This window comes from Streptomyces sp. NPDC049813, assembly GCF_044465085.1.
In the GTDB taxonomy this organism is placed as follows: domain Bacteria; phylum Actinomycetota; class Actinomycetes; order Streptomycetales; family Streptomycetaceae; genus Streptomyces.
Genome location: NZ_JBITLI010000010.1, coordinates 1 through 53316, shown reverse-complemented (window position 1 = coordinate 53316; position 53316 = coordinate 1). Strand labels below are relative to the sequence as shown.

Sequence of the window (53316 nt, the reverse complement as noted above, 5' to 3'; positions counted from 1 at the left end):
TGACCCCGCCCAAGGCGGACAAGGCGACCGTACGCCGGCACAACCTCAGCCTGGTCCTGACCACCGTCCACGACGCGGGCGAGACGACCCGGGCCGCGGTCGCCGCCCGGGTCGGGCTGACCCGGGCCGCGGTCTCCTCGCTCGTGGACCAGCTCCTCACCGAGGGTCTGCTCACCGAGTGGGGCAAGACCTTCAGCGGACAGGCGGGGCGCCCCGGCACGGTGCTGAAAGTGGCGCGCAGCGGGCCCGCCGGGCTCGGCGTGGAGATCAACATCGACGCCGTCACCGTCTGCGTCGTCGACCTGGCGGGCACCGACCGCGTCCGGCTCGTGGAGCGCCGGGACAACCGGGGCGACGCGCCCGCCGCGGTGCTCGCGCAGGCGGCCCGGATCGCGGCCCGCGCCATCGAGTCGGCCGCCGAGCAGGAACTGCGCCCGGTCGCCGCCGAGCTGGCGCTGCCGGGGCTGGTGTCCGGCGGCGCGGTGCGTCAGGCGCCGAACCTCGGCTGGAACCGGGTGGCCGTCGAGGGGCTGTTCGCCCAGGCGCTGACCGCGCTGCGGCCCGCGCACCGCGCGCTGCCGGTCGGCGCGGACAACGAGGCGAACCTGGCGGCCATGGGCGAGCTCTGGTTCGGTGACTGCGCGGGCGGCGACGGCACGGCCCGCGTGCCCAGCTTCATCTATCTGACCGGCGAGATCGGGATCGGCGGCGCGCTGGTCCTGGGCGGCCGGCTGCTGCGGGGCGCCCACGGGTTCGCCGGGGAGATCGGCCATGTCGTGGTGGAGCCGGACGGACCCGCGTGCCGCTGCGGTGCGCGCGGGTGCCTGGAGCAGTACGCGGGCCGGGCGGCGCTGCTGCGCGCGGCGGGGCTCGACGAGGCGACGGGCGCGGCCGGTGTCGCGGAGCTGGCGCGCCGCGCGGGTGCGGGCGACCGGGTGGCGCTGCGGGCGCTGGAGAGCGCGGGCCGCTCGCTCGGCCGGGTCCTGTCGGGCGCGGTGAACCTGATCGATCCGGACGCGGTCGTGCTCGGCGGTGTCTTCCCCGGCTTCCTGCCCTGGCTGGCCCCGGCCGCGGACCGGGAGCTGGCGGCCCGCGTGGTGTCGGGTCTGTGGACGCCGGGCAGCGGACGGCTGCGGGCCGCGTCCTCGTCCGGTGACGCGGCCCGGGGAGCGGCCGCCCGCGGGGTCCGCGAGGTGCTCGCGGACCCCGCGGCGTACGCGGAGCGGGTGGCGGGCCGCTCCCGCTGAGGGACTGTCGTCGGACCCAAGGCCCGTGCGGACGTCGCTCAGGGCCGGTGCGCGGCGATCAGCTCGCGGTACCAGTGGTAGCTGTCCTTCGGGGTGCGCTGCTGGGTGGTGTAGTCGACGCGGACGATCCCGAACCGCTTCGCGTAGCCCAGCGCCCACTCGAAGTTGTCCAGGAGCGACCACACGTAGTACCCGCGGACGTCGACGCCCTGGTCCATGGCCGCGCGCAGCGCCGTGAGGTGGCTGTGCAGATAGCTGACGCGGTCGGTGTCGTGGACGGCGCCGTCCGCGGCGACGGCGTCGTGCTCGGCGGAGCCGTTCTCGGTGATGTGGACGGGCGGCAGCGCGTCGCCGTAGGCGGCCTTCAGGTCGGTCAACAGGTCGGTGAAGGACTCCGGGACGACCGGCCAGCCCATGGCGGTGCGCCGGACGTCCGGGTAGGCCACCTCGGCGTACCGGTTGTCGGTCGCGACGCGCGCCGCCGGGTCGCTCTCGCGGTGGGGCGCGGCGGCGACGACGATGGGCCGGTAGTAGTTGATGCCGAGGAAGTCGAGCGGCTGCGCGATCAGTTCGAGGTCGCCCTCGCGCCGGAAGTCCTGGCCGGTGATCAGCGGCCCCCAGGTCTCCTCGTCCGAGGCCGGGTAGCGGCCCGCGAGGAGCGGTTCGGTCCACACGAGGTTGTGCTGGGTGTCGGCGCGCAGCACGGCGGCGCGGTCGGCCGCCGAGTCGGTGGCGGGGACGTTGCGGTCGAGGTTGAGGGTGATGCCCGCCTCGCGCACCCCTGCCGCCCGCAACGCCTTCATCGCCAGGCCGTGGCCGACGAGCAGGTGGTGGGCGGCGGCGAGCGCGCCGGTGCCCTCCTGTGCGCCGGGGGCGTGCCGGCCCACGGAGTAGCCGAGGAAGGCGCTGCACCACGGCTCGTTGAGGGTGATCCAGCGCGGTACGCGGTCGGCGAGGTGCTCGGCGACGAGGGCCGCGTACTCGCCGAACCGTTCGGCCGTCTCGCGGACGCGCCAGCCGCCCCCCACGGCGGAGCCGCTCCCGGACGGAGTCTCCAGGGCCTGCGGCAGGTCCCAGTGGTAGAGGGTGGCGGCGGGTTCGATGCCCGCCGCCAGCAGTTCGTCCACCAGACGTGAGTAGAAGTCGAGGCCCTTGGGGTTCGCGGGCCCCTTCCCCGTCGGCTGGATGCGCGGCCAGGCGATCGAGAAGCGGTAGGAGTCGACACCGAGGTCGCGCAGGAGCGCCACGTCCTCCGGGTAGCGGTGGTAGTGGTCGCACGCCACGTCACCGGTGTCGCCGCCGTCGGTGCGGCCCGGGGTGTGGCTGTAGGTGTCCCAGATGGAGGGGCCGCGGCCGTCCTCGGTGACGGCGCCCTCGATCTGGTAGGAGGCGGTGGCCGCGCCGAAGACGAAGCCGGGAGGGAAGCTGGGCAGGTCGCTCATGAGTGGCCTTACTTGACGGAGCCGCCGGTGATGCCGGCCGCGATGTACTTCTGGGCGAGGACGAGCAGGACGGCCGCGGGGATCGCCGACAGGACGGACGCGGCCATGACCGAGCCCCAGTCGCCGACGTGGGCGCCGATGTACTGGTAGATGCCGAGGGTGACCGGCTTGACGTCGTCGGTGGTGTTCAGCGTGAGGGCGAACATGAAGTCGCTCCACGCGTACAGGAAGGAGAACAGGCCCGCCGTGATGAGCGAGTTGCGGCTCATCGGCAGCACCACCCGCACGAAGGTGCGCAGCCTGCCCGCGCCGTCGACCTCGGCGGCCTCGATGACCTCCCGGGGGATGGCGACCATGAAGGAGCGCATCAGGACGATGGCGAAGGGGATGCCGAGCGAGGCGTCGGCGAGCATCAGCCCGAAGTAGGAGTTGACCAGGCCGAGGTCGACGTAGGCGCTGTAGAGGGCGTTGGCGATGACGATGCCCGGGACCATCTGGGTGATGAGCGTGCCGAAGACGATGGTGCGGGTGGCGCGCAGCCGGAACTGGGCGAGCCCGTACGCGGCGGGCGCGGCGATCGCGAGGCAGATGGCGACGGCGCCGAGGGCGACGGCGAGGGAGGTCAGCAGGTGGCCGCCCTGCTCCCGGACGGCCGAGGTGAAGCCGGACAGGTCGAGCGAGTGCGGGACGGGCGAGACCTCCAGGAGCCCCGACTCGGGTTGCAGGGCCGTGTTGACCATCCAGTAGAGCGGGAAGAGCATCACGCACAGGATGGCCACGCCGGCGACGGTCGCGCCCCAGCGGCGCTTCGGCGCGGTGGCCTCGGAGACGGCTGCCATGCCGGTCACTTCCCCTCGGAGCGGTTGGCCCGCAGGTAGAACACCGCGAACACGGCGGAGATCAGGATCAGGATGTTGCCGACGACGGCGCCCGCGCCGAAGTCGAGCTGGACGAAGGAGTTCTGGTAGGTCAGGGTGCCCAGCGTCTGGGTGGAGTCGGCGGGCCCGCCGTCGGTCAGGGCCAGGATCAGGTCGAGGATCTTCACCGTCGACATGAAGCCGAGGACGAGGACGACCGTGACGACCGGCTTCAGCAGCGGCAGGGTGATCGAGCGGAAGGTGCGCCAGGCCGACGCCCCGTCCAGGGAGGCGGCCTCGTACAGCTCCTTGGGGATCTCCTGGAGTCCGCCGTAGAGGATGACCATGTTGAACGGGATGCCGATCCAGACGTTCACCAGGATCACGGAGAACAGCGCCATGCCGGGGCTGGTCAGCCACGGGGTGTGGCCGGCGAGGCCGACGGTGTCGAGGAAGGAGTTGAGGACGCCGGTGTCCTGGTCGAGGACGCGGCGCCACACGATGCCGGAGACGACCATCGGCACCAGCCACGGCAGCAGGATCAGAGAGCGCAGGACGCCGCCCAGCGGAAACCTCTTCGTGAAGAAGACGGCGAGCGCGAGGCCGATGCCGAACTGGCCGATCAGCGAGCCGACGGTGAACACGATGGTGTGCCACAGCGCCTTGCCGAAGAGGTCGTCGTGGAAGACCTTGCTCCAGTTGTCGGTGCCGTTGAAGGGCGACTTGCCGTCGAAGAACGTGGACGGCGAGAAGTCCTGGAAGCTCATCACGACGTTGCGCACGAGCGGATAGCCGAAGAAGAGCAGCATGAAGGCGACGGCGGGGACGATGAAGCCCCACTGGGAGAGCGTGCGGCGACGGCGCGTGCCGCGCGGCTTCGCGGCCGCGGTAGGGGCCGGGCGGGCGACGGGGGCCGTGGTGGTGGTCGTCATGATCGCGTACGTCCCCTCAGTTCCCGCTCGTGGCGCGGCTCTGCGCCTTCTTCAGCGCGGCCTCGCTCGACTGCCCGGTCAGCGCCGACTGGAAGGCGCTCTGCAGGGCCAGCGACACCGACGACCAGCGCGCCCCGACCTTCGCGGTCCGGGAGCGGGCGGTGGCCACCTGGTCGGCGAGCGCGTCGAGTTCGGGCACTTCCTTGCGCCACAGCGCGGCGGCCTTCTCGTTGGCCGGCACCATCCAGCTGTTGCGCGCGTAGGAGATCTGCTCCTTCTCGCTGGACATACAGGCGATGATCTTCGCGGCCGTCCGCTGGCGCGCGGTGTCGCCGGTCTTCGGCACGGTCAGCACGGCGCCGCCGAGCGGGCCGACCGACTTCGCGCCGGTCCGCGGGACCGGGATTCGCGCGATGCCCCAGTGCAGGCTCTTCTTGGTGTCGAGGGTCTCGACCTGCCAGGGGCCATTGATCATCATCGCGGCGTTGCCCGCCATGAACTGGTCGTTGACGTCGGCCTGCGTCCAGTTGACCGTCGACCTGGACAGCGAGCCGTCCTTGAGGAGGCCCTTCCAGTAGTCGAGCGCCTGGGCCACGTCCGGCGTGGCGAGGTCGGTCTCGTCGCCGCCGTTGGACCACATGAAGGGGGTGAACTGGAAGACGCCGTCCTCCGCGCCGCCCGCGCTCAGGGCGATGCCGTACTGCTTGCCCCGGGTCAGCTTCTTCGCCGTCTCCCGCATCTCGTCCCAGGTGGTGGGCACGTCCAGGCCCGCCTTGTCGAGGATGTCCTTGTTGTAGAAGAGCGCGAGGGTGTTCACCGTGCGCGCGGCACCGTAGTACGTCCCCTTGTACGAGCCGAAGTCGACGATGCCCTGCGGGACGTCCTTCGTCGACAGGCCGAGGGAGCGCAGGTCGACCAGGCCTCCCGGCTCGGCGAAGGTCGGCATCTCGGAGGCGTCGAACTGGATGACGTCCGGCAGTGACTTCGACGACGCCATCCGCAGCGACTTCGTCATGACCTGCGCGGCGGGCACGCTCTGCTGCCGGATGTCGATGCCGAGCCGCGTGCTGCACCGGCCGAGCGTGGCGGCGTCCCAGCCGTGGTACGAGTCGTCGGTCGAGGAGTTGAGCACGGTGTAGACGTCGTCGTCGCGCTGGGCGCCGCAGCCGGTGAGCGCCGCGGCGGCGACGAGGACGCCGGCGACGGCGAGCGGGGCTGCGGTGCGGCGGGCTCGTCGGCCGGGGCGGCGGCGCCCGGGGCGCGTCGCGTCCGGTGGAGGTACTGCTGTCACGGTTGGTTGCCCTTGCCTGGGAGGGATGGCCGGCCCGGCGGGACTCCGGCGTCCACCGGTCGTTTGTTTTCTCCCTTGACTAATACGCCACTCGGCGTCGAAGCGCTAGACCCCAGGGCCTCGATCACACTCGGCTCACAGCCCGTTACCAGGCACGACAAGCGTCGAAGCGCTTCGACAATCTGCCCTCCGAAGCCTTGCCCTTTTGTTTTCCGTGCGATCAAATGACGTCGGCAGAACCTTCGTGGGCCGGGTCTCACACCCCGTGACCGAGCGGCTGTCCGCCCCACCGACCGAATCACCGCTGCTCCCAGGGAAGAACATGAAGTTCACCGACGGTTTCTGGCTGATGCGCGACGGGGTCGAGGCCTCGTACGCCACCGAGGTCCGCGACGTGCGCGCGGGCGCCGACAGCTTCACCGCGTACGCCTCCGTCAAGCGCGTCGAACGTCGCGGCGACACCCTCAACGCGCCGCTGCTGACCACCGATTGCTTCTCCCCCGCCGAAGGCGTGATCGGCGTCCGCACCACGCACCTCGCGGGCACCCGGCGCCCCGGCCCGGAGTTCGCGCTGGACGGCGCGGAGGCACGTGCCGCCCGGGTCCGCCGGGACGGCGCCGTGGTCGAGCTGACGAGCGGCTCGCTGTCGGTGCGCCTGGACACGGCCGCGCCCTTCGCCCTCTCCTTCCGGGACGCGCAGGGGCGCGAGGTGACCTCGGCGGGCCGCAAGGGCACCGCGTTCTTCACCGGCGGCGACGGCGCCCACCACATGGCCGGCCGGCTGACGCTGGGCATCGGCGAGCAGGTCTACGGCCTCGGCGAGCGCTTCACCCCGTTCGTGAAGAACGGCCAGGTCGTCGACATGTGGCAGGCCGACGGCGGCACCAGCAGCGAACAGGCCTACAAGAACGTCCCGTTCAGCCTGCACCTCTCCCCCACGGGCGCGTACGGCGTGTTCGTGAACCACCCCGGCCGGGTCAGCTACGAGATCGGCTCCGAGGCCGTCGGCCAGATGCAGTTCAGCGTCGAGGACCAGACGGTCGAGTACTACGTGATCGCCGGCCCCACCCCGAAGGACGTGCTGCGCCGCTACACCGGGCTCACCGGCCGCCCGGCCCTCCCCCCGGCCTGGTCGTTCGGCCTCTGGCTGACCACGTCGTTCACCACGCGCTACGACGAGGAGACGGTGACCTCGTTCGTCGACGGCATGGCCGAGCGTGACATCCCGCTGAGCGTCTTCCACTTCGACTGCTTCTGGATGCGCGAGTACCAGTGGTCGGACTTCACCTGGGACCCGGACGTCTTCCCCGACCCGGTCGGCATGCTGGCCCGGCTCAAGGAGCGCGGCCTGCGGATCTCCGTCTGGATCAATCCGTACATCGCCCAGAAGTCGGCCCTCTTCCAGGAGGCCGCCGCCGCCGGCTATCTGGTGAAGAGGGCGAACGGCGACATCTGGCAGTGGGACCTGTGGCAGGCGGGCATGGGGCTCGTCGACTTCACGAACCCCGACGCCTGCGCCTGGTTCCAGACGAAGCTGAAGGTCCTGCTCGACCAGGGCGTGGACTGCTTCAAGACCGACTTCGGCGAGCGCATCCCCACCGACGTGGTGTGGCACGACGGCTCCGACCCGGCGCGCATGCACAACTACTACACGCACCTCTACAACCAGGTCGTCTTCGAACTCCTGGAGAAGGAGCGCGCCGTCGGCGAGGCCGTCCTGTTCGCCCGCTCGGCGACGGCGGGCGGCCAGCAGTTCCCGGTGCACTGGGGCGGCGACTGCTGGTCGTCGTTCGGCGCCATGGCCGAGTCCCTGCGCGGCGGGCTCTCGCTCTCGCTGTCCGGGTTCGGCTTCTGGTCGCACGACATCGGCGGCTTCGAGGGCACCCCGGACCCGGCCGTCTTCAAGCGCTGGCTCGCCTTCGGCCTGCTCTCCTCGCACAGCCGGCTGCACGGGTCCAGCTCGTACCGGGTGCCGTGGGAGTTCGGCGACGAGGCGGTCGACGTGGCCCGGACCTTCACCAAGCTCAAGCACCGGCTCATGCCGTACCTGTACGGCGCCGCCGCCGAGGCCCACGGGGCGGGGGTGCCCCTGATGCGGCCCATGATCCTGGAGTTCCCGGACGACCCGACCGCCCGGTCCCTGGACCGCCAGTACATGCTCGGCCCCGACCTGCTGGTCGCGCCGGTCTTCTCCGCCGAGGGCGACGTCGAGTTCTATCTGCCGGCGGGCACCTGGACCCATCTGCTCACCGGCGAACGGGTCCAGGGACCGGCCTGGCGCCGCGAGACGCACGGCTACGACAGCCTGCCGCTGTACGTGCGCCCGGGCGCGGCGCTCCCGTTCGGGGCCGACGAGCAGCGCCCGGACGGCGACTGGACCACCGACCTGACCCTGCTCCTCGCTCCCGGTGCGCGGGACGTGACGGTCACCGTGCCGGACCTGCACGGCCGCCGGGCCGCCACCTACCGGGTGACGCGGGACGCGGCCGGGGCCGCCGTGGCACAGCCGTCGCCCGACGGCGTCCCGGCGCCCCGGATCAGGGAGCTGTGACCCGGGGTGCGCGCGCCGCCGGGCTCCCGGCCCGGACCTGCGGCTACTTCTTCTTGCGGCGCAGCAGGACGTAGGCGGCGACCACGGCCGCGCCGGCGGCGACGAGCGCCTTGCGGTTGTCGCGCACCGACTCGGGCGCCTTGTCCTGCCAGACCTGCTGCGCCTGGGCCGCCTTGGCCTTCACCTGCTCGGCGGTGAGCGCCGCCTTGTCCTTGGCCTCGTCGGGCAGCCGCTCCTGGAGCGAGTGCACCGCCTCGGAGGCCTTGGCCTTGGCCTGCGCCGTCAGCTCCGAGGCCTTCGCCGTCGTCTGCTCCTTGAGGGCGGCCGCCTTCTCCTGCGTGCGGGCCTTCACGTCCGTCTTGTCGGCCAGCGCCTGCACCGTGTCACCGAGTTCGTGCCGGGTCTGCTCGACCTGCTCGCGCAGTTCCTCGGTGCTGGTGGCGGTGGGCTCGTCGTGGGGCGGCTGCGTCATCGCTTGGCACTCTCCTTGATCTCGGCCACGTCGGCCTTGACACTGTCGATGGTCTGCTCGGGGGTGGGCGGGGCGGCCTGGGTGACCTGTTTCTTGCCGGTCAGCGCGAGCACGGCGGCGATCACACCGAGCACCACGGTCACGATCAGCGCGGCGGCCCAGACGGGCAGCGGCACCGCCAGCCCGGCGATCGCGGTGGCGACCAGCGCCTGCAGCGTCAGGAAGCCGACGAGACCCGCCCCGCCGAAGAGACCGCCGCCCTTCCCGTACCGCTTGCCCTTCTCCTTCATCTCCGCCTGGGCCAGCCGCATCTCGCCGCGGACCAGCTCGGTCAGCTGCTGCGAAGCACGCTGGACCAGCTCGCCCACGGGCTCCTCGGTCCCGCCGGGCTGGGCCGCCGCGCGCCCGGACCCCTGCCTGACTGTCTCATCCATCCTGGGCCTCCTTTCCGTGGCGACCGCGTACCCCCGAATCCGCGAAAGCGACACCCGCGGAACGTGCAGACCCTGTGATCATCGGCGATACGGGGGCCGCCGCCCCTCGGCGCAAGCGTGTGCGATGCTCCTACTCACCAGTAGCCTGGCGTCCCGGTGGCGCCGCCGGAGCTGCGCGTACCAGCAGCGCGTACCAGTGGAGAAGGATTCCCGTGGCCCGAGTGTTCACCGTGAGCAGCAGCATCGTGATCGGCGTGTCCGCGTCCGCCGCGTACGCGGCGGTCAGCCGTCCCGAGGACATGGGCCGGTGGAGCCCGGAGAACCGCGGCACGACGCGGGACTCGCCCACCGGTCCGGTCGCCGTCGGCACCACGTTCGTCGGCCGCAACAAGCGCGGCGCGTTCCGGTGGGTGACCCGGTGCACGGTCACGGCGGCCGAACCGGGCCGGCGCTTCGCGTTCCGCGTCCACGCCATCGGCCGCCGCCGGCCGTCCCTGCGCGCCCCGATCGCGACCTGGGAGTACCGCTTCGAGGAGACGGGCGCCGGTACCCGCGTGACGGAGACGTGGACCGACGACCGGCGCTCCTGGCCGGCGTTCGTGGCCGCCGCCTTCGACCGCGTCGTCACCGCGGGCACGACGTTCGCCGCCTTCCAGCAGCGCAACATCGAGCGGACCCTGCGCAACCTCAAGCGCGAACTGGAGGCGGACAGCGGCGCGCGTCGCTGAGGAGGCGCACGCCGCCCCGGCCTGGCCTCGGGCAACCCTGCCGTCCCCACCACCGCGCGGCGCGCCCCTCCCACTGGCCGGAAGCGGCGCGGCCCCGCGGGCTTGACCTACCGGGATGTGGGTAACCAGTCTTGTCGCACCGCAGCGTCGAAGCCAGCACCGAGGACACGCATGGACGTCGCCGACAACGGCTTGGGGGGCAGAGCCGCCCGCAGTGACGAGGGACGCCCCGGCGCCGCGCGGCGCGGAACCGTGCTGGACGAGCTGGCGGTGGCCGCTCTCGTCATCGACGACGACGGCCTCGTCGTCGCGGCCAACGACGCGGTCCAGGCCCTGCTGGGCACCGAGCACGACGAGCTCGTCGGCCACGACGCCCACGACCTGCTCCACCGCGACGAGCACGGGCAGACCGTGCCGCGCACCCGCTGCCGGCTGCGCAAGTCGCTGCTCACCGGGCGCACCGAGCACGGGAACGCGGAGTGGTTCGCCCGCAAGGACGGCTCCGTCCTGGAGTCGTCCTGGCTCGTCACGCCCTACCAGTACGCCGCGGAGGCGTCCGGGGCGCTCGTCCTGCTGTACGGGCCGCAGCGCGAGACCCGGCCCGCGTACGACGCCGGGGTCCCGCCCCCGCTGACGGAGCTGGACCGGCTTGCCCTGCTGGCGGAGACGACCACCCAGCTGACCTCCACCCTGGACGTCGGGGAGGCGCTGCGCCGGCTGGCGTCCCTGACCGTGCCCCGCCTCGCGGACTGGGCCGTGATCGACCTCGTCACCGAACGGGGCGAGGTGCGGCGCGCGCTGGTCATGGAGCACCGGGACGGCACCCTCGTCGAGCGCGACGACCTGCAGGGCCCCATGCCGCCGGTCCCCGAGGAGTCGCCGATGCCGCTGTCCCGGGCGCTGCGCGGCGCCGCCTCCTCGCTGGCCACCATCCGCACCTACCAGGGCCCGCCCGACTCGGGCATTGCCGTCGAGCAGCTGCGGCTCTTCACGACGACGGGCATGCACAGCGCCGCGATCGCCCCCGTCCGGGGCCTGCGCGACGTCCTCGGCGCGCTGACGCTCGGCCGCTCGCACCACCCCGACCCCTTCACCGCCGCCGACCTGCCGCTGCTGGAGGACGTCACGCGCCGGGCGGGCCTGGCCCTGGACAACGCCCGCCTGTACGAACGCCAGCGCAAGGTCGCCGAGACCATGCAGCGCCACCTGCTCCCCCAGCTCCCCACCGTCCCCGGCATGGCGATGCGGGCCCGCTACGTGCCCGCCCCGGACGCCTCCGCCGTGGGCGGCGACTGGTACGACGCGTTCGCGCTGGCCGACGGCGCCCACGCGCTGGCCATCGGCGACGTCGTGGGCCACGACCTGGACGCCGCGGCCGGGATGGCGCAGGTCCGCAACATGCTGCGGGCCTTCGCCTGGTCGCAGGGGCAGGTCGCGCCGAGCGCCGTCGTCACCCAGCTCGACGAGGCCATCCGGCACATCGTCGAGGCGTCCATGGCCACGATGATCCTGGGCCGGCTCGTGCGCGGCGACGACACCACGTGGCGCCTGCACTGGACGAACGCGGGCCACCCGCCGCCGCTGCTGATCCACCGGGACGGCCGGGCCCGCTACCTCACCGACGCGCACGGCCTGCTGCTCGGCACGGGCGTCACCCGGGCCCGCCCCGACGCGGTCACCGTGCTGCCGCCGCACTCCACGCTGCTCCTGTACACCGACGGACTCGTCGAGAGCCCCCACCGCTCCATCGACGACGGCCTGGAGCGGCTGCGCCGGCACGCGGCCTCCCTCGCCCGCCGCCCCCTGGACTCCTTCTGCGACGCGCTGCTCGAAGAGGTCCGCCCGGACGACAACGACGACGACGTCGCCCTGCTCGTGCTGCGCACCCCCGCCACCCAGGACTGAGCGGACGCCCCACCCGGGCCCGGCGGTACCTTTCGTGCGCGCTGTCGCGCACCGCCCACGAAACCGCCCACGAAAGACGCCGCCTCATGCCACACGCAGCAACACCGCCCATAGCGACCCGACCTGACGGCTCGTCCGTGCGCGTCGGTGTCCTCGCCCCGCTGTCCCGGCCCGGCTGGGACGAGGCGGGCCGCCACCTGCTCGCCGGTCTGCACCTGGGCGTCCGCGAGGTGGACGCCGCGGGCGGCATCGACGGCAGGCCCCTGGAACTGCTGGTCCGGGACACCGCGGCCGACCCCCACAGGGCCGAGGCGGCCGTCGACGAACTGGCCGCCCTCGGCGTGGCCGCCCTGGCCGGGGAGTACCACAGCGTCGTCGCGCGCGCCGCCGCCGCCCGGGCCGACGCCCTCGCGCTGCCGTTCCTCTGCTCGTCCGCGGTGCTCGACGACCTCACCGACGGTCCGACGCCGTGGGTCGCCCGTCTGTGCCCGCCGCAGTCGCGCGGCTGGCGCGTCTACGCCGACCTCCTCCTCGACGCGGGCCACCGCCGCATCGCCGTGGCGGCGCAGGGCAGCGTCTACTGGGCGGCCGGAACCCGCATCCTGCGCGATCAGGTGGGCGCGCGCGGCGGGACCGTCGACGAACTCGACCTGAGCGCCCTCGCCCCCTCGGCGGTGTGCGACCGGCTCGCCGCGCGGGGTGCGACAGCGCTCCTGCTCCTGGCTGGACACCCGGAACCGGCGGTGTCGCTCGTCAGGGCGGTCCGCGGCGACGCGCGGCTCGCCGAGGTGCTGATCGGTGCTCCGGCGGGGCAGCCGGAGTTCAGTGACTGGCCGTGGCACCTGGGCGGCGACGGCGCGGCGATCCCGTTCCTGCGCTACCTGCCCGAGCGCCTGAACCCCCTCGGCACCCGCGTCGGGGCCGAGCTGCGCGCCCGGCTCGGGCAGGCGCCGTCCTTCGTCGCCTTCGAGGGGTACGACACGGCGCTGGTCCTCGCCGCGGCGCTGCGGGCCGGCGGCGCCGACCGGGCGCGGACCGCCGCCGCCTGGCCGGACGTCGCCGTGGAGGGCACCCGGGGCCGGATCCGGTTCACCCGCACGCCGGGGATCGGCGTCTGGCAGTGGGCGGGGGCGCCGATCCAGGTCGCGGACCGCGACCCGGAGGCGCCCGGCCGCTTCCGGGTCCTCAGGGCCGTGCCCGCGAACTGAGAGGGGCGCCGCTCCTCACGGTTCGAGCGGCAGGGCGGCGAGGCGCTGCCACCCGGTGGCGGTGAGGGCGACCGCGTGCAGGGCCGTGACCTCGGTACGGATCGGCAGCCGCGGCCCGATGCTGCGGGCGATGTCGGCGGCGGTGCCGGGCTCGGCGTCCAGGGCCACGGTGACGTGCACGGGCGGGTCCTGGCCGAACCGGCCGCCGTACGGGACCCGCTCCGGGTACGCCGTGCGCACGGCCGTGGCCAGGTCCCGGAGGCCGGGCACCGGGATGCCGACGAAGCCGCCGGTCTGTTCGACCGTGTCCAGCCGGAGCGGGACGCGGCCGGCGGGGAGCGCGGCCCGCAGCCGGTCGAGTTCCGCGCCGTCGACCCGGTCGGCGGGGAGCCACGGGTAGAGCAGCGCGGCGTGCGCCGGAACCCCCGGGCGCACCACACGCTCGTCCCGCCCCGCGGCCAGCTCCAGCAGTGGTTGGGCGGCAGGCAGCAGCGCCATGACCGCGGTCGTTCCCAGGTGAGCCATGGGTCCTCCTTTCCGTCGGCAGCATGCCATGCGGGCCGGGCCGGGCGGGCCCCTCCGGTTGCCGGTGCGGGGCGGGTGCGCGAGTTTGTTAGGGATCGAGGGGGTTTGGACCGGTACCGCCCGCTCACTCCCCGCTGTGCGCTTCTCAGGAGGAACCATGACCAACCCCGAGCAGGACGCGAACGAGCACGAGGGCCCCGCGGACGGCGGAGCGGCGGGTACGCCCGGCGTCCACGACGGCGGCGCGGACGGCGGAGCCGAAGGCCCCGCGGACGGCGGAGCGGCGGGTACGCCCGGCGTCCACGACGGCGGCGCGGACGGCGGAGCCGAAGGCCCCGCGGACGGCGGAGCAGCCGGTACCCCCGGCGTCCACGACGGCGGCGCCGACGGCGGAGCCGAAGGCCCCGCGGACGGCGGAGCAGCCGGTACCCCCGGCGTCCACGACGGCGGCGCGGACGGCGGAGCCGAAGGCCCGGCCGACGGCGGAGCAGCCGGTACCCCCGGCGTCCACGACGGCGGCGCCGACGGCGGAGCCGACACGTCCGGCAGCGGCATTTGAGCACTCCCCCCCTCACCCTTCAGGACACCGACGCTCTCGCGGGCGCCGGTGTCCTCGAAGCACGCCTGACCGGCCTCGGCCGGGAGGAATTCGCCCGTGACATCTGGGCGCGCGTGCCACTGCTCGCGCGCGGGGCGAGCGACTTCTCCGACCTGTTCTCCGCGTCCGCCGTGGACGAACTCGTCTCGCGCCGCGGCCTGCGCACGCCGTTCCTGCGCGTCGCCAAGGACGGGGCGACACTTCCCGACGCGTCGTTCACCGCACCCGCCGGCGTCGGCGCGACGGTCGGTGACCAGCTGGATGACACGGCCCTGTGGCGCAGCTTCGCCGACGGCGCCACGCTCGTGCTCCAGGCGTTGCAGCGCACGTGGGACCCGGTCGCGCAGTTCACGTCCCGGCTCGCGACGGAGCTGGGGCATCCGGTGCAGGCCAACGCGTACGTCACGCCACCGCAGAACCGCGGGTTCGACGCCCATTACGACGTCCACGACGTGTTCGTCCTCCAGGTCGCCGGGGCCAAGCGCTGGGTCATCCATGAGCCCGTGCTCCGCGATCCGCTGCGCGACCAGCCGTGGACCGAGCACCGCGCCGCCGTGGCCGAGGCCGCCGCGGGCCGCCCGTACATCGACACCGTGCTGGAACCGGGTGACGTCCTCTACCTGCCGCGGGGCTGGCTGCACGCCGCGCAGGCGCAGGGTGCCGTCTCGATCCACCTGACGCTCGGCGTCCATGCCTGGACCCGGCACGCGCTGGCCGAACAGCTCACCCGGGCTGCGCTCGCCCTGCTCCGCGACGACCCGCGGATGCGCGGCTCGCTCCCGCTCGGGGCGGACGGACCGGGCGACGACCTCCGGATCGTCCGCGAACATCTCGCCGCGGCGCTCGCGGAGGCCGATCCCGCCCCGCTCTTCCACCGAACCCGGCGGGGCCAGGCCCGGCCGGCGCCGCTGGGCCCGCTGGCGCAGCTCGCGGCCGTCGACCACCTCACCCCCGACACGCCGGTCCGGCTGCGCGGCGCGCTGGAGGCCCGCCTGGAGGGCCGCCGCCTGACCACCCGTGTCGGCTGGCTGGACTTCACGGAGCGTGAACTGCCGTCGGTGGCGCGGCTCCTCGACGGTGCGGTGCACAGCGCGGGCCGGCTGGGCCCCGACCTCGTCGACCGGCTGCTGCGCGCGGGCGTGCTGGTGCCCGCGGCCCGGTGACGAGGCCGCGGTGAGCGGGGCCGGGCGGTTCTTCTGCGCCGACGCCGCCGGAGCCCGCGGCGATCCGCTGGCGGGCACCGCGCCGTACGGCTCGGTGTGGGTCCTGGTCGAGTATCCGGGCGGCTGGCCGCCGAACGGTTTCGACGGCCTCGACCTCGACCCGCGGGTCAAGGAAGTCGTGTTCGGCGCGGCCCAGGCGGTACGGGCGCGCATCCTGCTGATCCGGCGGCACGGCCGCCGCGCCGCCGAGGGCCCGCGGCGCTGGGCGGTCCTGCGGCACGGGATCAACGGCGCCTACCGCCAGCGGTGGGGCACCTGGGACCGGGCGGAGGAGCTGACCGGGATCGTCGATGCCCTCGACGCGCCCGGCGATCTCGGACACCCGCCCGTCGTCCTCGTCTGCACCCACGGGCTGCACGACGTGTGCTGCGCCGTCCGCGGGCGGCCCGTCGCCCGCGCGCTGAGCGGGCGCTGGCCGCAGCTGGTCTGGGAGTGCACCCACGTGGGCGGTGACCGGTTCGCCGCCAACGTCGTCCTCGCGCCCGACGGCGTCTACTACGGCCGGCTCGACGCGCGCTCGTGCGTCACTGTCGTCGAACAGCACCTGGCCGACCGGATCCACGCCGACCATCTGCGCGGCTACACGGACCTCTTCCCGCCGCAGCAGGCGGCGCTGGCGGAGGTGCTGCGCCGCTTCGGCCCGGCCGGCCGGCACACGTACGCGGTGGAGGCGACCACCCGTGACCACGACCGCTGGCGCATCCGCCTGGCCGGGCAGGCACCCCGGCCGGTCTCCTTCGACGTCGAGGTGCGCTCCCACCATGCGACGCCGACGCTGCTGACCTGCCGCGGACGGTCGGCGAGCGCGGCCGTCTCCTACGAGATCACGTCCCTGCGCACCGGCTGAGGGCCGGGCCGCACCCGCCCGGCCACGCCGCATGCGCTGCGCCTCACGCGTCGCCGGCCGGACGCGCGGCGTGTCCGGGACGGCCCCGGGTGCGGCGCGCCTCCTTCATCTCCGCCTCGAACAGGTGGTCACGCCCCTCGACCAGCTCGTCGCGCACCTGCCGCTCCAGGGCCTTGTAGGGCTCGTAGAACGTGGCGTCGTACTCCTCCACGATCTGGAACGTCCACCGCCCCTCCAGCACGTTGCGGCCCACCAGTTCACGGTCGATCCGCTCCGCCCACTCCGCGTGCCCCGCCGCCCGCAACAGGTCGACCGCCCGGCCCAGTTCGAGGTCGGCGGTGCCGGTCAGCTGGTGCAGCGCGTAGAGGTGGCCGCGGGCCCGCTCGACCGTCTCGAGCGCCTTCGAGACCGACCCCAGCGCCTCCACGGTCGCATCGCTGACCCCTTCGGGCCGGGTATGGGCGCGGGCCGGACCGTCCTGATTCTCACTCATGGCTCTCGCCTCCCCGCCGCCCCGCCCGGGCTATCGCACGCGAGGCCAGATGACACTGAACGTGTGAGGGCCTGGGGTCGGCCGGGTGACTGCCGGGTCGGCCTCGGGCCGCACACGAGTGCGGGCCCCGCCTCGGCGTGAGCGCGCGGCGGACCGGCAGCGGCTCGGCATGCTCGTACCGGAAAGACGTTTGTCACTCCATCCGCCTATCGGATCGTCGGCCGCGTGGTCTCTCCCTGTGGACAGCCGGCGTGCAGTGTCGCGGCCTCGGTCTACGGTGGTCTTCTCACTACTTGATCAGGCCGGTTCCCGGCTGGAAGGTGTCCGTCAGTGACGACTGTCGCTTATCAGGGCGAGTTCGGCTCCAACTCGGCAGCCGCCACCCAGACGCTGTTCCCCGGCAGCGCCGAGCTGCCCTGCTCCAACTTCGAACAGGCGCTGGACGCGGTGACGCTCGGCGCCGCGGACCTGGCGGTCATCCCCGTCGACAACTCGGCGGCCGGGCGCGTCGCCGACGTCCACCACCTGCTGCCGGAGTCGGGCCTGTTCGTCGTCGGCGAGTACTTCCTCGCCATCCACTTCGACCTGGTCGGCGTCCCCGGCACCGACCTCGGCCAGGTGAACTGCGTCCGCAGCCACGTGCACGCGCTCGGGCAGTGCCGCAAGATCCTGCGCGAGGGCGGCTGGCGCACGCTCGTCAGCGACGACACCGCCGGGGCCGCCCGCGAGGTGGCCGAGCTCGGCGACCCGCGGCACGCGGCGCTCGCCCCGCCCGCCGCGGCCGCGCACTACGGCCTCGACGTGCTGCGGGCCGGGGTCGAGGACGACCCGGACAACACGACCCGGTTCGTGGTCCTCTCCCGGGACGCCGTCTTCGCCCCGCTCGGCGCCGGTCCCACGATGACGAGCCTCTTCTTCGCCGTGCGGAACATCCCGAGCGCCCTGTACAAGGCGCTCGGCGGCTTCGCGAGCAACGCGGTGAACCTCACCAAGATCGAGAGCTACCAGATGGGCGCGGGCCTCAACCCGAGCTGCTTCTACGTCGAGATCGAGGGCCACCCCGACGAGCCGGGTGTCGCCCTGGCCCTCCAGGAGCTGGGCTTCTTCTCCTCCGAGGTGCGCATCCTGGGCGTCTACCCGGCCCACGCGCACCGCGCGCAGGAGCGCGTCGGCTGACGTCCCTGCCCTGCCGTCACGCCCGGACGCGGGCGACGGAGACGTGTCCGTGGCGCGCCGTGCCCGCCACGACCTCCACCGTCAGACCGCCGCCGGTCGTCGTGTACACCTCGCCGTCGTCGGTGCGCGCCCGGCGGCCGGGGCCCGCCTGCACGATGTGCCGGGCCAGCTCGGCGGCGACGGGCGCGATCACGGTCCGGGACAGCACCCGCCGCCCGTCCGGCAGCAGCACCGCGACCCGCTGGGGCTGCACCGCCGGGCCGACATAGCCGACGACCGCCGCTTCCACGGTCTCGCTGTGCCGGGCCGTCCGCCAGATGCGGGCCGCGCCGTACGGGGACGCGGCGCGTTTGGCGACGACACCCTGCACGCCCTGGGCCTGCAGCTGCTCGAACCAGACGCGGGCCACTTCCACGTCCTCCGTCGCCGGTACGGGCTGGATGGGCGGCCTGGCGCCGGCGAGGACGTCGAGCAGGGCCGCGCGGCGCTCGACGTACGGCCGGGCCCGCAGGTCGACGCCGTCGACCGCGAGGCAGTCCCACACGGCGTAGTAGGCGGGGTACTCGGCCGCGAGCGCGGACGCGCGGCGCGGCGTCGCGTTCCGGCGTGCCTCGGCGGCGGCGAAGTCGAGGCGGCCGTCCACCCAGACGACGGCCTCGCCGTCCAGGACGGTGCCGGGGCGCAGCACGGACTGGGCGGCGACGGCGAGGTCCATCCAGGTGGCGGTGACCATGCGGCCCGAGCGGGCCTGGCATTTCACCGTCTCCTCGGTCCGGTACATGACGAGCCGGTGGCCGTCGAACTTGGGCTCGAACCACCAGCCGGGGCCGGTGGGCAGCGTGGGCACGGACTCGGCGAGCGCGACAGCGACGGGAAACTCCACACCCCAAGGCTTGCCGAGTACGGCCGAAACCGCAGTCCTGGCTAGGCCGTTCGTCATGATCACAGGCCAGGAACGGGGTTCCGGGCGGGCCTCACCGCCTGCCGGACCGCTTTTTCCGTACCGGTCAGGCCGCTTCGTAGTGGTGGGCGCGGCCGCCTCGCCAGGTGACCCAGGCCGGGTCGTCGAGGAGCGTCTCGGCGTCGGTGAGCCCGGCACGGCGCAGGAACTCGACGACGTCCCTGTCGGCATGTGCGAGGCCGAGGATCTGACCGCGTGCCGTCACCCGCCGGCCGCCCGTGCGGGACGGCGGGTGCACGACTATCGGGGCGCTCGTCATGTCTCCAGGGTGCGGGCTCACCGCCGCTTCTGCGACTTCATGAACCAGGCCACGGCGACAGCGACGACGATCAGGATGATCAGTATCTTCATGGCGGTCATGTGCCCCGGCCGGGGGCAGGTCAGTCCTCCCTCGTTGTCGGCGGTGCGCACGTCGGATAGGCTCGGCCCCGCACTTGAAAGTTCAAGTTAATCGTCAGAAGGATCCCCAGCCGAATGACTCGCGTACTGACCAGCCCGCTCGTCTCCTCCTCCGCCGCCGCCCGCGAGAGCACCTCGCCGCACGCCTACGACGCCGGGCTGCTGATCCTGCGGATCGCGCTCGGTCTCACCGTCGCCGCGCACGGCACCCAGAAGCTCTTCGGCTGGTTCGGCGGCGGCGGCCTCGACGGCACCGGCCAGTTCTTCGCGCAGAGCGGCTACCCCTCCGGCCGGACGATGGCCGTGATCGCCGGGCTCAGCGAGACCCTGGGCGGGACGGCCCTGGTGCTGGGCGTCCTGACCCCGCTGGCCGGAGCCGCCGTCCTCGGCACGATGATCAACGCCCTGGCCGTGAAGTGGGGCGGCGGCTTCTTCGCCCCCGACGGCGTCGAGTACGAACTGCTCCTGCTCGCGGGCGCCGCCGCACTGGCGCTCACCGGGCCGGGCCGGATCGCCGTCGACCGCTGCCTGCCGGTGCTGCGCGCGCACCGGCTGCGTCACGGCGCCGCCGCCGTCGCGCTGGCCGTCGTGCTCGCCGGCCTCGTCCTGCTCATCCGTTCCTAGGGAGTGTCCTAGCCGCCGGGCGGCGGCGGGACCTCCCCTGCGGGCGCCCGCAGGGGCCTCAGTAGCATGGGCGCATGGTGGCCTTTGCTCCGTCGGTCGTGTGTCTGCTCGCTTTCCTCGTCGGGGCGCTGCGCGATCGTCGCAGGTTCAGCAACGCCGTCCTGCTCGGTCTGGCCGTCGTCTTCGCGGCGGCGGCCCTCTTCCTGCACCTGGCGTCCGACCGGCCGCAGTTGGGCCGCGACCTGGCGGTCGCCCTGCTCGTGCTGGCGGCCCTCGGCGTGATCACGCTGGCCTGGTTCCTGCTCGCCAACGGCGTCACCATGGCGCGCAAGGAGGGCCGCAGCCCGGCCAACCTGCTCTCGCTGGGGGCGGGCATCGCCCTGGTGGCGCTGCTCGCCCTGCTGACCACCGCACTGGCCCTGCACACGCGCACCCTGGTCGTGGCCGCGGGCACCGCCGTGGTGCTCGCCGGATACTTCGCCTTCCTCTTCGTCTGCTTCCTCTGCTACGCCACGCTCTACGCGCGCCTGCGCATCCGGCGCCGGGCGGACTACGTGGTCGTGCTCGGCTCGGGCCTGACCGGCGGCGACACCGTGCCGCCGCTGCTCGCCGGCCGCCTCGACCGGGCGCGCGAGGAGCACGCCCGGCTCTCGCGCGCGGGTCGGCGGCCCGTCCTGCTCACGTCCGGCGGGCAGGGCCCGGACGAGAAGCTGCCCGAGTCGCACGCGATGGCCGACTACCTCATCGAGCGGGGCGTCCCGGCCGACCTGGTCGAGCGCGAGGACCGCTCCACCACCACCGAGGAGAACCTGCGGTTCAGCGATGCCCTGATGCGGGCGGCGCGCCCGGACTACCGGTGCGTGGTGGTCACGAACAACTACCACGTCTTCCGTGCCGCGGTGACGGCCCGTCGGGCGGGCGTCCGGGGCCACGTCATCGGCGCCCCCACGGCCGCGTACTTCTGGCCGAGCGCCGTGCTGCGCGAGTTCGTGGCCCTGCTGTTGACCTACCGCAGGACCAACGCGGCCCTGTTCCTGCTGGTCCTGCTGGGCGGGCTCTTCATCTGGTGGCTGGGCGGACCGCACGGGGGCCACGCCGACCTGCTGGACGGCTGACCGGCCCGCGTCACCGGCGGGCGCGCCTGCCGAGCCATCCGGCGGCGATGGCGCCGCCCGCGAGGGCGGAGAGCGCCGCCGCGGGGTGCCGGGCCACGGCCGCCTGGTAGGACCGGCCGTGGGAGACGTCGTCGAAGATGCCGTGCGCGCCGTGCCGGCCGTCCCCGGTCAGGTCGACCGGTTCGAAGAGGTTGCTCTTGCCGCTCGGCTCCTGGTCGGTGAGTTGCGAGTCGACGCCGGCGCGGGCCAGGTAGCGGTCGAGCAGGGCCGGGACCAGCCGGTTGGCGAGGATGGTCGCCACGGTGGTCGCGCCGATGTAGTACTGCTTGCGGCGCGGATGGTCCGCCGCGTGCACGATGCCGCGGGCGGCGACCTCGGGCTGGTAGATGGGCGGCACCGGCTGCGGGTGCCGGTCGAGGCGCGTCGTCACCCAGGAGAACTGGGGGGTGTTGACGGCCGGCATCTGGGCGATGGTGACGTGCACGTTGCTGCCCCGGTGCAGAAGTTCGGTGCGCAGGGCCGAAGTGAAGCCGTTGATGGCGTGCTTGGCGCCGCAGTACACCGACTGCAGCGGCACCGAGCGCTCTCCCAGCGCCGAACCGACCTGCACGATGGTGCCGCGGTCCCGGGGCACCATCCGCTTCAGGGCGGTGCGGGTGCCGTTGACGAACCCCAGGTACGTCACCTGGGTGGCCCGCTCGTACTCCTCGGCGGTGATCTCCTCGAACGGCGCGAAGACCGTGCTGAACGCGCAGTTGATCCAGACGTCGATCGGCCCGAAGGCCTCCTCGGCGGCGTCGGCGGCGGCTTCGAGCTGCCGCGCGTCGGCGGTGTCGGCGACCTGGACGAGCGAGCGGCCGCCCAGCGCCTCGACGTCCTTCGCCGCGTCCTCCAGGCCCGCGCGGCCACGGGCGATCAGGACGACGTCGGCGCCGCGCTCGCCGTACATACGGGCGGTGGCACGGCCGATCCCGGCGCTGGCTCCGGTGATGACGACGGTCTGGGACATGGGGTCGATCAGCTCCTTGCTCGGCGGTGTACCTCGTCCGGTGGGGGGTCATCGGCGAGGCGGGCGGCGCTCTCCAGCAGCAGCGCGTGGACGAACGCCTGCGGGAGGTTGCCGCGCAGCTGGCGCTGGGCCACGTCGAACTCCTCCGCGTACAGTCCCGACGCGCCGCAGGCGCCCCGGTTGCGTTCGAACCAGCGGTGCGCGTCGACCGCGTCGCCCTGCTGGTGCTCGGCGAGCGCCATGACGAACCCGCACAGCAGGAAGGCGCCCTCGGCGTCCTCCAGCGGCCGCTCGTCGTGGCGGAAGCGGTAGAGGAAGTGGTGCTGTGCCAGCTCCCGGCGGCAGGCGGCGAGGGTGGCGCGGGTCCGCGGGTCGTCCGCGGGCAGCGCGCCGCGGACGGCGGGCAGCAGCAGGGCCGCGTCCATGGCGGGGTCGTCCGGGGCGCGCTGCCACGCGCCGTCGGCGCGGACGCACCAGCCGGTGGTCGCGGTGAGGATCGTGTCGGCGAGCGCGGTGCAGGTGGAGGTCAGCGGGTGGTGGGGCGCGGCGCGGGCGAGGGCGCGCAGACCGGCGACGCAAGCGAGCCTGCTCTGCGTCCACACCCGGGTGTCCAGCTCCCAGATGCCGGCGTCGGGCTCCCGCCACCGGTCGGCGACGGCCCGCACGGCGATGTCGGCGGCCTTCCACCCGTCGGCGTCCAGGCGGCCTTGCCGTTCGGCGGCGGCGAGGAGCAGCAGCGCCTCGCCGAAGCAGTCGAGCTGGAACTGTTCACGCACGTGGTTGCCGGTGCGGCTGTGGCCGCCCGGATAGCCGGGCAGGTCGAGTTCCCGCTGACCGGGGACGGGGTCGCCGTGCACCGTGTACGCGGGGACGAGGTGCGGGCCGTCCGCGAGCAGCCGTGCGCCGGTGAAGCGCACGGCGGCGTCCAGCAGGTCGGGGGCGCCGGCGGCGGCCGCCGCCTGTCCGGCGTAGCTCTGGTCGCGGATCCACACGTAGCGGTAGTCGTAGTTGCGGCCGGCCTCTGCGCGTTCGGGCAGGCTCGTGGTGGCGGCGGCGACCATGCCGCCGTCGCGTGCCGTGAGGCCGCGCAGCAGGGCGTAGGAGCGGCGGGCGTCCGGGGTGGCGATGGTGCCGTCCAGCGGTGGCACCGCCCGCCGCCAGGCCTCCTCGGTCGCGGCCCAGGCCGGTGCGGCGCGTGGGGCCGCGGCCGGCAGGGGGCGGTCGGAGCACTCCAGGACGAGGTCGCACCGCTCGCCGGGGCGCAGTTCCAGGTCGGTGACGAGCCCCTCCGCGCCGACCGTCGCCGCCGGGGGGCCCTGCCAGCGCAGGTGGTGCCGGCCGGTGCGCAGGTGCCAGCCGCCCTGCTCGTCCTGGCGGGCCGGGGCGAGCGGCGCCCGGCCGTAGTCGGCGCGCGGGTCGAGGACGACGCGCAGGCGGGCGGCGCCCTCGACGGCGTACACCTGCCGGAGCAGGACGAGACGGTGCTCCTCGCCGGGGAAGGCGAGCGCGTCGCGGCACTCGACGACGCCCTCGGTGGTGACCCAGCGGCTGCGCCAGATCAGGGTGCCCTCTTCGTAGTAGCCGCCGGGGACCCAGCGGCCCTGCGGGGTCACGGCGTAGACGCCCGCGCCTCCGATCAGGGAGGCGAAGACGGCGTCGTCGTGCCAGGCGGGAGCGCACAGCCAGTTCAGCGCGCCGTCGGGCCCGACGAGCGCGCCGCGCTCCCCGTCGGCGAGCAGCGCGTAGTCGTGCAGGGCGTGCGGACCGAAGGACGTACTGCACGACATGGGGACCGCCTTCCTGCCCGCTCGACCTGCACGTCCGGGCCCCACGAACGCCGCCGCGCCCGGGTCCCGCGGCGCGGGTACCCAGCCTCGCACTGTGCATGGGCCCTGTCGCGGCAGGCCCCGGCCGGTCGGGGCGGGCACGGCCGGCCGGGTGGCCGGTGCCGCGCTCCGACGAACGGCGGGCGCCGGGGCCTCTTGCGGGAGGGGCTTGCCCGCGTTACTTCGACACGACGTGGCCGACGGGGTCCGACGCCGCCGCCAGTGCCTCGCACGCGACGCGCCAGCTGTCGTCGCCGGGCCGCAGCCGCGCGCGGAGGTACGCCGCGGTGAGCCCGGCGAGGGCGGCGACACGGGCCGGGGCCTCGTCCGTGGTCTCCGCCGCGTCGTACCCGGCGATCCCACCGAGCCCGTGTTCCGCGTCGAAGAGCGTGAGCAGGGACTTCGGTCCGGGGGCGAGCGTGTAGGGGTCGGCGTGCCAGTCCGGCCCCATGTCCGTGAAGTGCCGGGAGTCGTCCTTGTCCCCCGCGACGACCAGCGCCGGGGTGGTCATCGTGGCGAAGTCCAGGGACCGGAAGATCGCGAGCTGCTCGGCCATCGGGCCGTTGAGCACGTCGCCCCGGCCCGGCGCGGCGAGCAGCACGCCCGCCTTGACGCGGGGGTCGAGCAGGCGGACGACCTCGCCGCTGTCGGGGTCGGTGATCCCGGCGCCGAGCAGCAGGCTCGCGGTGAAGCCGCCGAGCGAGTGCCCGGCGAGACCGACCGCGGCGCGGTCGACGCGGCCCGCGAGCGTCGGCACCGCGCTCTCGATCTCGTCGAACCGGTCGAGCAGGTGCGTCATGTCCTCGGCCCGCGAGCGCCAGAAGTAGGGGGCGCCGGGAGCGTCCGCGACGAGGTGGCTGAGCGTCCTGGAGGTGAGGTGGGTCGGCTGGACGACGACGAATCCGCGGGCCGCCCACCGGTCGGCGAGCGGGGCGTAGCCGTGCAGGGAGGAGAGGTGGTGCGAGGGGCCGTGGCCGTGGGAGAGGAGCAGGACGGGCAGCTCGCCGCCCGTGGCGGGGGCCGAGACCCGGACCTGGAGGTCGACCGGGCGTCCCGGTACGGACAGGACCACCGGACCGTAGGACAGGACGGGGGCGGCGGATGTGTTCGAGGTGGCGTTCATGGGGTGCGGTTCTCCTTCTGCGGAGCCTGCCCGGTCACCGGCCGGATCGGGCCGTCGAGGCAGGGGGATGAGAAGCGCCCGCCTCGGCTAACCTGAAGCGGAACACTGCTCCAGTACTATCCGGAACAGTGCTCCGCTTTGTCAACCCGTGCAGGAAGGACCCGTCATGACCACCGGCAGCCCCGCCGAGGGCACGTCCCGCAGCCCGCGGGCCGACGCCCAGCGCAACCGGCGAACAGTGCTCGCGGCCGCCGCCGAGACGTTCGCCACCGCCGGTGTCGACGCGCCGATCCGCCAGATCGCGGCAAGGGCCGGGGTCGGCATGGGGACGATCTACCGCCACTTCCCGACCCGCGCGGAGCTCGTCACCGCCGTGTACCGGCACCAGATCGAGGCGTGCGCCGAGGCCGGTCCCGCCCTGCTCGCCGAGGCGGACTCCGCGTTCGAGGCGCTGCGCCGCTGGACCGACCTCTTCGTCGACTTCCTGGTCACCAAGCACGGGCTCGCCGACGCGCTCCAGTCCGACACCGACCGGTTCGCCGCGCTGCACACCTACTTCCTGGACCGGCTCCTCCCGGTCTGTACCGACCTGCTCGACGCCGCCGTCGCCGCGGGCGCCGTCCGGCCCGGCGTCCAGCCCTACGAGCTGATGCGCGGCATCGGCAACCTCTGCATCGGACGCGACGACGACCCCCGGTACGACCCGCGCCGCCTGGTCGAACTGCTCCTGCGCGGACTGCGGCACCCCGAGCCGTCTGACACCGGCCGGGCCGCTTCGACACCGGCCTGGTCGTCCTGAAGAAGGCCGTCAGCAGCCCCGTCAGCCCACCACCCCGGCTGTCGCCCGTGCGGCCAGTCGGGTGGTCGCGGACGCCCCGGCATGCGCCCCGCCAGGGAGCGGCTCACCGTGGTTCGTGTCGGATCGACACCAACCCCGAAGGAGCCGTCATGGCCGACCGCAGCAGCTACCAGGACCCGACCTACGACCCGTTCGACCCGCAGGACGAGCGGGCCCGCCAAAACCCGGAGCGCGACCGCGAGGACCGGGAGCGCGAGCGGCGCCGCGACGACGACACGCAGCCCCTGCTGCCCGAGGACGACCACGCGGGCTTCGACGACCCGCGGGACGCCGCCGGTTACCGGTAGCCGCACCCCGGCGCGACGACGCCCCCGCCCGGCGCAGCCCGGGCCGGGGGCGTTCCGTCGTCCCCGAGGCCGGGACGGCCGCCGATTGCCCGCCGCATTCGGGGGCACAGGTGTGCGCACAACGGGCATGGGCGTGTGGGCCACCGAGGGGGAACGATGGGTACGGCGACCAAGGTCCCCGAGACGCGCGACATGCGCGGCGACGAACTCTCCGGGGACGAGGCGTTCGAGGCGCTGCGCCGCTACGGGGGCCGCCGGCTGCTGCGGGACGCCTTCGTCCGCTTCCGCTACGCGGACGGCTTCAGCCACGCGCGGGCGCTCGCGCTGCAGACGGTGCTGTCGCTGATCCCGCTGGCCATCGTCTTCGTGGGTCTGTCGACGACCCTGCACACCGAGAGCGTGGGCCGGTTCGCGGAGGTGACCATCCACCGGATAGCCCAGGGGCCGAGCGCCGAGGTGGTCGACGACGCGCTCGCCAGGAGCCGGCGCACCGCGGGCGACGGCACGCAGGTCGCCCTCTGGTTCGCGCTGGCCTTCTCGCTGTCCAACATCACCACGGCCATGTGCCAGGTCGAGCGCGGCGCGAACCGCATCTACGGCAACGAACGCGACCGCCCGTTCCTCAAGAAGTACGCGCGCGGGCTCGTGATGGCGGTGAGCGCCGGGTTCCCGCTGGGCCTCGGCTTCGTCATGATGGTGGCCGGCAGCGACCTGGGAGCGGCCGCCGTCTCCGTCTACGACCTGGGTGACGGCGCCGGGGCCGCCTGGACCGCCCTGCGCTGGCCGCTCGGCCTCGTCCTCGCGCTGCTCTCGGCGAGCGCCATCTTCCGGCGCTCGCCCCGCCGCCGCCAACCCGGGTACACCTGGCTGGCGTTCGGCGCGGCCGTCTATCTGGTGCTGTGGTCGCTGCTGACCTGGGCGCTGAGCCTGTACCTCTCGCTGAGCGGGTCCTTCGACACCGTCTACGGTCCGCTCAGCGCGTTCATGTCCCTGCTGCTGTGGGCCTATCTCACCTCCGTCGCGCTCTTCCTCGGCCTGTCCTTCGCGGCCCAGCTCGAAGCCGCCCGCGCCCTGCACCCGGGCCCGGCCGACCCCGATCCCGGGGTATGACGGGTCCGGGACCGGGGGCGCGGCTCACTTCCCGTCGAGCGCCCTGCGGAAGGGAAGCGGGCTGTGCAGCGCCCGCTCGATGCTCTCCAGGCTGCGGCCCTTCGTCTCCGGCACCTTGAGCACGACGAAGACGATGCAGGCCACGTTCATCAGCGCGTAGCAGAGGAAGGTGCCGGAGCGGCCGATGGTGTTGATCGCCGTCAGGGCGGTCATCGCGATGACGAGGTCGAAGCCCCACACGGACAGCGTGGCGAGGCTGGTGGCCGGGCCGCGCACGCTCAACGGCAGGACCTCCGGACCGATCAGCCAGACGACGGCCTGCATGCCCACGCCGTTGAACAGGATGTACGCGAACAGCGAGACGATCACGGTCCAGCGTTGCGCGGCGGAGTCCGTGGACGTGGTGAAGGCCAGTGCGAGCACGGCCATGGCGAGCGCCGAGCCGGGCAGGAACCACAGCATCGTGCGGCGCCGTCCCGCCTTGTCGACCGCGACGGCGCCCACGACACCGGCGACGACGAGCATGGCGCCGATGCCGATACCGGTGAGCAGGGCCACCGAGTCGCCGAAGCCCGCGTCGTCCAGGATCGTCGGCGCGTAGTAGACGATGGCGTTGACCCCGGTGAGCTGGGAGAAGGCCGCGATGCCGACGGCGATCAGGAGGGCGGGGCGCAGCCAGCGCTGCCGCAGCCGGCCCCAGCCGCCGCCGGCGCGCGGCCCGTCGGCGGTCACCGCGGCGATCTCGGCCACCTCCGCGGCGATGTCCGCCCCCGCGGGCCGCAGCCGCCGCAGCGTGCGCTCCGCCTCCTGGCTCCGATGCTGTGCGAGCAGCCAGCGCGGGCTCTCGGGGAGGAACAGCATGCCGGCGGCGAGGGCCCCGGCGGGGACGACCGCGAGGGCGAACATGACCCGCCAGCCGCCGCTGCCGGACAGGGCCCAGCCGCACAGGTAGGCGATGAGCTGCCCGATGGCGACCATCAGCTGGAAGAGCACCATGAGCCGGCCGCGGATCGCGGCGGGTGCCAGCTCCGCGATGTAGACGGGCACCATGTTCGAGGCGCCGCCGACCGCGAGGCCCAGCACGAAGCGGGCGGCGACCAGCGTCGTCACGTCGGGGGCGAGTGAGGCCGCCACCGCGCCGGCGGCGAAGACCACCGCGACCGCCGTGACCACCTTGCGCCGTCCGTGCCGCACGGCGGCGCGGCCCGAGACGAGCGCTCCGGCCATCGCGCCGAGCAGGATGACGCTGACGACGATCTCCTGCTCACGGGAGGAGAGGTCGAGGTCGTCGCGCAGGTGCAGCAGGGCGCCGGAGATGATGCCGGTGTCGTAGCCGAAGAGCAGGCCGCCGAGGGCGGAGACGGCGGCGACCGCGTAGACGAGCAGCGGCGGGCGCCCCGTATCCGGAGGGTGGGCCGCCGGCCGGACGGCCTGCCGCGTCGCCTCAGGCATCGCCCATGACCAGACCCTCGATGGTGTGCTTCTGGGTGATCGGCGTCAGCGCGTCGACGACCGGGCAGTCCAGGTGGCGGCGGACCCGCTCGGGCAGCGCCTCCCAGTAGGCGCGGGTGACAGCGGTGTCGTGGCGGTCGGCGTTCCTCGCCTCCGGGCCGTCGAGGCCGAGGACGAGGACGGGCCGTGCCCTGGCCGACTCGTTCCGGGTGCCGCGGTGGATGGTCAGGGCGGTGCGGGCCGAGATGTCGCCGCGCTGCGGGTACTTGCGCACCGCGCGCTCCTCGTAGCGGGCGAAGCGCTCGCGGGGCGGGAACATCCCGTGCGCGAAGTCGGGTTCGTCGTCCCACTGGGTGCCGGGCGCGATCTCGAAGGGGCCCATGTCCTCGGCGGTGTCGACCGCGGTGACGTTGAAGGCGAGCGAGGTGAGGCGCCCCTCGGCGCGGGTCTCGTCGGGGAGGGGGAAGTCGCGGTGCCAGGGCTGGTTCACGGCGCCCTCCAGCGGTACGTCGAAGCCGAGTTCGACGATCCGGTAGTCGGGGCCGAGGACCGCGATCGCCACGGACCGGACCCACGGGTGGTCGACGAGGTCGACAAAGCCGCGCAGCTGCTCGGGGTGGATCTCCACGTAGAACCGGTGCGGGCCCCGGCCCACCGCACCGTCGGGGCGCGAGCGCGCCTCCTCGAACGCCACCTCGATGTCCTCGCGCAGCCGGTCGGCCCACTCCGGGGTGAAGGCCCCCTTCCGCGCGGTGATCCCGTCCGTGTAGAGGCGAGCCACCTCCTGCGTCACGTCGACGTCCAGGTCGGCGGGGGACACACCGGGAAATACGGACACAGTCATCCTTGCCTCCTTGCAAGCAGAGCTTCCGCCCTTACATTGCATCGTTGAATGCAACGTTGCAATACCCTTCGGTGCAGCCATTTCGTGAAGGACGTCGCATGGCAGGATGGGGCGGTGAGCAGTCGTCTGAAAGATGTGGCCGCGCGAGCCGGCGTCTCCGTGCGCACCGTGTCGAACGTCGTCAGCGGGTCCGCCTCGGTGGCGGCCGAGACCCGCAGGCGCGTCCAGGAAGCCATCGACGAACTGGGCTACGAGCCCAACCTCGCCGCCCGCAGCCTGCGCGCGGGACGCACCGGGATCATCGGCCTGGCCATCCCGGAACTGCACTCCCCCTACTTCGGCGAACTCGCCGGACTCCTGGTGGCGGAGGCCCAGCGCCGCTCCTGGACCGTGGTCATCGACCAGACCCGGGGCGACGCCGACGCCGAGCGCCGCCTGCTGACCCGCAGCGGCGGCCGCGTCGTCGACGGCCTCATCATCAGCCCCTGGGCGCTCGACCCCGCCGAACTGGCGGCCCTCGCACCGGCCGTCCCGCTCGTCCTGCTCGGCGAGCGCACTCCGCAGGGGGCCGCGGACCGGGTCGCCGTCGACAACGTCGCCGCGGCCGACGAGGCCACGACCCACCTGGTGCGCCTGGGCCGCCGGCGCATCGCCGCCATCGGCCTCCAGCCGCACCTGCGCAACGGCACCGCGAGGCTGCGCGCCGAGGGCTACCGCCGCGCCCTCGACCGGGCGGGACTCCCCCACCCCGCCGCCGCCCAGCGCACCGTCGCCGCGCTGCACCGGCCGGACGGCGCCCGCGCCATGGCCGCGCTCCTGGACGCCCCGGACCCGCCCGACGCCGTCTTCGCCTTCAGCGACGAACTCGCCCTCGGCGCCCTCCACGTGGCGCACGAGCGGGGCCTGCGCGTGCCCGGGGACCTGGCGATCGTCGGGTTCGACGACATCGAGGACGGCCGCTACAGCCACCCGCCGCTGACCACCATCGCGCCCGACAAGCCCCAGATCGCCGCCCGCACCCTGCAATGCCTGGCGGACCGCATATACAGCCCGGGCAACGCGGTCCCGGCGCAGGAGCTGATCGTCCCGCACCGGTTGGTGATCCGCGGCACCGCCTGACCGCCCGCCGCCGTCACCGCGGCCCGGACCGGCCCGGACCCGCAGGAGCCCTCGCCGCCGTCACCGCGAGCGGAGTGGCCGGGCAGGAGCGCCCGCCGCCGTCACCGCGAGCGGCGTGGCGCGGCAGGAGTCCCCGCCGCCGTCACCGCGGGTCGGTCCGGCCCGCCCCTGCTCGCCATCGCGCCGGGTCGATCCGCCCCTCGTACAACGGGAGTTCGAGCGGCGGCTGCCCCTCGGCGAAGGGGTCCCACACCCGGGTGAGGCCCGCGGTGCCGTACGCGCGGACCCGGCGGGCCTCCCCCAGGTCGAGCACCTCCGTCAGGACCAGCTCCGGCTCGGGCCCCGCCTCGGCGCGCACCCGCCCCTCCGGGTCGACGAGCACGCTCCGGCCGATCCCGTCCGGCGGCGCCGCGTTCACGCTGGCCATGAAGACCTGGTTGACGATCGCGTTGGCGCGCGCGAGCACCGACTCCTGGGCCCGGTCGACGGTCGGCGTGCGGACGAGGTTCAGGACCAGATCGGCGCCCTGCCACGCCAGATGCCGGGTGACTTCGGGGAACCACGCGTCGTAGCAGACGGAGAGGCCGATCCGCCCGTGGTCCTCCAGGTCGAAGACGACGAAGCCCGTGCCCGACCCGGTGGTCTCGTGGGGCCGCCACGGGAAGACCTTGCGGTAGGCGGCGACCCGGGTGCCCTGCGGCGAGTACACGACGGCCGTGTTGTAGACCTGCCCGTCCTCCCCCAGCTCGTAGACGGTCCCGGGGACGAGCCAGACGCCGAGGTCGCGGGCGAGCGCGGCCAGCGCCGTCCCGCGCGGCCCGTCCAGCGGCTGGGCCGCGGCGCGCATCACCTGCTCCGGGTCCTCGTCCGCGCGGTGCCCGCACAGGTGCAGCTCCGGGTACGCGAACAGCCGGACACCGGGATACGCGCGGGTCAGGGCCGCCACGTCGGAGGCGAAGGCATCCAGGCCGGGGTCGGCGTGGTGGCGGGCGGCGGCCTGCACGAGACCGACGGGCAGGGGGCGGGACATCGGCTGCGGAACCTCTTTCGGACGGGCGGCGCGGGAGGGGCGCGGCCGAGCCAATCACCCCGTCCCGTACCGGACAAGGCCCCTCTTGCCTGCGCGAACCACAGGGCCGGCCTGTACCTTCGGGCGTGCCCACATGACCTCAGGCCCCGACGGAGAAGGCGCGCACACCAATGACTCTGAACCAGTTGCGGGCCTTCGTCGAGGCGGAGCGGGGCGGGTCGTTCACCGCCGCGGCGGCGGCGATGGACATGGCGCAGGCCTCCGCCTCCGAGCTCGTACGGCGCCTGGAGACCGAGCTCGACGCCGAGTTGTTCGTCCGCGGAAGCCGCACCCTGACCCTCACGTCGGCGGGGCAGGAGCTGCTGCCCTACGCCCAGCAGGCGGTGCAGGCCGCGGACCACGGCACGCGCGCCGTCCGCTCGCTGGGCTCGCTCGGCGGCGGCACCGCCACCTTCGGGGTGCTGCGCAACGCCGACTACTACCTGCTCTCCAATCTCGTCCAGATGTTCCACGCCCGGTATCCGTCCGTCCGCGTCCGGCTGGTGGGACAGAACTCGGCCGAGACGGCCGCGGCGGTCGCGGCGGGCCACATCGAGGCCGGCCTGGTGGTGCTGCCCATCGACGACGAGGGCCTCGCGGTCAGCCCGCTCCTGCGCGACGAGGTCTTCTACGTCAGCGCCGACGCGGAGCGCACCCGTGCCCCCGTGACCATCGAGGCCTTCTCTCGGGCGCCGCTCGTGCTGTACGACGCGCGGTACGGCTGGCAGGACCCGACGCGGCGGCAGATCGCGGAGCGCGCCCAGCTGGCCGGCGTCCCCATCGACCCGCTGATCGAACTCGAACACGTCGAGGCGGCGCTGAAGCTGGTCGCCGCCGGCGTGGGCGACACCATCGCGAGCCGCGCGGTCGTCGAGGCCCCCACCTTCCCGGCCGGACTGCGCACCGCCCCGTTCGCGGAGCCGCTGTACGACACCATCGCGCTGGTCAGGCGCCGGGGCTATCCGCTCTCCCGCGCCACCCGGGAGCTGGCCCGGATCGCCGAGGACACCCTGCGCGAGATCGGCGTCGGCCTCTCCCTCTGACCGCACCGAGGGCCGGCCGGCGCGCGACGGCACAGGGAAATCCTGTGGTTCGGACAGGAACCGCCCCTCTAGTCCTGTGCCGAGGCGGCGTCTAGCGTCCTCGCCATGCAGATCACGCACGACGAAGCCCAGGCCCTCCCCCCGCTCCAGTGGCTCAAGAAGCCCGCCGTGGACGGACCTCCCGCCCAGCGCGACCCCAAGGTGGTCGAGCGGGTCTCCCAGATGCTCAAGGAGATCGAGCACAAGGGCATGGACGCGGTCCGCGCCTACGCCAAGGAACTCGACGGCTGGTCCGGCGACCTGGAGATCGGAGCCGCCGAACTGAAGAAGTCCGGGGACGCGCTGCCCCCGGACGTCCGCACCGCCCTGGAGATGGGGTACGAGCGCACGCACCGGTTCGCCGCCGCGCAGCGCGAGCACCTGACGGACTTCGAGATCGAACTCGCCCCCGGTGTCCGGGGCGGCCAGCGGTACGTGCCGGTCTCCCGCGTCGGCGCCTACCTCCCGGCCGGCCGCTTCCCGCTGCTCGCCAGCGCGTTCATGACCGTCAACGTCGCCAAGACGGCCGGTGTGCCGACCGTCCTCGCCTGCACGCCGCCCTCCGGCGAGCACGGCGCCCACCCGGCCGTGCTGTACGGCGCCCACCTCTCCCGCGCCGACCGGGTCTTCGCCCTCGGCGGCGTCCAGGCGCTCGGCGCGATGGCGTTCGGCCTGCTCGGCGAGGCCCCGGTCGACATGCTGGTCGGCGCCGGGAACGCCTTCGTCACCGAGGCCAAGCGCCAGCTGTTCGGCCAGGTCGGCATCGACCTGCTGGCCGGCCCCTCCGAGGTCGCCGTGATCGCCGACGACAGCGCGGACCCGGTGTGGGTCGCGGCGGACCTGCTCGGCCAGGCCGAGCACGGCCCCAACTCCCCCGCCGCGCTGATCACCACGTCCGAGAAGCTGGGCCGCGCCGTGGTCGCGGAGATGGAGCGCCAGCTCGCCACGCTGGCCACCCGGGACATCGCCGGACCGGCCTGGCGGGACTTCGGTTCGGTCATCGTCGTGGCCGACCGGGACGACGCGGTCGCCGTGGCCGACGTGCTCGGCCCCGAGCACCTGGAGATCCACACCACGGACGACGACTACTACCTGGCCAACCTCACCTGCTACGGCTCCCTGTTCATCGGGCCGTGGTCGACGGTCGCCTACTCCGACAAGGGCATCGCCGGCACCAACCACGTCCTGCCGACCGGCAAGACCGCGCGCTACAACGCGGGCCTGTCCGTCTCGCGCTTCCTCAAGCCGCTGACCTACCAGCGCGCCGCCAAGGACGGCACGGCGGCGCTGGCCCCGGCGGTCGAGCGGATCTCGGCCTTCGAGGGACTGGCGGCGCACGGAGCGACGGCGACGCTGCGCATCGACAAGATCGGCCGCACCTCCGAGCTGTTCGACTCCGTCCCCACGGACCTGCGCGAACAGCTCTGACCCCCGGCCCCGCCGGCGCGCCGCGGTGCGGTGCGGCGCGCCGGCGGGGCACCCCACCGGGGCCTTCGGCGCGCCCAGCGGCGCACCGGCCCCGTCCCGTATCGCGAAACCACCCTCGTCCCTCCCCCCTCCAGGTTGCCCACGTCCCCACATCCATCCGAGGATCCCCGCATGCAGCACCACCCGCCCGAGCCCGCGCCGGCCTCCCCCGTCGGCACCGCTCTCACCCAGGGCCTCAAGGGCCGTCAGATCACCATGATCTCCATCGGCGGGGTGATCGGCGCCGGTCTCTTCGTCGGTTCGTCCACCGCGGTGGCCACCGCCGGGCCCGCCGTCCTGATCTCGTTCCTGCTGGCCGCCGCGCTCGTGGTGCTCGTCATGCAGATGCTCGGCGAGATGGCGGTGGCCCAGCCCGACACCGGGTCCTTCTCGACGTACGCGGACCGCGCCCTCGGCCGCTGGGCGGGGTTCTCCATCGGCTGGCTCTACTGGTGGTTCTACATCCTCGTCATCCCCATCGAGGCCATCGCGGCCGGTGAGGTCATCGCCTCGCTGACCTCGCTGCCGAGCTGGATCCCGGCGCTGGCGATGATCGTCCTGCTGGCGGGCAGCAACCTGCTCGCGGTGCGCAACTACGGGGAGTTCGAGTACTGGTTCGCGCTGCTGAAGGTCGTCGCCATCGTGGCCTTCCTGGTCCTGGGCGTCCTCGCCGTCCTCGGCGTGCTGCCCGGCTCCGACACCCGCGGCGTCGCGCACCTGTGGAGCGACGGCGGCTTCGCCCCCAAGGGCGCCACCGCGATCCTCGCCGGTCTGCTCACCGCGATGTTCAGCTTCCAGGGCAGCGAGATCGTCACCATCGCCGCCGCCGAGTCCGAGGAGCCGAGGAAGAACATCAAGAAGGCCGTGCGCGCGGTCGTCTGGCGGCTCGGCCTCTTCTACATCGGCTCGATCCTCGTCGTCGTCTGCCTCGTCCCCTGGAACTCCGCCGGCCTGGCCGAGTCCGGTTCCTACCAGGCCGTCCTGGAGCGGATGAACATCCCGGGCGCGGGCCGGATCATGGACGTCGTCCTGGTCGTCGCCGTCAGCAGCTGCCTCAACTCGGCCGTCTACACCGCGTCCCGCATGGTCTTCTCCCTCGCCGGGCGCGGCGACGCCCCCGCCGCCTTCGCCCGCACCTCACGCAGCGGCGTGCCGCGCAACGCGGTGGTGGCCTCCACGGTCATCGGGGCCGCCGCGGTGATCGCCAACTACCTGCTGCCCGCCGTCTTCTCGTACCTCATCGCCTCCAGCGGCGCGATCGCCCTGATGATGTACCTGGTCATCGCGCTCACCCAGTACGCGACCCGGCGCAAGGGAGGCCGGCCGGACGAGGTGCGCATGTGGGGCTTCCCCTATCTGACCCTCGCCACCATCGCCTTCATCGGCGGGGTGCTCGTCCTGATGGCGGTGCTGCCGGGGCACCGGCTCGAACTGTGGCTCTCCCTCGGCCTCGCCGCGGTCCTGGTCGGCGTGGGCCTCGTCCGCCAGCGGCGGCTGCGCGGGACCACGGGCGGCCCGGCCGCCCCCGGACCGCACGACGGCGCGGCCGCGGCGCCGGCCCCGCCCGCGACGGCCTCCCGGCCGTGACCGCCTGAGGGTCAGGAGACGCGCGCGTGCGTGGCCCGGGGCACGAACTCGGTGGGCAGGACGAGCCGCTCCCCCGCCGGGTCGACGTCCCCGCCGATGCGCCGCACGAGCAGCCGCGCCGCCTGCCGCGACAACTCCCGCAGGTCGTGCCGGACGGTGGTCAGCCGGAACACCTCCCAGGCGGCCATCGGCAGGTCGTCGAAGCCGATGACGGTGAGGTCATCGGGCACCCTGATCCCGGCGGCCAGCGCCGCATTCAGGACGCCGATGGCGACCACGTCGTTGCCGCAGAAGACCGCCGTCGGCGCCTCGGCCGCCGCCAGCAGCACGGGCAGGGCCCGGTACCCGGTCTCGTACTCGAAGGCGCCGCGCACCACGCGGTCCTCGGCGAGTCCGACCCCCGCCTCGGCCAGCGCCAGGCGGAACCCCAGCTCGCGCTCGCGCCCGGTCGTGGTGTTGGCCGCGCCGAAGACGCCCGCGATCCGCCGGTGGCCGAGGGCGACGAGTTCGCGGGCGACCAGCCGACCGCCGCCCTCGTTGTCGACGACCGAGGCGTAGTCGCCGGGCCCGCCCGTGTCGCGGTTGAGGAAGACGAACGGCATGCCGCGCCGCTCCAGCTGGGCCGGCAGCCGCGAGTCCGTCGTGGCCGTCGCGAGCACGACCCCGTCCAGAGACTGGTCGAGCAGCCGCTCCTCCGCGACCGCCTCGTCGGAGCGCTCGGTGATCAGCATCATCCGGTAGCCGAGGCCGCGCAGCTCGTCGTGGAGCGGAGCGATCACATGCGGGTAGAAGGGGTTGGTGAGGTCGGTGACGATGACGCCGACCCGGCGCGTGGCGCGCGTGGACAGGGTGCGGCCCGCCTCGCTCGGCACGTAGTTCAGCGCCTGCGCGGCCCGCCGGACCTTCTCCCGCGTCGCCTGCGACACCCGGGGGTCGTCGCGCAGCGCCCGCGACACCGTGGGCTGCGAGACACCCGCCAGCCTGGCCACGTCGTGACTGGTGATCCCCATCAGCTCTCTCCTCGTCGCCACCGCTGCACCGCCCCGGCGCGCCTACCGATCAGTATACGTATGTGCGCCCAAGCGTGCCCCGCCTCGCGCACCCGCCGTCCGTCACCACGTGCGCTGACAACGCCCGAAATTCTTCCGCACTTCACCTCTTGACACCGGATCCCTTCAGCGCCTGTCATAGGAATGCATACGTATTCACCAGCAAGGAGCCGCCATGTCTGATACCCCTGATGTTCCCAATGTCACTGATGCCCCCGATGTCCCCGAAGCCGTCGTCACCCCCGGCGAACTGACCCGGCGCACCGTGCGCCGCACCGACTTCGTCTCCTGCAACCAGGCCTTCATCGACTGCCGCACACCGGGCTCGGACCGCAAGGAGAACTACGCGATGATCGGGCCGGGGGTCTCCCAGGCAGCCGGTCAGCACGTCAACCTGCGCCTGCCGCACGGCTACAACATCGGCGCGGCCGCCATGCCGCACGGGATCACCAACAACCTGCACCTGCACTACACCGCCGAGGTCTTCGTCTGCACCGAGGGCGAGTACCTGCTGCGCTGGGGCGCCGACGGGACCGAGGGCGAGCTGCTGCTCAAGGCCGGTGACATCGCCTCGATCCCCACCTGGATCTTCCGGGGCTTCACCAACACGGGACCCGACGACGGGTGGCTGTTCACCGTGCTCGGCATGGACCACACCGGCGGCATCATCTGGGGCCCCTCGGTGCTGCGCGAGGCGGAGGGCCACGGCCTGTACCTCAGCGCGGAGAACGAGCTGATCGACACCGTCGCGGGCGACCCCCTGCCGCCCGTGTCCGAACGCGTCAGTCCCATGACCCAGGAGCAGATCGACCGGCTGCGCCACTACAGCCCCGAGGAGATGCGGCGCCGCATCGCCGCCGCGGACGACCTCGTCTGGTCGGAGCACCCCTTCCTCGACAGCACGCTGCCCGGCGGCGGCGTCCGCCTCAGCTGCGTCATCGGGTACGGCATGACCGAGGACCCGCACCAGGAGCCCCGGATCTTCAACCCGCACGGGCACAACGCGGCCTGGCTGCGCGCCGACCCGGGCCAGGGCGTCTCCTACCACCGCCAGCACGAGACGCAGACGCTGATCGTGAAGGACGGCGAGTGGGAGGTCACCCTCAACCGCACCGACCCGGTGTCGGTGCGCCTCGGCCCCCGCGACATGCTCTCCGTCCCGCAGGACGCCTGGCGCACCCTGCGCAACGTCGGGGACACCCGGGGCGACCTCCTGGCGGTCAGCTCCGGTGACGGCCGCGTCCGTCTGGAGTGGGACGAGGAGGTCGCCAAGAGCGCCGCCGACGCGGGTCTGGGCATCGACCACAACGGCTACATCGCCCCGTACGCCCTCCTGCCGCGCTCGGCGCGGCGCTGGTGACGGGCGTGCGCCAGGGCGGCCCGCGCCGCGCGCTGCCGGTGGTCGTGGTGCCCGGGATGCTCTGCGGCGCGGACCTGTGGTCCGGCGTCGCGTTCCCCGCCGGCCGCGAGGTCCGGCACGTCACCCTGGAGCGACCCGACATCGGGGCGCTCGCGGACGACGTTCTGTCCGCGGTGCCGGGCCCGTTCGTCCTCGTCGGGCTCAGCCTGGGCGCCATCGTCGGCTTCGAGGCGCTGCGCCGGGCGCCCGAGCGGATCGCCGGTCTGTGCGTGATGTCGGCGAACGCGGGCGCGCCGCGCCCGGAGCAGTACGCGGCCTGGAGCGCGATGGACGCGCTGATCGGTGCGGGACGGTTCGACGAGGTCGTCGAGCGCACTCTGCCGGACATGTTCCCCGACCGCCGGCCCTCGCCCGGAGCGGCCGCCCGCTACCGCCGGATGGCCGCCGCCGTCGGCCCGGACGCCGCCCGCGCCCAGCTCGCCGCCCAGGCGACCCGCCAGGACGCGACCGGTGCGCTGCGGAGCGCCCGCTGCCCCGCGGTGGTGCTCGGCGGAGCCCGGGACGCCCTGTGCCCGCCGGCGTTCCACCGGACGATCGCGGCCGCCCTCCCCGGCGCCCGCCTGCACGAACTGCCCGGCGTCGGCCACCTGCTGCCCTGGCAGCGCCCCGACGCCGTCACCGCCGCCCTGCGCGCCGTCCTCACCGCCGCCGACCGCGGCGCACCGGCGCCCGCCCTCACCCCGCCCTGACCCGGCCACCCGCGCCGGACCCCACCCCGCCCGCACACCATCCGCACCCCCTCCCCTCAGCGAAGAGAGCCGTCATGCCCCGATTCCTCAAGTCCCCCGTGCCCGCCGCCCAGGTGAGCGCCGCCCGCGCGGACGTCGCCGACCGCGTCCACGCCATCCTCGACGACATCCGTGAGCGCGGCGACGACGCGGTCCGGCAGTACTCGGAGAAGTTCGACGGCTGGAGCCCGGAGTCCTTCCGTCTGTCGCCCGACGCGATCGCGCGGATCGTCTCGGAGGTGCCGGGCACCGTCCTGGACGACATCCGCTTCGTGCAGAAGCAGGTGCGCACCTTCGCGCAGGCCCAGCGCGACTCGATGCACGACGTCGAGATCGAGACCCTGCCCGGCGTCCGCCTCGGCCACCGCCACGTGCCCGTCGCCTCCGCCGGCGCGTACGTGCCCGGCGGGCGCTACCCGCTGACCGCGTCGGCGCACATGACGATCGTGACGGCCAAGGTGGCGGGCGTGCCCCGGGTCGCCGCCTGCACCCCGCCGATCCGCGGCGAGATCCCCGCGGCCACGGTCGCCGCCATGCATCTGGCAGGCGCGGACGAGATCTACCTGCTCGGCGGCGTCCAGGCCGTCGCGGCACTGGCCCTGGGCACCGAGACCATCGGCCGGGTCCCGATGATCGCCGGCCCCGGCAACGCGTACGTCGCGGAGGCCAAGCGCCAGCTCTTCGGCGAGGTCGGCATCGACCTGTTCGCCGGTCCGACCGAGATCCTCGTCGTTGCCGACGAGCACGCCGACCCGTTCGTCGTCGCCGTCGACCTGCTCTCCCAGGCCGAACACGGCCCCGACTCCCCCGCCGTCCTGGTGACCACCTCCGAGGAGCTGGGCCGCGAGGTCGCGGAGCACATCGAGCGCCTGCTGCCCGGCATGCCCACCAAGGACTTCGCGGGCCCGGCCTGGCGCGACCACGGCGAGATCGTCCTGGCCGCCACCCTCGACGAGGCCTTCGAGATCGCGGACTCCTACGCAAGCGAGCACGTGGAGGTCCTCACCGAGAACCCGCGGCAGGCGCTGGAGAAGATGCACGACTACGGCGCGCTCTTCCTCGGCGAGGGCACCTGCGTCTCCTACGGCGACAAGGTCATCGGCACCAACCACGTGCTCCCCACCCGGGGCGCCGCCCGCTACACGGGGGGCCTGTGGGTCGGCAAGTACCTCAAGACGGTCACCTACCAGGAGGTCACCGACACCGCGTCCTCGGCGCTGCTCGGCGAGGTGTGCGGCCGGGCCGCGCGCGTCGAGCTGTTCGAGGGGCACGCCCGGTCCGGTGACGTCCGGGCGGCCAAGTACGGTCAGGGCACCCTGCCGTGGAACGTGGAGGCGCAGGCGTGAGCGGCGGTTCCGCGGCGCCGCTGTCCGGCCGCACCGCGCTCGTCAGCGGCGGCGGCAGCGGCCTCGGCGCCGCCATCGCGCGGTCCCTGCTCGCCGAGGGCGCCCGGGTGGTCCTCACCGGCCGCAGGGAAAGCGTCCTCGAAGAGACGGCCGGCCGGCTCGGCCCCCGGGCCGCGTACCGGGTCTGCGACGTCGCGCGCCCCGACGACGTCGAGGAGCTGGCCCGGAGCCTCGCGGACGAGGAGATCTCGGTCCTCGTCAACAACGCGGGGATCGCCGGGCCCGTCGCCCCGCTGACCGAGATCGCGCCCGACGCCTGGGACGAGGTCTTCGACGTGAACGTGCGCGGCGTGTTCCTGATGTGCCGGGCCTTCCTCCCCGCGATGACCGCCCGCGGCACCGGGGACGTCATCAACATCGCCTCGGTGTCGGGCAAGCGGCCCCTGCTGCGGCGTACGCCCTACTGCGCCTCGAAGATGGCGGTCATCGGCCTGACGACGACCCTGGCGGGCGAGGTCGGCCCGCTGGGCGTGACGGTCAACTCGCTGTCCCCCGGACCCGTCTCGGGCCCGCGCATGGAGCGCAACTTCCGGCTGGAGGCCGAGCGCACGGGCAGCAGCTACGCCGAGGCCGAGGAGGCGTTCGTCTCCCGCTCCGCCCTGGGGCGCATGGTCACCGAGGACGAGGTGGGCGAGGCCGTGACCGCGATGCTGCGCATGCGCGGCCTGTGCGGCGCCGACATCGACCTGTCGGCCGGGATGGTGGCACGGTGACCGGGCCCGGCGGGCAGCGCCCGCGCCGGAGCCTCAAGGAGCGGCTGGCCGCGGGCGAGCGGCTGCGCGGCGCCCTGTTCCGGCTCCCGTCCGAGACGCTCGTGGAGATGGCGGGTGTCGCGGGCCTCGACTACGTGGTCATCGACTGCGAGCACGGGCCGGCCGACACCGCCCTGCTGCAGAGCCATCTCACGGCCGCGGCGGCCCAGGGGATCGACGTCCTCGTGCGGGTGGGCACGGCCGAGCCCGCGCTGGCCCTGCGCTGCCTCGACCTCGGCGCCGCCGGTCTCATCCACCCGCACGTCGACAGCGCCGAGCAGGCCCGGCGCGTGGTGGCCGCGAGCCACTACCCACCGCTCGGCGAGCGGGGTTTCGCCACGTACAGCAGAGCGGGCCGGTTCGGCACGGTCACCGCGGCCGATCACCTGGCCGCCGCCGCGCAGACGCTGGTCGTGGCGATGGTGGAGACGGAACGGGCCTGCGCGGCGGCCGGCGCGATCGCCGGGACGCCCGGTGTGGACGCCGTCCTGGTCGGTCCGGCCGATCTCGCGGCGGACTGCGGCTTCCCCGGCCCGGAGACCGTCCGCGCCCTCATGAGCGGCGCGCACGAGGCGGCTCGCGCCGAGGGCCGTGCGGTCATGTCCATCGTGCCCGACGAGGAGAGTGCCCGGGCCGCCGAGCAGGCGGGCGCCCAGCTGATCCTCTTCAACATGGCGCAGGTCCTGATGGACACCCTGCGCACCCTCGCGCGGCCCGCTACCCCGGGGCCCACTTGCCCCCCGGCAACCTCTTGACGCCCCTCACCGGGCTCCTTAGTGTTCACCACGAGTTCATACGTATGCACATCGCACTTCACGACTCTTCTTCGCACCCTCCCGCCCCTCCCCGTAGGCACACCCCTCCCCCTGCGCGATCGGAGAAGCCATGTCCGCCGCAGCGCCTCCCAGTACCCTCACCAACCCGCCCCGCGTATCCCCGGAGAAACGGAACGCGATACGCCGGGCCATCGGTGCGGGCAGCATCGGTAACTTCGTAGAACAGTTCGACTACGGCCTCTACGGCTACATGGCCCCGATCATGGCCCCCGCGTTCTTCCCCGAGAGCGACCGGACCGTCGCCGTGCTCGGCACCTACGCGATCATCGCGGTGGCCTGCCTGTTCCGGCCGCTGGGCGGAACGCTGGTCGGCCGGTGGGGGGACCGGGTCGGCCGCAAGAAGACGCTGCTGTGGACCATCGTCTTCATGGGCGTGGCGACCGCCCTGATCGGCGCCCTGCCCACCTACCACCAGGTCGGCGTCCTCGCTCCGGTCCTGCTGCTCGTCCTGCGCGTCGTGCAGGGCACGGTGTCCGGCGGCGAGTACGTCGGCGCGGTGGCCTTCATCGTCGAGTGGGCCGAGCCCGACCGGCGGGCGTACTACACCTCGTACGCCTCGAACAGCTGCTTCCTCGGCACCCTGGCCGGCGCCGGTACGGCCGCGCTGACCAGCTGGGTCTTCGCCGGCCCCGCCCTGGACTCCTGGGGCTGGCGCCTGCCCTTCCTGCTGGCGGTCCCGCTCAGCCTGGTCGGGATCTGGCTGCGCCGGCACATCGCGGAGACCCCCGAGTTCGTCCGCGCCACCGCCGACGGCACGGAGGTCGTCAAGGCGCCCATCCGCGACGCGCTGCGCTTCCAGCGGCGGCCCATCCTGGTCTACTGCGGCATCTCGATCATGTGCGCGATCCTCTCCTACACCTGGGTCACGTTCTATCCGCAGTACCTGACGGACACTCTCGGGTTGCCCCGCTGGATGGGGCTCGCCTCGAACGCCATCTCGATCGCGGTCCTCATCCCGCTGCTCCCGCTGGCCGGCATGCTGTCGGACCGGATCGGGCGCAGGCCGATGCTGATGATGGGCGCCGCCGCCTGCATCGTCCTGGTCCCGCTCGCCTTCTGGGTCGGCGAGCGCGGCACCTTCGGCGCCGCGGTGGCCAGCCAGCTGATCTACCTCGTCCCGGAGTTCTTCCTCACCGGCATCATCACCGTCTGCGCCGCGGAACTCTTCGCGACCCGCACCCGGTTCAGCGCGAGCGCCATCGCGTACAACAGCTCCTTCTCCATCTTCATGGGGATCACCCCGTTCGTGGCGACGCTGCTGGTCAGCACCTTCGACACGATCTACGCGGTCTGGGTCTACCTGGCGGCCGCCGCCGTCCTTGCCCTCGTCGTGGTGACCTCCTTCATGACGGAGACGTACCGGAGCCAGCTGGGCGCCGACAAGTTCGCCCGCTGAGAACCACCCTCGTACATACGGATTCACACCCCCTGAGAACGGAGCCACCATGCCGCTGGACCCCGCCGCCTACCTGCCCTACAAGGACCCGGACGACTTCATCCGCGAGGTGACCGACCGCATCTGGGTCGGCCGGGACATCGCCTACATCGTCGACAACTACGAGCCCGACTCGATCGTCCACACCAGCCTGGGCACCGTCGTCGGCCGCGACGGCGTGATCGAGGGCACCACGATGCGCATCGGCAGCACGCCGGGGCACATCGGGCAGGCCGAGGACGTGGTGTGGGAGGCCCGCGGGGACGACGCGTTCCTCAGCTCGCACCTGGTCTTCTCCGCCGACGAGCACCTCGTCGGCGGCCGCAACGTCCGTGTCCGCAAGCGGACCGTGGCCAACTGCCTCTACCGCCGGGGCCGCATGGTCGAGGAGTGGGTGGTGCGCGACGAACTCGCGGACTGCCTCCAGCTCGGCATCGACCCCGCCGAGGCGGCCCGCGCCCTGCGCTTCCAGGGGTACACCGGGTCGATGACCGAGGAGCCGCCGAAGGACGTACTGCTGCGCGGCGTCAGCGGCCCGCGCCCGGACGACTTCCGCCCCGAGTGCGAGATGGTCCTGGAGTTCATCGACGAGGTGTGGACCCGGCGCCGCCTGCACAAGGTCCACGACTTCATGGTCCGCGACCTGTTCCTGCACACGGTCGGCGACCGCACCGTCATCCGGCCGGAGCGCTACCAGGCGGACCTGCTCTCCCTGGTCGGCGCCTTCCCCGACGCCCGGTTCGCCGTCCGCGACGTGCAGACGCACTACGCGGAGCGGTACGCGGGCCTGCGCGTGGCCGTCACCTGGACCATGCACGGCACCTACCGGGGCACGCCCGACTTCGGCCCCCTCACCGGGCAGCCGGTCACCATGCTCGGCGTGTCCCAGTTCCTGATCCAGGACGGCCGCATCGTCAAGGAGGTCCGCGTCTACGACGAGATCTCCCTGAGGGCGCAGATCAACGCGGGCCGCGGCGACGGCCCGGACGTCGAGGTCAACATCTACTGAGCGGCCCGCAGGTTTACGCGGCGGCTGAGCGGCCAGGCGGATGTCAGCACATGATGTCGATGGCACGTTGATGGCAAGGGAGCGTGAGCGGACATGACCGCCAACGAGAAGGCCAAGGCGAAGGTGGAGCAGGCGTCCGGCGCCGCCAAGGAGACCGCCGGCCGCGCTGTGGGCAACGAACGCCTCACCGCCGAGGGCCGCGCCCAGCAGATGAAGGGCGACGCGCGCCAGGCCAAGGAGAAGACCAAGGACATCGGCAAGCACTAGCCGATCGGGGCACCAGCTGCCTGGTGCCCCCACCGCCACCGAGGGCGGCCCCGGACCGGGGCCGCCCTCGTGCGTGCGGTGCGCGCGTCAGCCCGGCTGCCCGACGGAGCCCGCCTGGGCCCGCCGGTACTGCTCGTTGAGCCGCTGGGCCTCTTCGAGCTGGTCCTCCAGGATCACGATGCGGCAGGCCGCCTCGATCGGGGTTCCCTGGTCGACCAGTTCGCGGGCCCGGGCCGCGACGCGCAGCTGATAGCGGGAGTAGCGGCGGTGGCCGCCCGCCGAACGCAGCGGCGTGATCAGCCGGGCCTCGCCGATCGCGCGCAGGAAACCGGGGGTCGCGCCGAGCATCTCGGCCGCCCGCCCCATGGTGTACGCGGGGTAGTCGTCATCGTCCAGCCGGCCGCTCAGCGGGGTCTGTGCAGTCATTCCACCTCAATGGGTCACGCGCCTGGAGGGCTCTGGTGCCGGACGGCGACAGGGCCCTGAGGGAAATTCAACACCATGCGACGGCCCGGTCACACCTCGGCCGACGCGTTCGCGTCCGCCCCGCGCGACGGGCGGGGCCCGGAACCCGCATAGAATGTGCGGCCATGTCGAAGCCTGACGAACTGCTCACCGTGCTCGCCGCCACCGTCGAGTCGGAACAGAGCACTCAGATGTCCCTCACCGTGGTCACGGGTGGCACTGTCATCACCGGTCGGCTGGCGCCCGAGGCGATCTGGCGGCAGCGCGTGTCCGAGGTCCTCAAGGACTCGGACCAGCTCGGGCCGTTCTCGGTCGCCTTCACCGCGCTGGAGGCCCGGGAGGCACCCGTGCCGCCCGCCGCCGACCGGACCCCCACCCACCTGCACTTCCATGTCGCGCGGATCCTCCAGGGCACCATGGGCATCCCCGAGACGGGGGGCATGTACCGGGTCGCGCTCTCGGACGTCAACGCGTGGACGGTCGGTGACTTCAGCTACTCCGACCACTGATCCGTCCCAGCAGCACGTGAGGGCCCGGCCGGTGTTCCGGCCGGGCCCTCACGGGTGCCGCGGTACGGGGGCGGCGCACGCCGCCCCCGGGGTCGGTCAGTTCGCCGCGGGCGATCCCAGCAGCGCGGAGGCCCGCTGATAGGGGGTGCCGGCCGGCGGACGCGCCTCGACGGCGAGCGGCACGGCCCGGCAGACGAACCCGAGCTGCGTCATCGCGCGCAGCACCTCGCCCGCGCTGAAGTCGCGACGGTCCTGTCCCGTGACGGCCTGGCCGACCTGTTTGACCGGGTAGTGGCGTCGCCCGATGATCACGGACTCACCGGTGACCGGCTCGGGCCGGACACCCTTCATCGTCTCCAGGACGCCCGCCTTGGTCAGGTCGAACGGGAAACGAGCGATGACACAGCGCATGGGACCTCACAGGGAGAGTGGGAGCGGAACCGGCCGGGCCTGCCGTGCCGGTGTCACGCGGCGGACGGCCGGGCGGGGCGGCGGCGGGCGGCGGAGGCGGGGCGGCGACGGCCCCGTGGGGCCCCGCCGCGCCCGGCCCGTTCGGCCGTCGGCTGGGCGATGACCACCGGGACGCCCGAGGGGGGCTGGGCGCCGGTGATGCGGTGCAGTTCCTGCTCGCCGGAGCGGACCTGCGTGACCTGCGGCCGGATCCCGGCGTCCGCCATGAGCCGGGTCATGCCGCGCCGCTGGCCGGGGGTGACGAGCGTGACGACACTGCCGGACTCCCCGGCCCGCGCGGTCCGCCCGCCGCGGTGCAGGTAGTCCTTGTGGTCGGTCGGCGGGTCGACGTTCACGACGAGGTCGAGGTGGTCCACGTGGATGCCGCGGGCGGCCACGTTCGTCGCGACGAGCACGGTGACGTGCCCGGCCTTGAACTGGCTGAGCGTGCGGGTGCGCTGGGGCTGCGACTTCCCGCCGTGCAGCGCGGCGGCCCGTACGCCGCTGCGCAGCAGGGAGGTGGTCAGCCGGTCGACCGCGTGCTTGGTGTCCAGGAACATGATCACGCGGCCGTCGCGGGCGGCGATCTCGGTGGTCGCCGCGTCCTTGTCACCGGCCTGGATGTGGAGGACGTGGTGCTCCATCGTCGAGACCGCGCCGGCCGAGGGGTCGACGGAGTGGACGACGGGGTCGCTGAGGTAGCGGCGCACCAGCAGGTCGACGTTGCGGTCGAGGGTGGCGGAGAAGAGCATCCGCTGGCCCTGCGGGCGGACCTGGTCGAGGAGCGCGGTGACCTGGGGCATGAAGCCCATGTCGGCCATCTGGTCGGCCTCGTCCAGCACGGTGATGCCCACCTGGTCGAGCAGGCAGTCGCCGCGGTCGATGAGGTCCTTGAGGCGTCCCGGTGTGGCGACGACGACCTCGGCGCCGCCGCGCAGCGCGGAGACCTGGCGGCCGATCGACATGCCGCCCACGACCGTGGCGAGCCGGACCCGGACGGCCCGCGCGTACGGGGTGAGCGCGTCCGTCACCTGCTGGGCGAGTTCCCGGGTGGGGACGAGGATCAGCCCGAGCGGCTTACGGGGCTCGGCGCGCTGCCCGGCGGTGCGGGCGAGCAGCGCGAGGCCGAAGGCGAGGGTCTTGCCGGAGCCGGTCCGCCCCCGGCCGAGGACGTCGCGGCCGGCGAGGGAGTTCGGGAGCGTCGCGCCCTGGATCGGGAAGGGGACGCTGACACCCTGCCGGCCCAGTTCGGCCAGGAGCGGCGCGGCCAGGTCGAGTGCGGCGAATTCCTCGACGGCGGGCAGGGCCGGGGTGATGGTTTTCGGGAGGGCGAATTCGCCCTGCGGCCCGGTGGGGCGGCGACGGGGGCCACCGCCGGATCGCTCGGCGCGGCGCGGGGCGGGCGTTCCGAAACGGCCGCCGTTGCGGTGGTTTCCGGAATTGCCGTCACGGCTGCGGCCGAAACGCTCGTTCGTGCGGGTGCGGTTCATGGGGAACCTTCCTCGATGCGGCGCACATCTTGGAATTTCTCCGGGGGCGCACGGCACGGAGAACCACAGGACATGGACCGGACGGAACGCGAAATGCGTCGTGCGGGAAAACTGCGCACAGCTGGGGCCCGCACCCCGAAGGATGCGGGCCCCAGCTGTGGATGTGCGCGAGCGTCAGGCCTGAACGATGTTCTCGGCCGTCGGGCCCTTCTGGCCCTGCGCGATGTCGAACGAGACCTTCTGGCCCTCGAGCAGCTCACGGAAGCCCTGGGCGGAGATGTTGGAGTAGTGGGCGAAGACGTCGGCGCCGCCGCCGTCCTGCTCGATGAAGCCGAAACCCTTTTCGGCGTTGAACCACTTCACGGTGCCAGTAGCCATTTTTTCTCCTTTGGGGCAGTTCATCGGGGCCCGCACTGCGCGGACACCGTGTCGCCGCGATGATTACCCCGCCGGAAATGACCGGTGAAACAAGAATGCTCCTGGCGGCCGAGCCGGCCAGGGGCACCTGAAGTTCGGGAACCACAACTGCAACTGAGATCGACAGTAGCACGCCACATGTCCGGGCACCGGGTAGAAATTCGGGCCCCGTCCGATGCGGCAGAAATACTTACCGCGGGCACCGGCAAACCCTCATCCGGCGGTGACAGATATTGCCCGGCGGCGCGTTCCGTATCGGTTCGGCCGTCCGGCCCGTGATGCCCGCACGGGCATCACGGGCCGGACGGCCCGCGGCCGCGCTGTTATCCGCCGACTCCCGAGTGGCATAAACCTCCCGAGAAGATCATTCGTCTTTCCTAGTGTTACGGGAGTGCTGTGTGATGCGTATCCGCAGACAACTGCTGTTCGCGGCAGTCGCGCCATTGGCCATCGGCGTGGCCGCGTCGACCGCCTGCGCCGATCCCCGGCCCCCGGCGGGCGCCGCGGCGAGCACGCGGACGGCAAGCGTCGTCACCGAACTGAGCGCACAGGAGATCTCCCTCGGCGACCGTGCCACGCTGCAGGTGCGGGGGCGGCTCGTGGAGGGCGACACGCTGCTCTTCCCGCTGTCGCAGATGGCGGTGGCCGTCGAGGTCCGCGGCGAGCAGAGCACGACGCCGCAGCGGTGCAACACCACCACCAGCCGCGAGGGCCGCTTCAGCTGCACGTTCAGCGTGACCGCGCACGACGCGACGACGGCGACCGTCACGTTCCCGGGCAACGCGCTGTTCGCCCCGGGACGGGCCAGCACCACCGTCGCGGGCCCCGGCCGGCAGGGCACGCCCGCGCCGGCCACCCCGGCGGCGCCCGCGAAGCCGGCGGCGTCGGCGGCGCCGGCGGCCCCCGCGAAGCCGGCCGGCGGGACGCTCACCGCCGTCTCGCCGTCGCTGCACGCCGCGAAGCCGGCGGCGTCGGCGGCCCCCGTGAAGCCGGCCGGCCCCGCGGCGTCGGCGGCGGCGCCGGCGGCCGCGCCGAGCACGGCCGGGCGCCCGCACTAGCCCGACCGCGGCGCGGGATGACACCTACGGGTGGCGGCGCCCGGCCGTTTCCGGTGCGTCGCGGCCCGGGCCCCGGACCGGGCCGTCAAGGTCGTGCCATGTCGATTCTGCCGCGGGCACGCCGCCCGCTCCGTCCGACCGTTCTGACGCTCGCCCTCGCGGCGGGGCTCTGCCTGGCCTCGCCGGGCGTCGCCGCCGCGGCGGACCCGGGGCCGACCGGGGAGCCCGCGACCGCGGGGGCTTCCCCGGTCACGCCGGGCGGCCCCTCCTGGGGGCTGGAGCAGGTCCAGTTCGCTCCCGACCGCATCGTCTTCACGGACTCGGCGTCCGGGTTCGACGACACCGGCGCCGCCTACTTCGAGCGGACGGTGCTGACGGTCGGCGGGCCCGACGGGGCCGGGTACTCAGTGGTCCGCTCCCACTCCTGAGCGGTCGTGGGCCGTGAGGGCCGGCGGGCCCACACAGACGGGTGCCCCGAAGTCAGGGACTTCGGGGCACCCGTCTCGGCCAGGCTCAGCGGCCGGGCCGCACCGTGGGTCGCGTCAGGAGTGCGAGCCCGTGGCGCTGCCGGAGGCACCCGTGGGGCCGGCCTTCTTGGTGGTGGTGACGAAGTAGGCCTTGCCGTCCGGGGTGAAGCCGCTGAACGTGGCGGACGTCATGCCACCGTTGACGTTCGCGGAGTTCTGGGCCTTGCCGTAGCCCGGGCCGTCGCCGTCGTGGGCCGACGCAAGGCCGGCGCCGCCGATGACGAGGGGAGTGACGAGGGCACCGACTGCGACGTACTTGGCGATCTTGCGCATCTGATGCGGTCCTTTCATGGTTCGACGGCCCGAGGCAAGCCCCGGCACCTTTGCCAGGGCTCGGCGGAACGAGCCACCTTCCGCCGACTCCGACCCTGCCGCCCCCGGCCACCCTCCGCATCCGCAATTGTCACGCTGCGTGACGCCGCCGGGGAGCGATCAACCCCCGCCACCGCTCTGAGCAGCGCAAAAGCGGGTCCGCGGGCCTCCAGTGTGATCGTCGGGTTTCCCCCGAACAGCGGCAACGGTCGTGCGCGCGCTCGCCGTCAGCACTCCCTTTGCGGGGCCTTTGCGGGCGACACAGACTCGAAACGCCGCGGCCGACCGGCCCGGCGCCACGGCACCCGCCCGGAGGAACCCATGACCCGTATGCGCGCAGGCCTCGTCCAGACCGCGGCCGTCCTCGCCCTGTCCACGGCCGCCGCCGCCCTCGCCACCGGCGGCGCCGCGGCGGCCGACCGGCTCGAGATCGTCTCGGCGACCGCCGTGAGCGACCACGTCGAGGTGACCGTCCGCTACCGCTGCGAACCGCTCCTGGGCACCGACACGCTCGGTGTCGCGCTCACCGACCTGTCCAGGGGCGGCATCTACACCGCTTCCGCCACCCCGACCTGCGACAACGCCTACCACCGGGTGACGCTCGCCACGGCGCGCACCGCGGGGCCGCTCACGGCCGCCCACCGGGACGCCGCGGTCACCGCCTCCCTCGGCGCCTCGCCCGACCCGCACCTGATGCCCACCGCCAGCACGCAGGCCACCGTGTCCCTGAAGGGCAAGGCCTGACCGTCCGGGGCTTTCGGGGGCGACCGGAAGGGATCAGGGCTCTTCCGGTCCGTCCTCGTCCAGCGCGAACCAGACCGTCTTGCCCTCCGGCTCCGGCCGGACGTTCCACTGGTGGGCCAGCAGGTCCAGCAGGACCAGGCCCCGCCCGGACGAGGAGAGCTCGCCCGGAGCACGCCGGTGCGGCACGTCGTCGCTGCGGTCGGTGACCTCCACGAGGAGGCGGCGCCGGCCCGGCTCCCCACTGATGTCGGCGCGCAGCACGGCGTCCTGCTCGGTGTGGACCAGCACGTTGCCGAGCAGCTCGGAGGCGAGCAGCACCGCCGTGTCGATCTGCTCGGGGCGCGCCCAGTCGTGCAGCAGTCCCTGGAACTCGATCCGCGCGTCGCTCAGCGCCTCCGCCTGGTCCTGTTCGAGGGTCAGGCGCAGACGGCGGCCGGGCGGGCCCGCGGGGACCGTCGCGGGGTCGCGGCGCAGCAGGAGCAGGGCGATGTCGTCCTCGGTGAGGGAGGCCGGCTGGTCCCCTTCCTGCGGGGTCTCCGGCGCCACGACCGCGCTCAGCAGCCGGTCCGCCATGGCGTCCAGGTCCTCGGGGGTGCCGGGGGACAGCGCGTTGCGCACGCGCAGCCAGCCCGAGTACATGTCGTGGCCGCCGGACTCGATCAGGCCGTCGGTGCAGAGCATGAGGACCTCGTCCTCCCGCAGGGTGACGATGTTGACGGGGTAGTTGTCCTCTTCGAGGCCGAGTCCCAGGGGCAGGCCGCCGCTCAGGTGCTTGAGCAGGCAGGTGCCGTCGGGCAGGCGCAGCACCGGGTGGGGGTGTCCGGCGCGGGCGATGCGCAGGGTGCCGGTGTCGGGGTCGGCCTCCAGGTAGATGCAGGTCGCGAAGCGGTCCTCGTCGAGCGCCGCCAGGAAGTGGGAGGCGCGGGCCAGGACGGCGTCGGGGCCGTGCCCCTCGGCGGCGTAGGCGTGGATGGCCGTACGCAGCTGCGACATGAGGCCCGCGGCGTGCATGTCGTGGCCCTGGACGTCGCCGATCACCAGGCCGAGGCGGCCGTTGGGCAGGGTGATGCAGTCGAACCAGTCGCCGCCGACCATGAGCCCTCCGCCGGTGGGCAGGTACCGGGCGGCGGTGGTCAGTCCGTCGACGCCGGGTCCCGAGCCGCCCATGCTGCTGCGCAGGCTCTGCGAGAGGGCGCGGTCGGCCTGCCCGGAGTAGGTGTGCTCGATGCTCTGGCTGAGCAGCCGGGCGATGGTCACCAGCAGGGCGCGCACCCCGTCGGTCATCCGGACCGGGGCGTCGAAGGCCGTCATCCAGACGCCGGTGACCTGCCCGTAGGTGGTCAGCGGCAGGAAGGCCCAGGCCTGATGGCCCTCGCGGTCGGAGAGCTCCCAGGTGCCGGGGAAGCGGGTCCGGTGCTCTTCGGGGGAGGCGAGGAAGACGGGGCGTCCGGTGCGGGCCACCTGGGCCCCGGGGTAGTCGGACTCCAGGGGCGCCCGGAAGGCGCCGTCGTCGCGGCTGCGGATGCCGAACTGGCCGACGCAGTGCAGGACGGCGCGGTCCGCCCGGAAGACCGCCTGACCGCACAGGGGCAGCGTCGGGTCGGCAAGCTGCGAGATCAGGGCGAGCGCGTCCCCGAGGGAGTCCGTCCGCGCCAGCGCGTGGCCGGTCAGGAGCAGGTCGGCGCCCCGGTGGCGGATGCGGTCGGCGGCGTGGCCGGAACCGTCGGCGGTCGGCCCCTCCATCCGGTTGAGGGCCTCGACCTGGCGTACCTCGGCGGCGTACTCCTCGGAACGCCCCTGCTCGCGCCCTGCGCCCACCTGTGCCACTCCCGTCTGCTCGGCCCTGCGGCGTTTTCCCCCATCGTCCGCCGAATACCGGCCGCACGCCCGCTCTGCCGGGTCCCGTACGGTCGCGGGCCGGGCCCGGCGGTGAACTCGTGCCGTCGGAGCGAGGGTTGAGGGGCGGGAGGGGCGCGATCGATTGGTGCATTCGGGGGAATCGCACTCGCGCGGCGACGCATATCGCTCCCCCACCGGCGGCAGTGGGCTAGTCGTGGTCGTGTCCCCCACCGGCACCGCACGAAGAGAGCCCATCTGATGACGTCCCTGCGGCAGCTGGAGGGCTATCTGCTGTGGACGTCGAAGGCCGCCGAGGCCCGCACGCAGGCCGAGGAGTTCACCGGGCGGCTCCCCTGGCTCACCACCGCGCAGCGGGAGGAGGTCGAGCGGGTCTTCACCGAGGAGCGGCTCGTCTTCCACAAGGCCGCGCTCGTCCAGCTGGCGGCCCGCGCGCGTGAGCTGCGCGGCGAGTACGACGAGCGGTACGCCCGGCTGAAGGCGCGCTGTGTGGGGGTGTGCGCGGGCGGTTTCGGCGCGGCCGTCGGCGTGGTGTCGTACGTCGTCCAGAAGTGAGCGAGAGGGGCCCCAATCCGCCGTGATCACGGCGGACCGGGGCCCCTCTCGCGCGACGGGCTAGCTGTACTGCCCCGTGAGGTTGGGGACGCGGCTGGCGGGTGGTTGGCCCGCGAGCGCGGTGTGTCCGCGGTGGTGATTGTAGGTGTGCAGCCAGCCGGGGAACGC

Annotated in this window: 55 protein-coding genes and 1 pseudogene (1 of these 56 only partly in view); 31 read left to right on the top strand and 25 right to left on the bottom strand. The window is 73.5% G+C overall.

The window, feature by feature from the left end; translation table 11 throughout:
* Window positions 1–1247, top strand: partial view of an ROK family protein gene (locus ACIBW6_RS20915; protein ID WP_399061656.1) — the 3' portion only. 22 nt of this gene lie to the left of the window's left edge; only the last 1247 of its 1269 coding nucleotides appear in the window; the start codon falls outside the window, past its left edge; it ends in the stop codon at window positions 1245–1247.
* 38 nt (window positions 1248–1285) lie between these two features.
* On the opposite strand, the gene ACIBW6_RS20910 is transcribed toward ACIBW6_RS20915, so the two are convergent.
* Genes ACIBW6_RS20910 through ACIBW6_RS20895 form a run of 4 tightly spaced genes read right to left on the bottom strand, consistent with a single transcriptional unit; the run spans window position 1286 to window position 5769 of the window.
* Window positions 1286–2689, bottom strand: a complete 1404-nt coding sequence (locus ACIBW6_RS20910; protein ID WP_399061654.1) for a GH1 family beta-glucosidase — start codon at window positions 2687–2689, stop codon at window positions 1286–1288.
* Between the two features lie 8 nt (window positions 2690–2697).
* Entirely contained in the window at window positions 2698–3528 is an 831-nt protein-coding gene (locus tag ACIBW6_RS20905) for a carbohydrate ABC transporter permease (RefSeq protein WP_399061652.1), read from the bottom strand.
* A 5-nt stretch (window positions 3529–3533) separates the two neighbouring features.
* Window positions 3534–4478, bottom strand: a complete 945-nt coding sequence (locus tag ACIBW6_RS20900; protein ID WP_399061650.1) for a carbohydrate ABC transporter permease — start codon at window positions 4476–4478, stop codon at window positions 3534–3536.
* 16 nt (window positions 4479–4494) lie between these two features.
* Window positions 4495–5769, bottom strand: coding sequence for an ABC transporter substrate-binding protein (locus ACIBW6_RS20895; protein WP_399061648.1), 1275 nt, complete (start codon window positions 5767–5769; stop codon window positions 4495–4497).
* A gap of 322 nt (window positions 5770–6091) precedes the next feature.
* Here ACIBW6_RS20895 and yicI point away from each other — a divergent pair, with 322 nt between their 5' ends.
* Window positions 6092–8320 carry an alpha-xylosidase gene (gene yicI, locus ACIBW6_RS20890; protein WP_399061646.1) on the top strand — a complete coding sequence of 743 codons (2229 nt, stop codon included), beginning with the start codon at window positions 6092–6094 and terminating at the stop codon, window positions 8318–8320.
* A gap of 43 nt (window positions 8321–8363) precedes the next feature.
* Here yicI and ACIBW6_RS20885 read toward each other — a convergent pair whose 3' ends face one another.
* Together ACIBW6_RS20885 and ACIBW6_RS20880 are read right to left on the bottom strand one after the other, a co-directional pair.
* On the bottom strand, window positions 8364–8792 hold the full coding sequence (locus ACIBW6_RS20885) for a DUF3618 domain-containing protein (RefSeq protein ID WP_399061644.1): 429 nt from the start codon (window positions 8790–8792) through the stop codon (window positions 8364–8366).
* Complete coding sequence (locus ACIBW6_RS20880; protein WP_399061642.1) at window positions 8789–9226, bottom strand: phage holin family protein; 438 nt, start codon at window positions 9224–9226, stop codon at window positions 8789–8791. Before ACIBW6_RS20880 ends, ACIBW6_RS20885 begins: the two co-directional genes overlap by 4 nt.
* 212 nt (window positions 9227–9438) lie before the next feature.
* Between ACIBW6_RS20880 and ACIBW6_RS20875 the strand changes: the two genes are divergently transcribed.
* From ACIBW6_RS20875 to ACIBW6_RS20865, 3 genes are all read left to right on the top strand, one after another.
* Complete coding sequence (locus ACIBW6_RS20875) at window positions 9439–9954, top strand: SRPBCC family protein (protein WP_399061640.1); 516 nt, start codon at window positions 9439–9441, stop codon at window positions 9952–9954.
* A gap of 171 nt (window positions 9955–10125) precedes the next feature.
* On the top strand, window positions 10126–11859 hold the full coding sequence (locus tag ACIBW6_RS20870) for a SpoIIE family protein phosphatase (RefSeq protein ID WP_399061638.1): 1734 nt from the start codon (window positions 10126–10128) through the stop codon (window positions 11857–11859).
* A gap of 86 nt (window positions 11860–11945) precedes the next feature.
* A complete protein-coding gene (locus tag ACIBW6_RS20865) occupies window positions 11946–13067 on the top strand; it encodes an ABC transporter substrate-binding protein (RefSeq protein ID WP_399061636.1) in 1122 nt (373 codons plus the stop codon).
* Window positions 13068–13082: 15 nt separating this feature from the next.
* Here the strand turns inward: ACIBW6_RS20865 and ACIBW6_RS20860 are convergent, their stop codons facing one another.
* Window positions 13083–13592, bottom strand: coding sequence for a 2'-5' RNA ligase family protein (locus tag ACIBW6_RS20860; RefSeq protein WP_399061634.1), 510 nt, complete (start codon window positions 13590–13592; stop codon window positions 13083–13085).
* A gap of 157 nt (window positions 13593–13749) precedes the next feature.
* Between ACIBW6_RS20860 and ACIBW6_RS20855 the strand changes: the two genes are divergently transcribed.
* Genes ACIBW6_RS20855 through ACIBW6_RS20845 form a run of 3 tightly spaced genes read left to right on the top strand, consistent with a single transcriptional unit; the run spans window position 13750 to window position 16260 of the window.
* Window positions 13750–14151: a BatC protein gene (locus tag ACIBW6_RS20855; RefSeq protein WP_399061632.1), complete on the top strand. Its 402-nt coding sequence runs from the start codon at window positions 13750–13752 to the stop codon at window positions 14149–14151.
* On the top strand, window positions 14148–15353 hold the full coding sequence (locus tag ACIBW6_RS20850; RefSeq protein ID WP_399061630.1) for a cupin domain-containing protein: 1206 nt from the start codon (window positions 14148–14150) through the stop codon (window positions 15351–15353). Before ACIBW6_RS20855 ends, ACIBW6_RS20850 begins: the two co-directional genes overlap by 4 nt.
* A gap of 10 nt (window positions 15354–15363) precedes the next feature.
* The gene (locus ACIBW6_RS20845; protein WP_399061628.1) at window positions 15364–16260 is read left to right on the top strand and encodes a sucrase ferredoxin; all 897 of its coding nucleotides are present in this window, start codon (window positions 15364–15366) and stop codon (window positions 16258–16260) included.
* A 43-nt stretch (window positions 16261–16303) separates the two neighbouring features.
* Here ACIBW6_RS20845 and ACIBW6_RS20840 read toward each other — a convergent pair whose 3' ends face one another.
* A complete protein-coding gene (locus ACIBW6_RS20840) occupies window positions 16304–16753 on the bottom strand; it encodes a hypothetical protein (protein ID WP_399061626.1) in 450 nt (149 codons plus the stop codon).
* Between the two features lie 330 nt (window positions 16754–17083).
* Here ACIBW6_RS20840 and ACIBW6_RS20835 point away from each other — a divergent pair, with 330 nt between their 5' ends.
* Entirely contained in the window at window positions 17084–17929 is an 846-nt protein-coding gene (locus ACIBW6_RS20835; RefSeq protein ID WP_399061624.1) for a prephenate dehydratase, read from the top strand.
* Between the two features lie 16 nt (window positions 17930–17945).
* Here the strand turns inward: ACIBW6_RS20835 and ACIBW6_RS20830 are convergent, their stop codons facing one another.
* The 3 genes from ACIBW6_RS20830 to ACIBW6_RS20820 form a co-directional block, all read right to left on the bottom strand.
* Entirely contained in the window at window positions 17946–18812 is an 867-nt protein-coding gene (locus ACIBW6_RS20830; RefSeq protein WP_399061622.1) for a DNA ligase, read from the bottom strand.
* A 124-nt stretch (window positions 18813–18936) separates the two neighbouring features.
* Window positions 18937–19149 carry a hypothetical protein gene (locus tag ACIBW6_RS20825; protein ID WP_399061620.1) on the bottom strand — a complete coding sequence of 71 codons (213 nt, stop codon included), beginning with the start codon at window positions 19147–19149 and terminating at the stop codon, window positions 18937–18939.
* A gap of 17 nt (window positions 19150–19166) precedes the next feature.
* The gene (locus ACIBW6_RS20820) at window positions 19167–19301 is read right to left on the bottom strand and encodes a hypothetical protein (RefSeq protein WP_399061618.1); all 135 of its coding nucleotides are present in this window, start codon (window positions 19299–19301) and stop codon (window positions 19167–19169) included.
* Window positions 19302–19364: 63 nt separating this feature from the next.
* On the opposite strand from ACIBW6_RS20820, the gene ACIBW6_RS20815 reads away from it, so the two are divergent.
* A complete protein-coding gene (locus tag ACIBW6_RS20815; RefSeq protein WP_399061616.1) occupies window positions 19365–19913 on the top strand; it encodes a DoxX family protein in 549 nt (182 codons plus the stop codon).
* Between the two features lie 74 nt (window positions 19914–19987).
* Window positions 19988–21028, top strand: a complete 1041-nt coding sequence (locus tag ACIBW6_RS20810) for a YdcF family protein (RefSeq protein ID WP_399061614.1) — start codon at window positions 19988–19990, stop codon at window positions 21026–21028.
* 10 nt (window positions 21029–21038) lie between these two features.
* Here the strand turns inward: ACIBW6_RS20810 and ACIBW6_RS20805 are convergent, their stop codons facing one another.
* The 3 genes from ACIBW6_RS20805 to ACIBW6_RS20795 form a co-directional block, all read right to left on the bottom strand.
* Window positions 21039–22037: an SDR family oxidoreductase gene (locus ACIBW6_RS20805; RefSeq protein ID WP_399061612.1), complete on the bottom strand. Its 999-nt coding sequence runs from the start codon at window positions 22035–22037 to the stop codon at window positions 21039–21041.
* A gap of 8 nt (window positions 22038–22045) precedes the next feature.
* Complete coding sequence (locus ACIBW6_RS20800) at window positions 22046–23824, bottom strand: glycoside hydrolase family 15 protein (RefSeq protein WP_399061610.1); 1779 nt, start codon at window positions 23822–23824, stop codon at window positions 22046–22048.
* A 217-nt stretch (window positions 23825–24041) separates the two neighbouring features.
* The gene (locus ACIBW6_RS20795) at window positions 24042–24986 is read right to left on the bottom strand and encodes an alpha/beta hydrolase family protein (protein WP_399061608.1); all 945 of its coding nucleotides are present in this window, start codon (window positions 24984–24986) and stop codon (window positions 24042–24044) included.
* 166 nt (window positions 24987–25152) lie between these two features.
* On the opposite strand from ACIBW6_RS20795, the gene ACIBW6_RS20790 reads away from it, so the two are divergent.
* The 3 genes from ACIBW6_RS20790 (at window position 25153) to ACIBW6_RS20780 (ending at window position 27242) form a co-directional block, all read left to right on the top strand.
* Window positions 25153–25785, top strand: coding sequence for a TetR/AcrR family transcriptional regulator (locus tag ACIBW6_RS20790; RefSeq protein WP_399061606.1), 633 nt, complete (start codon window positions 25153–25155; stop codon window positions 25783–25785).
* Between the two features lie 149 nt (window positions 25786–25934).
* Window positions 25935–26132 carry a hypothetical protein gene (locus tag ACIBW6_RS20785; protein WP_399061604.1) on the top strand — a complete coding sequence of 66 codons (198 nt, stop codon included), beginning with the start codon at window positions 25935–25937 and terminating at the stop codon, window positions 26130–26132.
* 156 nt (window positions 26133–26288) lie between these two features.
* Entirely contained in the window at window positions 26289–27242 is a 954-nt protein-coding gene (locus tag ACIBW6_RS20780; protein ID WP_399061602.1) for a YihY/virulence factor BrkB family protein, read from the top strand.
* Between the two features lie 24 nt (window positions 27243–27266).
* Here the strand turns inward: ACIBW6_RS20780 and ACIBW6_RS20775 are convergent, their stop codons facing one another.
* Complete coding sequence (locus ACIBW6_RS20775) at window positions 27267–28694, bottom strand: sugar porter family MFS transporter (protein ID WP_399061600.1); 1428 nt, start codon at window positions 28692–28694, stop codon at window positions 27267–27269.
* Window positions 28687–29538, bottom strand: coding sequence for a phytanoyl-CoA dioxygenase family protein (locus tag ACIBW6_RS20770; RefSeq protein WP_399061598.1), 852 nt, complete (start codon window positions 29536–29538; stop codon window positions 28687–28689). The genes ACIBW6_RS20775 and ACIBW6_RS20770 overlap by 8 nt, the downstream gene beginning before the upstream one ends.
* 114 nt (window positions 29539–29652) lie before the next feature.
* On the opposite strand from ACIBW6_RS20770, the gene ACIBW6_RS20765 reads away from it, so the two are divergent.
* Window positions 29653–30657 (top strand): LacI family DNA-binding transcriptional regulator, encoded by a 1005-nt coding sequence (locus tag ACIBW6_RS20765; protein WP_399061596.1) that lies wholly within the window; start codon window positions 29653–29655, stop codon window positions 30655–30657.
* A gap of 142 nt (window positions 30658–30799) precedes the next feature.
* On the opposite strand, the gene ACIBW6_RS20760 is transcribed toward ACIBW6_RS20765, so the two are convergent.
* Window positions 30800–31687, bottom strand: coding sequence for a carbon-nitrogen hydrolase family protein (locus ACIBW6_RS20760; protein ID WP_399061594.1), 888 nt, complete (start codon window positions 31685–31687; stop codon window positions 30800–30802).
* A gap of 170 nt (window positions 31688–31857) precedes the next feature.
* Here ACIBW6_RS20760 and ACIBW6_RS20755 point away from each other — a divergent pair, with 170 nt between their 5' ends.
* The 3 genes from ACIBW6_RS20755 (at window position 31858) to ACIBW6_RS20745 (ending at window position 35862) form a co-directional block, all read left to right on the top strand.
* Window positions 31858–32769: a LysR family transcriptional regulator gene (locus tag ACIBW6_RS20755; RefSeq protein ID WP_399061592.1), complete on the top strand. Its 912-nt coding sequence runs from the start codon at window positions 31858–31860 to the stop codon at window positions 32767–32769.
* A 105-nt stretch (window positions 32770–32874) separates the two neighbouring features.
* Window positions 32875–34236 carry a histidinol dehydrogenase gene (gene hisD / locus ACIBW6_RS20750; RefSeq protein ID WP_399061590.1) on the top strand — a complete coding sequence of 454 codons (1362 nt, stop codon included), beginning with the start codon at window positions 32875–32877 and terminating at the stop codon, window positions 34234–34236.
* 171 nt (window positions 34237–34407) lie between these two features.
* Entirely contained in the window at window positions 34408–35862 is a 1455-nt protein-coding gene (locus ACIBW6_RS20745; protein WP_399061588.1) for an amino acid permease, read from the top strand.
* A gap of 11 nt (window positions 35863–35873) precedes the next feature.
* Here ACIBW6_RS20745 and ACIBW6_RS20740 read toward each other — a convergent pair whose 3' ends face one another.
* On the bottom strand, window positions 35874–36893 hold the full coding sequence (locus tag ACIBW6_RS20740; protein WP_399061586.1) for a LacI family DNA-binding transcriptional regulator: 1020 nt from the start codon (window positions 36891–36893) through the stop codon (window positions 35874–35876).
* A gap of 193 nt (window positions 36894–37086) precedes the next feature.
* Between ACIBW6_RS20740 and ACIBW6_RS20735 the strand changes: the two genes are divergently transcribed.
* The 8 genes from ACIBW6_RS20735 (at window position 37087) to ACIBW6_RS20700 (ending at window position 44764) form a co-directional block, all read left to right on the top strand.
* Window positions 37087–38271, top strand: coding sequence for a cupin domain-containing protein (locus ACIBW6_RS20735; RefSeq protein ID WP_399061584.1), 1185 nt, complete (start codon window positions 37087–37089; stop codon window positions 38269–38271).
* Window positions 38272–38276: 5 nt separating this feature from the next.
* A complete protein-coding gene (locus ACIBW6_RS20730) occupies window positions 38277–39020 on the top strand; it encodes an alpha/beta fold hydrolase (RefSeq protein ID WP_399061582.1) in 744 nt (247 codons plus the stop codon).
* Window positions 39021–39094: 74 nt separating this feature from the next.
* A complete protein-coding gene (hisD, locus tag ACIBW6_RS20725; RefSeq protein WP_399061580.1) occupies window positions 39095–40405 on the top strand; it encodes a histidinol dehydrogenase in 1311 nt (436 codons plus the stop codon).
* On the top strand, window positions 40402–41178 hold the full coding sequence (locus ACIBW6_RS20720; RefSeq protein WP_399061578.1) for an SDR family NAD(P)-dependent oxidoreductase: 777 nt from the start codon (window positions 40402–40404) through the stop codon (window positions 41176–41178). The genes hisD (ACIBW6_RS20725) and ACIBW6_RS20720 overlap by 4 nt, the downstream gene beginning before the upstream one ends.
* Window positions 41175–41972 carry an HpcH/HpaI aldolase/citrate lyase family protein gene (locus tag ACIBW6_RS20715; protein ID WP_399061576.1) on the top strand — a complete coding sequence of 266 codons (798 nt, stop codon included), beginning with the start codon at window positions 41175–41177 and terminating at the stop codon, window positions 41970–41972. The genes ACIBW6_RS20720 and ACIBW6_RS20715 overlap by 4 nt, the downstream gene beginning before the upstream one ends.
* A 130-nt stretch (window positions 41973–42102) precedes the next feature.
* Window positions 42103–43449 carry an MFS transporter gene (locus tag ACIBW6_RS20710; protein WP_399061574.1) on the top strand — a complete coding sequence of 449 codons (1347 nt, stop codon included), beginning with the start codon at window positions 42103–42105 and terminating at the stop codon, window positions 43447–43449.
* 49 nt (window positions 43450–43498) lie between these two features.
* Window positions 43499–44497: an ester cyclase gene (locus ACIBW6_RS20705; RefSeq protein WP_399061572.1), complete on the top strand. Its 999-nt coding sequence runs from the start codon at window positions 43499–43501 to the stop codon at window positions 44495–44497.
* 93 nt (window positions 44498–44590) lie between these two features.
* A complete protein-coding gene (locus ACIBW6_RS20700) occupies window positions 44591–44764 on the top strand; it encodes a CsbD family protein (protein ID WP_399061570.1) in 174 nt (57 codons plus the stop codon).
* A gap of 87 nt (window positions 44765–44851) precedes the next feature.
* Here the strand turns inward: ACIBW6_RS20700 and ACIBW6_RS20695 are convergent, their stop codons facing one another.
* Window positions 44852–45190: a MerR family transcriptional regulator gene (locus tag ACIBW6_RS20695; RefSeq protein ID WP_399061568.1), complete on the bottom strand. Its 339-nt coding sequence runs from the start codon at window positions 45188–45190 to the stop codon at window positions 44852–44854.
* Between the two features lie 164 nt (window positions 45191–45354).
* On the opposite strand from ACIBW6_RS20695, the gene ACIBW6_RS20690 reads away from it, so the two are divergent.
* The gene (locus ACIBW6_RS20690; RefSeq protein WP_399061566.1) at window positions 45355–45738 is read left to right on the top strand and encodes a hypothetical protein; all 384 of its coding nucleotides are present in this window, start codon (window positions 45355–45357) and stop codon (window positions 45736–45738) included.
* Window positions 45739–45834: 96 nt separating this feature from the next.
* On the opposite strand, the gene ACIBW6_RS20685 is transcribed toward ACIBW6_RS20690, so the two are convergent.
* The 3 genes from ACIBW6_RS20685 to ACIBW6_RS20675 form a co-directional block, all read right to left on the bottom strand.
* A complete protein-coding gene (locus ACIBW6_RS20685) occupies window positions 45835–46149 on the bottom strand; it encodes an SCO5918 family protein (RefSeq protein ID WP_399061564.1) in 315 nt (104 codons plus the stop codon).
* 53 nt (window positions 46150–46202) lie between these two features.
* The gene (locus ACIBW6_RS20680) at window positions 46203–47678 is read right to left on the bottom strand and encodes a DEAD/DEAH box helicase (RefSeq protein ID WP_399061562.1); all 1476 of its coding nucleotides are present in this window, start codon (window positions 47676–47678) and stop codon (window positions 46203–46205) included.
* Window positions 47679–47852: 174 nt separating this feature from the next.
* On the bottom strand, window positions 47853–48056 hold the full coding sequence (locus tag ACIBW6_RS20675; RefSeq protein ID WP_324767939.1) for a cold-shock protein: 204 nt from the start codon (window positions 48054–48056) through the stop codon (window positions 47853–47855).
* Between the two features lie 440 nt (window positions 48057–48496).
* On the opposite strand from ACIBW6_RS20675, the gene ACIBW6_RS20670 reads away from it, so the two are divergent.
* Window positions 48497–49153 (top strand): hypothetical protein, encoded by a 657-nt coding sequence (locus ACIBW6_RS20670; protein WP_399061560.1) that lies wholly within the window; start codon window positions 48497–48499, stop codon window positions 49151–49153.
* 98 nt (window positions 49154–49251) lie between these two features.
* On the top strand, window positions 49252–49581 hold the full coding sequence (locus ACIBW6_RS20665; RefSeq protein WP_399061558.1) for a hypothetical protein: 330 nt from the start codon (window positions 49252–49254) through the stop codon (window positions 49579–49581).
* Window positions 49582–49695: 114 nt separating this feature from the next.
* Here the strand turns inward: ACIBW6_RS20665 and ACIBW6_RS20660 are convergent, their stop codons facing one another.
* On the bottom strand, window positions 49696–49953 hold the full coding sequence (locus ACIBW6_RS20660) for a hypothetical protein (protein WP_399061556.1): 258 nt from the start codon (window positions 49951–49953) through the stop codon (window positions 49696–49698).
* A 360-nt stretch (window positions 49954–50313) separates the two neighbouring features.
* On the opposite strand from ACIBW6_RS20660, the gene ACIBW6_RS20655 reads away from it, so the two are divergent.
* Window positions 50314–50736, top strand: a complete 423-nt coding sequence (locus tag ACIBW6_RS20655; RefSeq protein WP_399061554.1) for a hypothetical protein — start codon at window positions 50314–50316, stop codon at window positions 50734–50736.
* Window positions 50737–50769: 33 nt separating this feature from the next.
* Here ACIBW6_RS20655 and ACIBW6_RS20650 read toward each other — a convergent pair whose 3' ends face one another.
* Window positions 50770–52554, bottom strand: coding sequence for a SpoIIE family protein phosphatase (locus ACIBW6_RS20650; protein ID WP_399061552.1), 1785 nt, complete (start codon window positions 52552–52554; stop codon window positions 50770–50772).
* 279 nt (window positions 52555–52833) lie between these two features.
* Between ACIBW6_RS20650 and ACIBW6_RS20645 the strand changes: the two genes are divergently transcribed.
* Window positions 52834–53148 (top strand): hypothetical protein, encoded by a 315-nt coding sequence (locus ACIBW6_RS20645; RefSeq protein ID WP_399061550.1) that lies wholly within the window; start codon window positions 52834–52836, stop codon window positions 53146–53148.
* A 60-nt stretch (window positions 53149–53208) separates the two neighbouring features.
* On the opposite strand, the pseudogene ACIBW6_RS20640 reads toward ACIBW6_RS20645, so the two are convergent.
* Window positions 53209–53316, bottom strand: a pseudogene (locus ACIBW6_RS20640) (IS481 family transposase); the annotation flags it as partial.

Bases quoted from the DNA above. Each gene is read 5' to 3' on its own strand.
- ACIBW6_RS20910 (WP_399061654.1), bottom strand. From the start codon at position 2,689: ATGAGCGACCTGCCCAGCTTCCCTCCCGGCTTCGTCTTCGGCGCGGCC.
- ACIBW6_RS20905 (WP_399061652.1), bottom strand. From the start codon at position 3,528: ATGGCAGCCGTCTCCGAGGCCACCGCGCCGAAGCGCCGCTGGGGCGCG.
- ACIBW6_RS20900 (WP_399061650.1), bottom strand. From the start codon at position 4,478: ATGACGACCACCACCACGGCCCCCGTCGCCCGCCCGGCCCCTACCGCG.
- yicI (WP_399061646.1), top strand. From the start codon at position 6,092: ATGAAGTTCACCGACGGTTTCTGGCTGATGCGCGACGGGGTCGAGGCC.
- ACIBW6_RS20885 (WP_399061644.1), bottom strand. From the start codon at position 8,792: ATGACGCAGCCGCCCCACGACGAGCCCACCGCCACCAGCACCGAGGAA.
- ACIBW6_RS20880 (WP_399061642.1), bottom strand. From the start codon at position 9,226: ATGGATGAGACAGTCAGGCAGGGGTCCGGGCGCGCGGCGGCCCAGCCC.
- ACIBW6_RS20870 (WP_399061638.1), top strand. From the start codon at position 10,126: ATGGACGTCGCCGACAACGGCTTGGGGGGCAGAGCCGCCCGCAGTGAC.
- ACIBW6_RS20865 (WP_399061636.1), top strand. From the start codon at position 11,946: ATGCCACACGCAGCAACACCGCCCATAGCGACCCGACCTGACGGCTCG.
- ACIBW6_RS20860 (WP_399061634.1), bottom strand. From the start codon at position 13,592: ATGGCTCACCTGGGAACGACCGCGGTCATGGCGCTGCTGCCTGCCGCC.
- ACIBW6_RS20855 (WP_399061632.1), top strand. From the start codon at position 13,750: ATGACCAACCCCGAGCAGGACGCGAACGAGCACGAGGGCCCCGCGGAC.
- ACIBW6_RS20840 (WP_399061626.1), bottom strand. From the start codon at position 16,753: ATGAGTGAGAATCAGGACGGTCCGGCCCGCGCCCATACCCGGCCCGAA.
- ACIBW6_RS20825 (WP_399061620.1), bottom strand. From the start codon at position 19,149: ATGACGAGCGCCCCGATAGTCGTGCACCCGCCGTCCCGCACGGGCGGC.
- ACIBW6_RS20815 (WP_399061616.1), top strand. From the start codon at position 19,365: ATGACTCGCGTACTGACCAGCCCGCTCGTCTCCTCCTCCGCCGCCGCC.
- ACIBW6_RS20810 (WP_399061614.1), top strand. From the start codon at position 19,988: ATGGTGGCCTTTGCTCCGTCGGTCGTGTGTCTGCTCGCTTTCCTCGTC.
- ACIBW6_RS20805 (WP_399061612.1), bottom strand. From the start codon at position 22,037: ATGTCCCAGACCGTCGTCATCACCGGAGCCAGCGCCGGGATCGGCCGT.
- ACIBW6_RS20800 (WP_399061610.1), bottom strand. From the start codon at position 23,824: ATGTCGTGCAGTACGTCCTTCGGTCCGCACGCCCTGCACGACTACGCG.
- ACIBW6_RS20795 (WP_399061608.1), bottom strand. From the start codon at position 24,986: ATGAACGCCACCTCGAACACATCCGCCGCCCCCGTCCTGTCCTACGGT.
- ACIBW6_RS20790 (WP_399061606.1), top strand. From the start codon at position 25,153: ATGACCACCGGCAGCCCCGCCGAGGGCACGTCCCGCAGCCCGCGGGCC.
- ACIBW6_RS20785 (WP_399061604.1), top strand. From the start codon at position 25,935: ATGGCCGACCGCAGCAGCTACCAGGACCCGACCTACGACCCGTTCGAC.
- ACIBW6_RS20780 (WP_399061602.1), top strand. From the start codon at position 26,289: ATGGGTACGGCGACCAAGGTCCCCGAGACGCGCGACATGCGCGGCGAC.
- ACIBW6_RS20775 (WP_399061600.1), bottom strand. From the start codon at position 28,694: ATGCCTGAGGCGACGCGGCAGGCCGTCCGGCCGGCGGCCCACCCTCCG.
- ACIBW6_RS20770 (WP_399061598.1), bottom strand. From the start codon at position 29,538: ATGACTGTGTCCGTATTTCCCGGTGTGTCCCCCGCCGACCTGGACGTC.
- ACIBW6_RS20760 (WP_399061594.1), bottom strand. From the start codon at position 31,687: ATGTCCCGCCCCCTGCCCGTCGGTCTCGTGCAGGCCGCCGCCCGCCAC.
- ACIBW6_RS20755 (WP_399061592.1), top strand. From the start codon at position 31,858: ATGACTCTGAACCAGTTGCGGGCCTTCGTCGAGGCGGAGCGGGGCGGG.
- hisD (WP_399061590.1), top strand. From the start codon at position 32,875: ATGCAGATCACGCACGACGAAGCCCAGGCCCTCCCCCCGCTCCAGTGG.
- ACIBW6_RS20745 (WP_399061588.1), top strand. From the start codon at position 34,408: ATGCAGCACCACCCGCCCGAGCCCGCGCCGGCCTCCCCCGTCGGCACC.
- ACIBW6_RS20735 (WP_399061584.1), top strand. From the start codon at position 37,087: ATGTCTGATACCCCTGATGTTCCCAATGTCACTGATGCCCCCGATGTC.
- hisD (WP_399061580.1), top strand. From the start codon at position 39,095: ATGCCCCGATTCCTCAAGTCCCCCGTGCCCGCCGCCCAGGTGAGCGCC.
- ACIBW6_RS20710 (WP_399061574.1), top strand. From the start codon at position 42,103: ATGTCCGCCGCAGCGCCTCCCAGTACCCTCACCAACCCGCCCCGCGTA.
- ACIBW6_RS20705 (WP_399061572.1), top strand. From the start codon at position 43,499: ATGCCGCTGGACCCCGCCGCCTACCTGCCCTACAAGGACCCGGACGAC.
- ACIBW6_RS20700 (WP_399061570.1), top strand. From the start codon at position 44,591: ATGACCGCCAACGAGAAGGCCAAGGCGAAGGTGGAGCAGGCGTCCGGC.
- ACIBW6_RS20695 (WP_399061568.1), bottom strand. From the start codon at position 45,190: ATGACTGCACAGACCCCGCTGAGCGGCCGGCTGGACGATGACGACTAC.
- ACIBW6_RS20690 (WP_399061566.1), top strand. From the start codon at position 45,355: ATGTCGAAGCCTGACGAACTGCTCACCGTGCTCGCCGCCACCGTCGAG.
- ACIBW6_RS20685 (WP_399061564.1), bottom strand. From the start codon at position 46,149: ATGCGCTGTGTCATCGCTCGTTTCCCGTTCGACCTGACCAAGGCGGGC.
- ACIBW6_RS20680 (WP_399061562.1), bottom strand. From the start codon at position 47,678: ATGAACCGCACCCGCACGAACGAGCGTTTCGGCCGCAGCCGTGACGGC.
- ACIBW6_RS20675 (WP_324767939.1), bottom strand. From the start codon at position 48,056: ATGGCTACTGGCACCGTGAAGTGGTTCAACGCCGAAAAGGGTTTCGGC.
- ACIBW6_RS20670 (WP_399061560.1), top strand. From the start codon at position 48,497: ATGCGTATCCGCAGACAACTGCTGTTCGCGGCAGTCGCGCCATTGGCC.
- ACIBW6_RS20665 (WP_399061558.1), top strand. From the start codon at position 49,252: ATGTCGATTCTGCCGCGGGCACGCCGCCCGCTCCGTCCGACCGTTCTG.
- ACIBW6_RS20660 (WP_399061556.1), bottom strand. From the start codon at position 49,953: ATGCGCAAGATCGCCAAGTACGTCGCAGTCGGTGCCCTCGTCACTCCC.
- ACIBW6_RS20655 (WP_399061554.1), top strand. From the start codon at position 50,314: ATGACCCGTATGCGCGCAGGCCTCGTCCAGACCGCGGCCGTCCTCGCC.
- ACIBW6_RS20645 (WP_399061550.1), top strand. From the start codon at position 52,834: ATGACGTCCCTGCGGCAGCTGGAGGGCTATCTGCTGTGGACGTCGAAG.